Below are 57,671 nucleotides of genomic sequence, written 5' to 3' on the forward strand. Positions count from 1 at the left end.
ACCGGCCTGAGCGCGCACGCCGGCCGGGGCGCGCACACCGGCCGGGGCGCGCACACCGGCCTGAGCGCGCACACCGGCCTGAGGGGGAGTGCTACCTCTAGCTGCGTCTCCGCTCCTGTGGTCGAGCCTGTCATTGCGTGGGCTTTGTTCCCCCGGAGGGACTGAATCCCACGCGATGGGCGGCTCGGACCCTGGCTACGTCTCCGTTCCTGTGGTCAAGCCTGTCATTGCGTGGGCTTTGTCCCCCCAGAGGGACTGAATCCCACGCGATGGGCGACTGATGGGGCCGCTCCGGGCAGCTCGTCAGCTCGCGATATGTCTGGTCAGGGCGGCCCACCGTTGCGGAAGGTCACAGGATGGGCCGCATGCGCTGGGCGCGCCGGTCCAACCTCGATGGGTCATCGTGAGCGCAAGGTCCAGTGCCACCTCGCATGGTTGTTCGGCTGCATCCCAGGTCACCCTGACGGTGAGGTCACCTGCGGCGGCGGCCTTCCGATCCCGTCGCCGGTCCTCGTGGAAGGAGTCCCGGTGCCATTCGACCCCGTCACCCTCGACCCTGATGCCAAGGAGCACATTGCGCAGATCATTGCGCTCTGTTGGGCCGTTCGTGCTGTCTGCTCTCGAAGTGCCCGCTCCTGGAATGGGGGTTCCCATGGTTCCCGCTGGCCGGGCGGGGCTGTGGGTTCCCATGGTGCCTGCTCTCAAGGCTTCGGCTTCCGCGACGCTCGTTCTGGTGACATCCAGAGGCACCTGCAATGCGAAACCGGACAGGCCATGGGAGCGGATGACTGTGCGGAGGATCCGGGACTCGAGCGAGCTCTCCACACCCTCCACCGCATCGGCGCAGGCACGCCGCAGCCGGTCTGCCATCGGATGGTGCCAGTAGTCCTCGAGCGCTTTCAGTAGCGAGTCCGGCTTGAGCAACTGCCGCTGCGCCGCACGTCCCAGGAGCGCCGAGGTCTCGTCCAGCGTGAACCCTGGCTGAGCTGTCAGGTCGAGGACTGTCTGCCGCACACTGGTGACGCACATGCCCATGCGCTCGACGACTTCCAGCGAACGCCGCCGCACTATCCGGGCGCCTCGCGGGCGGACGACGGTGCGTCCTTCTGGAACGGCGATCCGCAGCATGCTGGGAGCTTTACTTTCCAGGCCCCACATGTAGGCCGCCGAACTGTGCGACAGCGCTGCTCCCGTGCCGGCACACAGGAGTGCGGCCCAAGCGCGTGCATGCCAGTCGGGCTTGCCTGAGTTCGTGAGGTAGACGCCTCGCTGTATCCGCCGCCAGCGGCCGCTGTGCACCGCGTGGAAGACCTGCTTGGGCGTCATGCCGCGGCCAAGGGCTTGTGCTCTGCTGATGACACCATGCTGTGAGTTGGCAAGCCGCATGACCGCCGACATGACCTCTGGCTCCATCGGGTCAGCGTGCCCGAACTCGCCGCAGCGCCCTTCGATTTGTCCACAGGCGGACTGTGTGCCCGGCCATTGCGTGGGGTTTAGTCCCCCAGGAGGACTAAACCCCACGCGATGCCGGAGCGAGCGGGCGATGGAGGTGGCACTGACGCGGAGTGCGGCCCGGTGGGAGAACTGTCAGTGGGAGAACTGTCAGTGGGGGAGGCCGGAGGCGCGCCAGGCGCCGTGGCCGGGCGTGGGTCGAGGCGGTGCGGTGCGGGCCGAGGCGCTCCACAGGCTCGGACGCCGGCGGGCTGCGGTGCCGCCCGTGTCCGCGCCCGACCCGGCTGCCGCGAGGACGGCCATCAGTGCCGCGACCTCCTCGGGCGTCGGGTTGCCCGAGACGACCCGCAGCACCGGCGAGGTCTCCTGGGTGGTGGCGTCGGTCGCGGCGGGAGGTGCGTCGGGAGGGGCGGCCTCGGTGGCGGCGGGAGGTGCAGCGTCGGCGCTCACAGTGGGATGTTCCCGTGCTTGCGCGGAGGCCGGGTGTCCCGCTTGGTGGCCAGGGTGCGCAGCGCCCGGATGATCTCGATGCGGGTCTGCGAGGGGGCGATGACCGCGTCGACATAGCCACGCTCGGCGGCGATGTAGGGGTTGGCCAGGGTGTCCTCATACTCCTGGATCCGGGCGGCGCGCTCGGCGTCGACGTCCCGGCCCTCCTCGGCCGCGGCGGCCAGCTGCTTGCGATAGAGGATGTTGGCCGCACCCTGGGCCCCCATGACCGCGATCTGTGCTGTCGGCCAGGCCAGGTTGATGTCCGCCCCGAGGTGCTTGGAGCCCATCACGTCATAGGCGCCGCCATAGGCCTTGCGCGTGATCACGGTGACGAGCGGGACGGTGGCCTCGGCATACGCATAGAGCAGCTTGGCGCCGCGGCGGATGATGCCGCCGAACTCCTGGTCCGTGCCGGGCAGGAACCCGGGCACGTCGACGAAGGTCAGGATCGGGACGTTGAACGCGTCGCAGGTGCGCACGAACCGGGCGGCCTTCTCGGAGGCGTTGATGTCCAGGGTCCCGGCGAACTGCATCGGCTGGTTGGCCACGACACCGACTGAGCGGCCCTCGACCCGGCCGAACCCGCAGACGATGTTGGGCGCAAACAGCTCCTGGACCTCGAGGAACTCACCGTCGTCCAGCACATGCTCGATCGCGGTCTTGATGTCATAGGGCATGTTCGCCGAGTCGGGCACAAGCGTGTCCAGCTCACGGTCCTCGTCGGTGACCTCCATGTCGGGATCCGCATCGAAGACCGGTGCCTCCTCCAGGTTGTTCTGCGGGAGGTGGGACAGCAGCTCCCTGACATAGGCGATCGCGTCATCCTCGTCGCTGCCCATGTAGTGCGCCACGCCCGAGACGGTGTTGTGGGTCCGCGCGCCGCCGAGGTCCTCAAAGGTCACGTCCTCACCGGTGACGGTCTTGATGACGTCGGGACCGGTGATGAACATGTGCGAGGTCTGGTCGACCATCACGATGAAGTCGGTGATCGCGGGGGAGTAGACCGCACCGCCGGCACTCGGGCCGAGCACCAGGGAGATCTGCGGGATGACGCCGGAGGCGTGCACGTTGCGCTTGAAGATCTCGGCATACAGACCCAGCGCCACGACGCCCTCCTGGATGCGTGCGCCGCCGGAGTCGTTGATGCCGACGACCGGGCAGCCGACCTTCATGGCCAGGTCCATCACCTTGACGATCTTCTCGCCGAACACCTCGCCCAGCGACCCGCCGAAGACGGTGAAGTCCTGGGAGAACACCGCGACCGGACGCCCGTCGACGGTGCCGTAGCCGGTCACCACGCCGTCGCCATACGGCCGCGACTTCTCCTGGCCGAAGGCGGTCGAGCGGTGCCGGGCCAGCGCGTCGAGCTCGCTGAACGAACCCTCGTCCAGCAGCTCGTCGATGCGCTCGCGTGCCGTCTTCTTGCCCTTGGCGTGCTGCTTCTCGACGGCGCGCGCCGAACCCGCGTGCACGGCCTCGTCCATGCGGGCGTGGTAGTCGGCCAGCTTGCTGGCCGTGGTGTGGATGTCGGGTCCAGCCTCGGGCGCGGCGTCGTGGTGGGGGTCCGCAGTCATGGAGGACAACTTAGCCTTGCCCCGTGGACCCTTTGTCGTGGGATGCCCCGGAATGGCACGCGAGCATCGACTCGACCAACCTCGAGGCCCTGCGTGAGCCGCGTCCTGGTCGGGTGGTCGTCGCCGACCACCAGAGCGCCGGACTCGGCCGCAGGGGCCGCTCGTGGACAGCGCCACCGGACTCCTCGGTCGCGGTCTCCGTCGTGCTGCCCGCCCCGGGACCGGCCCTGCTCGGGTGGGTCCCGCTGGTCACCGGGCTGGCGGTCAGCCAGGCGCTCTCCCGGAGCAGGTATGCCGTGCCGACCGTCCTGAAGTGGCCGAACGACGTCCTGGCCCGGGACGGGCAGGAGTGGCTGAAGATCTGTGGGGTGCTCGCGCACGCTGCCGTCGACGGCGGTGGTGCGCCTGTCGTGGTCGTCGGCGCAGGGCTCAATATCGACCAGACGCGCGAGGAGCTGCCGGTGCCGACCGCGACGTCGTGGCGCCTGGCGCGAGGTGGTCCCGACGGCAAGGTGGCCGCACCGCTGCCGGACGGTGCGCGCGAGCAGTTCGTCACCGACTACCTCGACCGGCTGGCAGACCTGATGGGCACCCTGGTGCGGGATCCGGGGACGGTGCGCACGGCATACCGTGACCACTGCTCGACGATCGGGGCCCCGGTCCAGGTCCACCTGCCGGAGGGAGGGTTGCGCACCGGTGCAGCCGTCGACGTGGACGAGACCGGGGCGCTGGTGGTGGAGGGCGACGGACGACGCACTGTCCACCTCGCCGGCGATGTCGTGCATGTCAGACCCGCGGTCTAACCTTGCCGCCATGACCTCGCAGACTCCTGCTGACAGCGCGCCGACCCTGCTCAGGGTCACCCGGCACGGCGACGGCGACCACGTGGTCGAGCTCGCCCTGGACCGGCCCGAGGCGATGAACGCGATCTCGACGGCCTTCGCGCAGGAGATCGCCGACGTCACCGACGCCCTGGCGGCCGACCCGCAGGTGCGCGCGGTGGTGCTGTCCTCGACCCACCCCAAGGCGTTCTGCGTCGGGGCCGACCTCAAGGAGCGCAACAGCTTCACCGACGCCGACCTGATGCGCCAGCGGCCGATCGCGCAGCGGGCCTATGGCGGGGTGCTCAACCTGCCGATGCCCGTCTTTGCCGCCGTGGACGGGTTCGCGCTCGGCGGCGGACTGGAGATCGCGCTGAGCTGTGACGTGATCATCGCCGGCGAGGGTGCCCTGGTCGGACTGCCGGAGGTGTCGGTCGGGGTGATCCCCGGTGGCGGTGGCACCCAGCTGCTCACCCGTCGGATCGGGTGGTCGAAGGCAGCCAAGGCGATCTTCACCGCGGCCAAGATGCCGGCGGCCGAGGCGTTCGAGCTGGGGATCGTTGACGAGCTCGTGGCCTCCGGGGGTGCGCGTGAGCGGGCCCTGGAGCTGGCTGGCGTCGTCGCGGGGCACAGCCCCGTCGGGGTGCGCAACGCCAAGCGCGCGATGCGACTGGGCGCCGACGTCGACCTGCAGACCGGGCTCGTCGCGGAGGACGCCGGGTGGCGCGCGACGGCCTTTTCCGCCGACCGGGCCGAGGGCGTGGCGGCGTTTGTGGAGAAGCGCAGGCCGGACTGGCCGGGGTTCTGACCGGGCACGGTTCGGCACGGGACTCACTGGGTGAGCCGGGGATCTCCGTTCTGGCCCAGGACTCCGTATCATCGACGCCATGACCCGTGTGTTGCTTGCCGAGGACGACGAGACCATCTCCGAGCCGCTGGCGCGTGCCCTGCGCCGCGAGGGCTATGAGGTCGACGTCTGCGGTGATGGCCGCAAGGCACTCCAGGTGGCCAGCAAGCAGACCCCTGACCTGGTGATCCTTGACCTGGGGCTGCCCTATGTCGACGGCCTGGACGTGTGCCGTCAGCTGCGTCGTGACGGGCTGACCAGCCCGGTCCTGATCCTCACCGCCCGCGGCGACGAGGTCGACACGGTGGTGGGTCTTGATGCCGGCGCCGACGACTACGTCACCAAGCCGTTCCGCCTGGCCGAGCTGCTCGCCCGCGTGCGGGCCCTGCTGCGTCGTGGCACTGAGGAGCCCGAGGACGAGCCGGAGCGCCCGATCACCATCGACACCAAGGCCCGTCGGGCGTTCTTCCGCAGCCAAGAGCTGCAGCTGACCGCCAAGGAGTTCGACCTGCTGCGCGTGCTGATGCGCGAGGGAGGTCGCGTGGTCTCCCGCGAGGATCTGATGCGCGAGGTCTGGGACTCGGCCTGGTACGGCTCCACCAAGACCCTCGACATGCACGTGTCGGTGCTGCGCCGCAAGATCGGTGACGACGCCGCAGACCCCAAGCACATCGTCACGGTGCGCGGCGTCGGCTTCCGCTTTGAGAACGAGCCCGAGAGCTAGATCCACCCGTGGGCGCTGAGTTCCGCTGGGTCGCGCTGGTCGCCGGCGTCGGGTCCGCGGTCCTGGCGCTGACCCTGTCGTGGACGGTCGCCGCCATCGTGGGCACTGTGCAGCGCGGCCGCGTGGACGCCGGGGACGAGATGCTGCCAATGTGGGTCGGGGTGTTTGCCGGCGCCGTCATATTCATCGTCGTGATCTCGGTGTCCTGGTATGCCGTGCTCCGGCTGGCCGAGCTGCGCGCGCAGCGGACGGCGCAGGCGATGCGCCAGCTGTCCCAGCGGGCGGAGGAGTATGGCTCGGGCGGCTTCGCGCTCGAGCCGCTGAGCCAGGAGCTGGTGCCGCTGACCTCCGGGCTGGAGGAGGTCGACAGCCTCTCGCGGGTCCTGGACCGCAACCACCGCGCGCTGATGCGGGCCCTGACCGCCGAGCGCTCCTTCGCCGCTGACGCGTCACACCAGCTGCGCACCCCGCTCGCGGCGCTGCTGCTGCGGCTGGAGGAGATCAGTAGCTCCACCGAGTCGGAGGCCTCGCGGCTGGAGGCCGAGCTCGCGATCAGCCAGACCGAGCGGTTGGCGGGGGTGGTCGACGACCTGCTGCACCGCACCCGCGCCGGCCACACCGACGGCGGACGCTCCGTGTCGCTCGACACGGTGCTGACCCAGCTGTCCAAGGAGTGGGAGGCCTCCTTCGCCGGGGCCGGCCGCTCGATCTCGACGTCCATCGAGCGCGGCATGATCGTGCGTTCCAGCGCGTCGGCCATCTCGCAGATCCTCAACACGCTGGTGGAGAACTCATTGGTCCACGGCGTGGGCGATGTCGCGATCCGGGCCCGACGCAGCGGACCCTCGGCGGTCATTGAGGTCGCCGACCAGGGTCCGGGCATCCCTCCAGCGCTGGCGCGGGTCATCTTTGAGCGGGGGACGACGACCGGCAGCGGCACCGGCCTGGGCCTGGCCGTCGCCCGCGAGACGGCGGAGTCGTTCGGCGGGCGCCTGGAGCTGGTGCGGGCCGAGCCGGCGGTCTTCGCGCTCTTTGTGTCGATGGCTCCCGCGCGCTAACCCATTTTCATAGCGGTTTCGCTGGTGAACCCCGCCTTTTCGTAGCGGTTTCGCCGGGCCGTCCAGCACCTCACCGCCCGACCCTGGCCAACCCTGGCCTAGCCTTGCGTCGTGCCCACCCCGGTTCCTCCCAGCTATGCCGACGTCGAGGCGGCGGCTGCTGTCCTTCAGGGGCGAGCCCACCGCACCCCCGTGCTCCGCTCGCGGCGCCTCGACGAGCTGGCCGGTTGCGAGGTCCACCTCAAGGCCGAGCACCTGCAGCGCGTCGGTGCCTTCAAGTTCCGTGGCGCGCTCACCGCGCTGTCGGCCTTCGACGAGCGCCAGCGCCGCGGCGGCGTGATCGCCTTCTCCTCCGGCAACCACGCCCAGGCGATCGCGCTCGCGGCCGCCGAGATCGGGATCCGCGCAGTGATCGTCATGCCGCACGACGCCCCGGCGCTGAAGGTGGCGGCGACGCAGGGCTACGGTGCGGAGGTGGTCCGCTATGACCGCTACACCCAGGACCGCGAACAGATCGCCGCCGAGCTGGCCGCCGATCAGGGGATGACCGTCGTCCCGCCCTATGACCACCCGCAGGTGATCGCCGGGCAGGGCACTGTCGTCAAGGAGCTGCTTGAGGACGCAGGCCCGCTCGACGTGGTCGTCACGCCGCTGGGCGGGGGCGGACTGCTGTCCGGCAGCATCCTGTCCGCCCGGGCGCTCGCCCCGCACGCACGGGTGTATGCCGTGGAGCCGGCTGCCGGCGACGACGGTCGCCAGTCCCTGCGGCAGGGGCGCATCGTCACCATCGACACCCCGCGCACGCTGGCCGACGGCGCGCAGACCACGCACCTGGGTCAGCTCACCTTCCCGATCATCGCCGAGGGGGTCACCGACATCGTGACGGCGACCGACGACCAGCTGGTCGAGACGATGCGGGTGATGGCCGGCGTCCTCAAGCAGGTCGTGGAGCCGACCGGTGTGCTGGCCCTCGCGGCCGTCCTCTCCGGCGCGGTCCCGGACACGGCCGGTCGGCGGGTGGGTGTGGTTCTCTCCGGCGGCAACATCGACCTGACCCGCTTCGCCGAGCTGGTAGGTGCCCCCTGAGCGACACCCTGCCCGCGGCACCTGAGCGACCGAGGATCTCCCGTGAGATCTGGATCCTGGTCGGCGCCGCCTTCGTCATCGCGATCGGGTTCGGCATCGTCTCACCGGTCCTTCCGGCCTACGCGCGCTCCTTCGACGTCGGCGTGGCGGCGGCGTCGGTCATCGTCTCGGCGTTCGCGTTCTTCCGTCTCGTGTTTGCCCCGGCGGGCGGTCTGCTGGTCTCCCGCCTCGGTGAGCGTCCCGTCTATCTGGCGGGCCTGCTCGTGGTCGCCGCGTCCTCCTTCGCCACGGCCTTCGCGCAGAGCTATGGGCAGCTGCTCCTCTTCCGGGGCCTGGGCGGCATCGGCTCCACGATGTTCACCGTGTCGGCGATGGCACTGCTGGTCCGCCTCGCACCGCCAGCCGCACGCGGACGGGTGTCGTCGGCATACGGCTCGGCCTTCCTGATCGGTGGCATGGTCGGTCCGTTGCTGGGTGGCGCCCTCGCGGGCTTCGGTCTGCGGGCGCCGTTCATCGTGTATGGCGTGGCGCTGGTCCTCGCCGCTCTCGTCGTCGGCATCGGGCTGGGTGGGGCGCGCCTGCGCCCTGCGCCGGGTGCCGCCACGCGGCCGCCCCTGACGCTGCGGGAGGCGTTGCAGTCGCCGGTCTATCGCGCAGTCCTGGTCTCCGGGATGGCCAACGGGTGGACCAACTTCGGGGTCCGGATGGCGCTGCTGCCCCTCCTGGCGGCCGCGGTCCTGGACGAGCCGTGGGTGGCCGGCGCGGTGCTGGCCGTCGGTGCGGTGGGGACCGCTGGGACCCTGCAGTTCTCGGGCAGGTGGGTGGATCGGGTGGGCCGCCGGCCCCTGGTGATCGCGGGGCTGCTGGTGATGGCGGCGTCGTTCGGGCTGATCGGGGTAGCGCAGAGTCCCGCCCTGTCCACCGGCACCGGCCTGGGCGTGCTGTTTGCCCTGTCGGTGACCGCGGGCGTCGGGGCGGGACTGGTCAACCCGGCCCAGCAGGCAGCCGTCGCCGACGTCGTCGGGCACGACCGCAGCGGCGGCACCGTGCTGTCCAGCTTCCAGATGTCGCAGGACGGGGGAGCGATCGTCGGGCCGATCCTGGTCGGGGTGGTGGCGGACACGGTCGGGTTCGGCGCGGCGTTCGCGCTCACGGGCGTGGTCTGCCTGGTCGGGGTCTTCCCGTGGCTGCGTGCGCCGGAGCCGTTGGGGGCCGATCACGGCAAGGCCGGCCACGGCTAGGCCGGCCACGGCTAGGCCAGCGCGTCGCCCTTGAAGACATAGGTGCGATAGGCCCAGAACCGGAACAGCGTGCCGAGCACCAGGCCGACGCCGTTAGCGCTGATGTTGTCGGCAAGCTGGCTGTCCAGGCCCAGGACATAGCGGGAGAAGCCCAGGCAGGCCACCGCGATCCCGAGCCCCAGGATGTTGAACCACACGAAGAGCACGAACTCGTGGGTCACTGCGGCGCGGCGGCGGTGCCGGAAGGTCCAGTAGCGGTTGCCCAGCCAGGAGAAGACCGTGGCGATCGCCGTGGCCAGGATCTTGGCCCGCAGCGGGATGTCGTGCAGCGGTCCGTCGAACCCTCCGCCGGGCAGGCCGAAGACGAAGTAGTTGTAGAGCGAGGTGTCCAGGATGAACGCCAGCAGACCGATGGTGCCGAACTTGGCGACCTCGCGGGCCAGCAGGTCATAGGCTCTCCGGATCCGCCCGAGGAGCCCTGTGTCGCTGCGCGGGCGCGTCCGGGTCACGCCGGGAGTCTACGTCCGGGCGCTGTGTGGAGTTCCCCGGCAACTCAGGCACCGCCAGGCGCTAGGGTCCGATGCATGTGGCCCTTCTCGCGTCAGTGGACGGCACCGTCCCCGCAGCACTGCCGCTGCGCCAGGCACCTTGACGACGCCCTGCTGGCCACGGTGCTGCCGCGCGCGGCAGCCTGGCTGCACGAGGCCGGCGAAGATGTGCCACCCACCGCCATCGGCTCCCTCATCGACCACGAGGAGCTGGGTGTCGAGCCCCCGGAGCCGGGGGGCGAGCCGGACGAGGAGCTGCTGGAGGAGGGCTTCCACTACTCCCTGTGGCTGGGTGATGCTGCTCGGCTGCACTATGACGACGAGGCGACACCGGTCGCGACGGTCCTGGGCCAGCACCGGGGCATCAGGAAGGCCCAGCAGGAGGACCGCGAGATCATCCTCATCAAGGCGCCCCGGCTCTGTCCCGACGGGGCTCTCACGGCGCTGGCGCTGAGCCTGGCAGACCCCCGCGTCCGCCTGGCGCGCGCCCCCGACTGAGTCTGGGGGTGCCTTAGGGTGGCCGACGTGACGAAGTCTCCTGGACCACTGCGCGCGGAGGGCGGCTTCCCGGTCGTCGGGATCATCGGCGGCGGTCAGCTCGCCCGGATGAGCCAGCAGCCGGCGATCGCGCTCTCCCTCACCCTGTCCGTGCTGGCCGAGTCACCGACGGCCGCTGCGGCGCTCGTGGTGCCGCACGCACCGGTCGGGGACCACACCGATGTCGAGACGGTGCGCGCCTTCGCCCAGGACGTCGACGTGGTCACCTTCGACCATGAGCACGTGCCACCGCAGGTCATCTCGGCGCTCCTGGCCGACGGTCGTCAGGTCCATCCCGGTCCCGAGGCGTTGCTGCACGCGCAGGACAAGATCGTCATGCGCCGGCGCCTGACCGAGCTGGGCATCCCGTGCCCGCGGTGGACGGCGGCGACCTCGGCGCAGGACGTCACGGCGTTCGGCGAGGAGATCGGCTGGCCGGTGATCGCCAAGACCCCCAGGGGTGGGTATGACGGCAAGGGGGTGCGTCGGATCTCCTCGGCGGCGGAGGTGGCTGACTGGCTGGAGGTGGTCGGCCAGGAGGGTCCGATGCGCGAGGGTGTGCTGCTCGAGGAGTCGGTGGACTTCACCCGCGAGCTGGCCGCCATGGTCGCCCGCAGCCCCAGCGGTCAGGCCGCGACCTGGCCCGTCGTCGAGACCGTCCAGACCAACAGCATCTGCACCGAGGTGATCGCCCCGGCCCCCGGTCTCGACCCGGACCTGGCCTCGCGGATCGGCGAGGCGGCGCTGCGGATCGCCGGGGCGCTCGGGGTCACCGGCGTGATGGCCGTCGAGCTGTTCGAGGTGAGGGACGCGCAGACCGGTGCTCCGGCATACCTCGTCAACGAGCTCGCGATGCGGCCGCACAACTCGGGCCACTGGAGCATCGACGGAGCGGTGACCAGCCAGTTCGAGCAGCACCTGCGGGCCGTCCTGGACCTGCCCCTGGGCGACCCGTCGGCGCGGCAGCGCTGGGCGGTGATGGCCAACGTGCTGGGGGGCGAGCACCCTGACTTGTATCCCACCTATCGGCACCTGATGGCGCGCGACCCCGGGCTCAAGGTCCACCTCTATGGCAAGGGAGTGCGGCCCGGTCGCAAGCTCGGGCACGTGACGGTCACCGGCGATGGTGATCTTGAGGAGCTGCGCGCACGGGCCCGGCACGCCGCCGACTATCTGCAGGGAGTCATCGATGAGTGAGATTGGCAGCGCGGGCCCCGTCGTCGGGCTGGTGATGGGCAGCGACAGCGACTGGCCGGTCATGGAGGCGGCGGCTGCCGTCCTCGAGGAGTTCGGCGTGGCCTTCAAGGCGGACGTCGTCTCGGCGCACCGGATGCCGACGGAGATGATCGACTATGGCCGGTCGGCCGCCGACCGTGGGCTGCGGGTGATCATCGCCGGCGCCGGGGGAGCGGCCCACCTGCCGGGGATGCTGGCGTCGGTGACGGTGCTGCCGGTGATCGGGGTGCCCGTGCCGCTGAAGCACCTGGACGGCATGGACTCGCTGCTGTCGATCGTGCAGATGCCTGGGGGGATCCCGGTTGCCACGGTGTCGATCGCTGGGGCCAAGAACGCCGGGCTGCTCGCCGTGCGGATGCTCGGTGCCGGGGACGGGGCGGAGGCGACGCGGCTGCGGGAGGCCCTGTCGGCATACGCCTCGGAGCTGCGCGACCAGGCCCACGCCAAGGGTGAGAAGCTGCGCCACCAATTTTGATAGTGGTTTCGTCGGCGTTTCCCACATTTTCGTAGTGGTTTCGTCGGTCCGAACGCGTGCCCAGATTTCGAGCGACAGAACCTTCCCGGCACCGCAGAGGTCTAGTAGGTGTGAGCAGCTCCCAGAAGCGTGAAGCCGACTTCGCCGCGTTCGTCGCGGCCCAGTCAGCCCAGCTCGTGCACTTCGCCCGGGTGCTGTGCGGAGACCTGCACCAGGCTCAGGACCTCGTGCAGGGAGCGCTGGAGAAGGTCTACCGAGTATGGCGCAAGCGCGAGATCGAGCATCCGTTCGCCTATTCGCGGCGGGCCGTGCTCAACCAGTACCTGTCGGGTGGGCGCAACCGCTGGCGTGAGACGCCGGTCGCCGACCCGTCGGACCACCACCAGCAGCCCGGGCCGGACCATGCGACCGAGGTGGTCACCCGGGACGCGCTGCTGGCGGCGCTGGCCGGCCTCACCCCGCGTGAGCGGGCAGTCATCGTCCTGCGCTACCAGCAGGACCTCACCGAGGCCGCGACCGCCGAGCAGCTCGGCATCCGGGTCGGCACCGTCAAGAGCACCGCCTCCCGGGCGATGGCCAAACTGCGCACCTCGCCCGACCTCATCGAGACCACCCGTGGGAGAACATCATGAGCAGTCACACCGAGCAGGCCCTGCGCGAGGCGCTGGGGTTTGACCCCCAGACACCGTCGCTGCAGGTCGAGTCGATCATCGAGGCCGTCGACCGCAGTCGTCGACGCAGCATGTGGGCCGGGGCCGCCGCTGCCAGCGTGGCCCTTGCCGCGGCCGGTGGGATCGCCGTCGCCACCCTGTCCGACGACGTCATCGAGCCCGTGCCGGCCGGCGTGACCGAGGTGAGCGGGACCTTCGAGATCGGGACGGGGTGGGAGATGGTGGTCGACGGACAAGGCCTGTGCCTGGCGAACGAGGCCCGCACCGTCTATGACTGCGGAGTGGATGTCGCCTTCCGGGAGGGCTCCACGTTCAGCTGGTCCGACGGGACGTCAGGCCCGCAGATCTACGCCTGGGTGGTGCGTGACAGCACGGCCACCGCGGCCCTGGAGAAGTCCCAGGGCGGGACAATCTCGGCACAGGTGTATCGCGTGCCGGACCTCGACGTCTCGATCGCGGTCGCCCAGCTCCTTCCCCAGGACCCGGCCGGGTGGCAGCGGGTGTCGCGCGACGAGGCGGACACGGTGACCGACGTGGTGCCATTCCAGGCCGGCGACGACAGCGTGCCCACGCGCGGCTGATCCGACCCGAGCGCGGGACGCGAGGGCACAGACCGACGAAACCCCTACGAAGTTGCGGGGCTGACCTACGAAACCCCTGCAAAAATGCGGGGGAGGCCCACGAAACCCCTGCAAAAATTGGGCACTACGATCGGGGCATGTCGACACCGAGCGCCGACCAACTGCCCCTGGCCCCGGACGGGGCGCCGCCCCAGGAGGACTGGGAGGGCGCCGTCGCGGCGGTGCTGCGCAGGAGCGGGCGCCTCACCAGTGACGACCCCGACTCCGCAGCCTGGGGCGCGCTGACCACCACCACGCTGGACGGCATCCCGGTCCTGCCGCTCGGCACCCCCGACACGGCCGCCGAGCTGCCCGACGCGGGTCTGCCGGGCCAGGTGCCGTTCACCCGCGGGACTACCGCGACGCGGCCGTTCGGCTCGTGGGACATCCGCGCCCGCTTCGAGGACCCGGACGCCGAGCTGACCGCCCAGCACGTCACCGAGGACCTCGAGAACGGCGTCAACTCTCTGTGGCTCGTCCTCGGCGACGCCGGCATCGCCATCGAGGATCTCGACACGGTCCTCGAGCCCGTGCTGCTGGACCTCGCGCCCGTCGTGCTCGACGCCCCGCAGCGTCCCGTCCTGGCCGCATCGGAGTTCGTCCGACACATGGTCCGCCGGGGCGTGCAGCCCGCCGCCGGCACCAACCTCGGGGCCAACCCGATCGGCCACCGCGACAAGCGGCCGATGGCCAAGGAGGTCGTCCGCGACGTCGCCGACCTGGCCGTCCGCGAAGGCCTGAAGGCGGTCATGGTCGACGGCACCGCCGTGCACGACCGCGGCGGCTCCGACGTCCAGGAGCTGGCCTACACGATCGCCGCCGGGGCCGAGTACCTCCGCCTCCTCGCCCAGGCCGGCCACGACCCGGCCACCGCCGCGCGCCTCATCGAGTTCCGTTATGCCGCAACGGCCGAGCAGTTCCCCACCATCGCCAAGTTCCGCGCCGCGCGCCGCCTCTGGGCACGCGTCCTGGAGCTCAGCCACGTCGACCCGGCTCGCCAGGGTCAGTCCCAGCACGCGGTCACCTCACGACCGATGATGACCCGCTACGACCCCTACACCAACATGCTGCGCACCACCGTCGCCGCGTTCTCCGCCGGCGTCGGCGGTGCCGGCGCCGTCACGGTCCTGCCATTCGACGAGCCGCTCGGCCTGCCGGAGTCGTTCAGCCGCCGGATCGCGCGCAACACCTCCAGCCTGCTCGCCGCCGAGGCGCACATCGCCGAGGTCACCGACCCGGCAGGCGGGTCGCACGCCGTCGAGCGCCTCACCGAGGACCTTGCCGTCGCCGCCTGGGAGCTCTTCGGCCGGGTCGAGGAGGACGGCGGTCTGATCCACGACCTCAGGGACGGCTCCTGGGACCGGGCCATCGCCGAGGTGGTGCAGCGCCGCCGCGACCAGGTCGCCCGCCGCACCCGACCGATCACCGGCCTCACCGAGTTCCCCCAGGTCGCCGAGACGCTGCCGCACCGCCGGGCGTATGCCGTGCCTCGCCAGGTCGTCCGCCACGGCGCTGACTTCGAGAACCTGCGCGACCAGCCGGCGCCCCACCCGCTGTTCGTAGCCACCATGGGCACGGTCGCGCAGCACACCGCCCGCGCCACCTTCCTCACCAACCTGCTGGCAGCCGGCGGCATCACCGCCCACGCCGTGGGCTCCAGCACCGGCGTCGAGGACGTCCTGGCCGCCTACCACGGCGAGAAGGTCGTCGCCCTGGCCGGGACCGACCAGGCGTATGCCGAGTGGGGACCTGATCTCGTCACCGCCCTTCGCGGGGCGGGAGCCCAGCACGTCCTGCTGGCCGGCAAGCCAGTCGAGGGCCTGGAGGTCGACGACAACGCCGCGATGGGCCTGGACGCCCTGGCCTTCCTGCACCGCACCCGCGAGCGACTCGGCGTCACTGCCGATCCCGATGCCAGTGCCCGTCCCACCACGGAGTCAGCCCGATGAAGAGCATCCCCAAGTCCTTCGCCGGGTTCTCCCTCAACGGCGAGCAGACCCCGCGACCCGACCCCGCGGCATACGAGCGGGCCGTGGCCGACACCCAGCCCTGGGCCGCCCCCGAGGGCATCGACATCTTGCCCCTCTACACCGCCGACGACCTGGCCGGACTCGACGCCCTCGACACCTACCCCGGTCTCGCGCCCTACCTGCGCGGGCCCTACCCGGCGATGTATGCCACCCAGCCCTGGACCATCCGGCAGTACGCCGGTTTCTCCACCGCCGAGGAGTCCAACGCCTTCTACCGTCGCAACCTGGCCGCGGGCCAGAAGGGCCTCTCGGTCGCGTTCGACCTGGCCACCCACCGCGGCTACGACTCCGACCACCCGCGGGTGCGCGGCGACGTCGGCATGGCCGGTGTGGCGATCGACTCGATCTATGACACCCGCACCCTCTTCGACGGCATCCCGCTGGACAAGATGAGCGTGTCGATGACGATGAACGGCGCGGTGCTGCCGGTGCTCGCGCTCTACATCGTCGCGGGCGAGGAGCAGGGGGTCAGCCCCGAGCAGCTGTCCGGGACCATCCAGAACGACATCCTCAAGGAGTTCATGGTCCGCAACACCTACATCTATCCGCCGGCTCCCTCGATGCGGATCATCAGCGACATCTTCTCGTTCACCGCCGCCACGATGCCGCGCTTCAACTCGATCTCGATCTCCGGCTACCACATCCAGGAGGCCGGGGCCACGAACGACCTGGAGCTGGCCTACACCCTGGCCGACGGGGTCGAATACATCCGCGCCGGCCTCGACGCCGGACTCGACATCGACGCCTTTGCCCCGCGGTTGAGCTTCTTCTGGGCGATCGGCATGAACTTCTTCATGGAGGTCGCCAAGATGCGTGCGGCCCGGGCGCTCTGGTCGCGCCTGGTCGCCGACTTCAACCCGAGCAACCCGAAGTCGCGCTCGCTGCGCACCCACTCCCAGACCTCCGGCTGGTCCCTGACGGCGCAGGACGTCTACAACAACGTGCAGCGCACCGCGATCGAGGCGATGGCCGCCACCCAGGGGCACACGCAGAGCCTGCACACCAACGCCCTGGACGAGGCGATCGCGCTGCCGACCGACTTCTCCGCGCGGATCGCCCGCAACACCCAGCTGCTCATCCAGCAGGAGACCGGCACCACCAAGATCATCGACCCGTGGGGTGGTTCCTACTACGTCGAGCGGCTCACCCACGACCTGGCCGCGCGGGCCTGGAGCCACATCCAGGAGGTCGAGGCGGCCGGCGGCATGACCAAGGCCATCGAGGAGGGGCTGCCCAAGATGCGCATCGAGGAGGCGGCCGCGCGCACCCAGGCCAGGATCGACTCCGGCCAGCAGGCGGTCATCGGCGTCAACACCTACCAGGTGACCGACGAGGAGCCCTTCGAGGTGCTCAGGGTGGACAACAACGCGGTGTATGCCGCGCAGCTGGCCAAGCTGGAGAGGTTGCGTGCCGAGCGGGACCAGTCGGAGGTCGACTCGGCGCTGCACGCGCTGCGTGCGAGCGCCGAGCAGGGCGGTGGCAAGGACGGCTCGCTGGAGGGCAACCTGCTCGCGCTCTCGGTGGACGCGGCCCGGGCCAAGGCCACGGTGGGGGAGATCTCGCACGCGCTGGAGCAGGCCTATGGGCGGCACCGGGCCGTGATCCGTACGATCTCAGGGGTGTATCGCCAGGAGGCCGGCGGAGCCGGCAACGTCGAGCAGGTCGTGGCCGCGACCGAGCGGTTCGAGGCCGCCGAGGGCCGCCGTCCGCGCATCCTGGTCGCCAAGATGGGCCAGGACGGGCACGACCGCGGGCAGAAGGTCATCGTCACCGCGTTCGCCGACATGGGCTTCGACGTCGACGTGGGCCCGCTGTTCTCCACGCCCGAGGAGGTTGCCCAGCAGGCCGTCGACGCCGACGTGCACGTGGTCGGGGTCTCGTCGCTGGCGGCCGGTCACCTGACACTGCTGCCGGCACTGCGCCAGGCGCTGGCCGAGCAGGGGCGGGAGGACATCATGGTCGTCATCGGCGGGGTCATCCCGCCCGACGACGTGGCCACGCTGCGGGAGATGGGTGCCGCGGACGTCTTCCTGCCGGGCACGGTCATCGCTGACAGCGCGCTGTCTCTGCTCGAGCGGCTGAACGCCAACCTCGGGCACTGATGGCCATCGACCCGGCGGCGTTGGCCGAGGGAGTGCTGGCGGGCAACCGCACGGCGCTGGCCCGCGCCATCACGCTCGTGGAGTCCAGCCGCCCGGACCACCGCACCGCCGCCCGGGAGCTGCTCGCCGAGCTGGCCCCGCACGCCGGTGGAGCGGTGCGGGTCGGCATCTCAGGGGTGCCCGGGGTCGGCAAGTCGACCTTCATCGAGGCTCTCGGCATGTGGCTGATCGGGCAGGGCAAGCGGGTGGGTGTGCTGGCGGTCGACCCCTCCAGTGTGCGCACCGGAGGCTCGGTGCTGGGGGACAAGACCAGGATGGCGGACCTGTCGGCCAGCCCCTCGGCATACATCCGTCCCTCGCCAAGTGCGGGGACCCTGGGCGGTGTCGCCCGGGCCACCGCGCAGTCGATCACCGTGCTGGAGGCGGCCGGGTTCGACGTCGTGCTGGTCGAGACCGTCGGGGTGGGGCAGTCCGAGGTGACGGTCGCGGGGATGGTCGACACCTTCCTGTTCCTGACCATCGCGCGCACCGGTGACCAGCTGCAGGGCATCAAGAAGGGCATCCTGGAGCTGGCCGACGTGGTCGCGGTCAACAAGGCCGACGGGGACCGGGTGCGCGAGGCCGAGGTGACCGCCAAGGACCTAGCGAGCACGTTCCGGCTGGTCTATGCGGGCACGCAGTCGTGGGTGCCGCCGGTGCTGACGTGCTCGGCGGTCGAGGGGACCGGCATCGAGAAGGTCTGGCAGCGGGTGCTGCGGCACCGCGCCTTCCTCGGCGACCGGGGCCTGGCTGACAAGCGGGCCGACCAGCAGCTGGAGTTCACCTGGGCGCTGGTGCGGGCCGAGCTGGACGCCCGGCTGGCTGCGGATGCCGACGTGGCCAGGGTGCGCGGCGAGGTCCGGGAGCGGGTCATCGCCGGGGAGCTCACCGCGGTCGCTGCCGCCGACCTGATCCTGGCGGTCTTCGACCGGGCTGAACCCTCTCAACCGTCCGAACCGCCGCCGTGAAGGATCCGTTCACGTGCCACGGTCTTTCGCGGGGCAGTACGGGGACGCACACACGATCCTGGAGGGGAACTCGGTCGGCGGCGCACGATCGGGCTGCTCCGCCTCACCTTGAGCCCGGTGTGCCGAGCCCGGCCTCGCGCGCGGCGACGATGGCCTCGGCGCGGGTGGTGACACCGAGTTTGGTGAAGATCGTCGACACGTAGTTGCGCACGGTCTTGTCCGACAGGTACAGCCGTCGGGCGATGTCCGGGTTGCCCATTCCCTCGGCGATCAGCGCGAGAACGTCCCGCTCCCGACCAGTCAGCGAGGGGAACGGGGTCGTCACGGAGGAGTCGGCGGTGAACAACGACCGGAGACGACGTGCCACACCTGCGGAGTAGACACCCTGTCCGGCGGAGACGGCCTCGAGCGTGCGGCCGATCTCGTCCAGGCCGGCACCCTTGAGCAGATATCCCAGTGCACCCGCCTGGACCGCGGCCAGGACGGCGTGGTCGTCGTCGACCATGGTGAGCACAAGCACCTTGGTGTCAGGCGCCTTGTCGATGATCCGACGAGTCGCCTCCACACCGCCGAGGCCGGGCATCTGCAGATCCATCAACACCAGGTCCGGGCGCAGTGCCAACACCAACTCCACCGCGGCCGCACCGTCCGCAGCCTCAGCGACCACGTCGACATTCAGTTCGCCCAGCAGCGCGCGCAACCCCTGCCGGAACACCGGGTGGTCGTCGACGATCACCACCGTCAACCCTGTGACGCTCATCCATGGATCCTGGGCAGGTGGGCGATGATCGTCGTGCCCGTGCCGTGAGCTGCCCCCGACACCGTGCACCATCCACCGAGTTCCTCGGCTCGCTCACACATCGAGGCGAGACCGACCCCGCGGGTTGCTTCCGCCGGAATGCCGCGGCCGTTGTCGCTGACTCGCACCGTGACTGCGTCGGGCTCGGCGCGCAGAAGCACCTCGACGGCCGATGCGCAAGCGTGCCGGACGGCGTTCGTGAGCGCCTCCTGGGTGATCCGGTAGGCCGCCACCTCAACCGCCGCGGACAGGTCCGTGAGACAGCCTTCAGAGCGGATGCTCACTTGTGGCCCGCCGTGGAATGTTGCGGGGCCGGAGGATCTGAGCGCCCCGAGCAACCCCAGGTCGTCGAGGACCGGCGGTCGCAACCCGGACACCAGTCGGCGCACGTCGTCCACTGCGGTCCGTGCCTGATCGGCGATGTTCTTGGCCAGATCCGCGGCCAGTTCATGGTCGCCGCGCTGCAAGGTCAAGCGCACGGCGTCTGCACCCATGACGACTCCGGCGAGCTGCGGTCCGAGCCCGTCGTGCAGGTCACGACGAAGCCGGCGACGTTCCTCCTCCCGCGAGTCGACGAGGCCGCGGCGAGACGCCTCGAGGTCACCGGAGAGCCGCAGGGCGTAGGCGGCGGAGGCCAGCGGGCCCGCGAGGGCAGTCAGGACATGAAGATCGGCCTGGTCGAGCCCGACGTCCCGGCGGGCCGGACGCGAGGCCACCGTCAGGGTGCCGACCTGTTCGCCGTGCAGCTGCAGCGGGATATCCCCGAGCTGGGTGTCGAGCGCGCCGGACTCTGTGCGGTATTCGGTGCCGTCTGGCATCGGCACGACAACCGCGGCACCGGGCAGTCGCAGCCCCTCCTGGACGGTCCGGATGGCCTCGGCCATGGCTTGCCGGGGCGAGTCTGCTTCGCGGAGGGTCCGATCCACGTCGCGGAGCAGCCCAAAGGGGTCGCCACGGCGTCCATGGAAGAGTCGATCGACGGCGCGCTGCACCCTCACCCTGGCCGGGTGGAAGGCCAGCGCGATCGCGAACACCGCCACGAGCGGCACCATGCCCTGGGAGGTCCCGACCAGCGCGCCGACCCAGGCGACCAATGCGACGTACACCAGTGCCGCGCCGCCCAGCAGTACCCCGGTCACGACGGTCCGGTTCACCACGAAGTCAAGGTCGTACAGCCGGTAGCGCAGCGTCGCCATGGCGAGGCCGGCCGGGATGAAGAGCACCGCGAGGTTGACCGCCCAGGAAGGCCCGAAGTTCGCCACCAGGACGGTGAGCACCACGGCGTAGCCGCACCAGCCGATCTGACGGCGCTCCGTGCCGTCGGCTCGGACGAATCGGACCACGACGGAGAGTGCCGAGAGCACGAGCAGCACCACGAGCACAGGGTCCAGGGCGCCAACGAGCCCGCCCCGGAGGGTGGAGAAGGTTGAGGCTCCCAGAGGATTCTCCACGCCGCTGAAGATGCCCAGCGGTCCGGGCGTTGTCGCGAACTCAACGACCACGAGCGCACCGAACAGCACTGTGGCACCGAGCAGCGGCCACCACGCTCGCGAGAGTGGCCGCCCTTCGGGGACGAGCTGGGGCAACACGGTGGACACGACGAGCCAGACGGGCAGCCAGGCCCAGTTTGTGAGCCAGGCGGTGAACAGGGCCAGTGAACCCGCGTCCGGGGGCAGAGGCGCACTCTCGACTCCGTCCAACACCCACGCGGTGTAGGAGACCGAGGCGACGTAGGCCGCCGAGACGATGCCGGTGCCCAGTAGCAGCCAACCCATCGTGCGTCCCCGAGGCTGATGCACAAGCAACGCACCCGTGGCGGAGAACGTGACCGCGACCACGACCTCGGGTGACTCGAACAGGTAGCGAAGGTATGGCAGATCACTGAGCAGCGGCAGCGCGATCGCCATCGAGGCGAGACCGATCGCCACCACAGCCAGGGTCCGAGCCGCCCACTGGGCGACCCGGTCCAGTGCCCGCACCGGTTGCACCTTCACACCGTAGGGGCAGGCGGCAGTCTGTGTCAGTCCTTCCACCACGCCACGCCGCGACCCCGGAGAATGTGAACCGCGAGTCCCACCGCGCCGGCCAGGTAGAGCCAGTGCGGGTCGACCGGCCCGACTGAGCCGATGCTGAAGTCGAGCAGGATGAACCCGAGCCAGCAGGCCGGGATCCAGCGTGGCACAGCGCCTGTCATCAGCATGCCGATGGTGAGCACCAGCATCCCGAGCGCCGCGCCGACGAAGAAGGGTTGGCCGAACACGACGTTGAGGAGCGTGTCGTCATACACCTCGTTGCTGAGGAACCCAGCTGCTGGTGCCTCCTTCTGGGCGAGCGCTGCACGCCCGATGAGGTCCAGCGTGTGCGTGCCGAGGAAGCCCCACATCCCGATGACCAGCAGGCTCCCGGCAGCCCATGCCGTTCGACGCGCCTTGCGGTGCAGCAGGCGGGCGGCCGCGACGAAGCCGAGCGCCATGAATGGCACGGCAAGCGTGCCCACCAGCAGGAGCGCGGTGATCAGGACGGGGTGGTCTGCGTAGAGCTGGATCTGGTCGGCAGCCGCGTCGGGCCGGTTGCCGACGAACTGTCCGAGCACCGGCTCGAGAGTGTTGCCGGCCGCGCCGATGACCAGCGCCACCGCAGCGAAGCGGTGGCCGAACGGCATTGTGGCACGGCGCGAGGAGTCGGTGGCCGCCACCGGGGCGGCTACAGCGGTCGTGGTCATGGTGCCTCCTGAATCCAGTCGACGGACCTGCCCGTCGGAGTTCCTCCACACTCTTCGCACCGATGTCCCGGGCGCAGGTGAGCGGTGTCCCGACCTTCTTGGGACACCTCCTGGTGCGGGACAGCGGACCCACCTGCGCTAATGTGGATCCATGCGCTGCACGCTCCTTCTTATGCAGCCGCGCTGAGCACGACATGAGCCGGCGCGGCTGACCCCTCCTGGGCGAGGGGCTTTTTTGTGTCACGACGCAGCAGCAACGACTTCGAGGACGAGATGACTGACAGCACGGGCGACACGCAGGCCGGCAACAGCACGAGCGAGACGCCGCACCGCTACACCGCGGAGCTGGCCAACCAGATCGAGGACGCCTGGCAGGACCGCTGGGAGGCGGAGGGCACCTTCCACTCCGCCAACCCCGCCGGCCCCTGGGCGGAGCCGGACGACCCTCGTCTCCAGCGTGGCCACGTGATGGTGATGGACATGTTCCCCTACCCCTCGGGCGCCGGGCTGCACGTCGGCCACCCGCTGGGCTTCATCGCCACCGACGTCTTCAGCCGCTACCAGCGCACCACCGGCCGCAACGTGCTGCACACCATGGGTTTCGACGCCTTCGGCCTGCCCGCCGAGCAGTATGCCGTGCAGACCGGTCAGCACCCCCGCACCACCACCGAGGCCAACATGGTCACCTATCGCCGCCAGCTGCGGGCGCTGGGTATGGGGCATGAGCAGCGGCGGTCGATCGAGACCATCGACCCCGACTTCTATCGCTGGACCCAGTGGATCTTCCTGCAGATCTTCAACAGCTGGTATGACGAGTCGGCCGTCCGCGCGGACGGCCAGCTGGGCGCCGCGCGCCCGATCACCTCCTTGGTCGAGCAGTATGCCGGGGGTCACCGACAGACCCCGTCCGGTCAGCCGTGGGAGCAGCTGACCCCGACCGAGCGCGAGCAGGTCCTGGCGCAGCACCGGTTGGCCTATGTCTCCTCCGCGCCGGTCAACTGGTGCCCGGGGCTGGGCACGGTGCTGTCCAATGAGGAGGTCACCAACGAGGGCCGGTCCGAGCGTGGTGACTTTCCCGTCTTCAAGCGCAACCTGAGCCAGTGGAAGATGCGGATCACCGCCTATGCCGACCGGCTGATCGACGACCTGGACCGGCTGGACTGGCCGGAGAAGATCAAGATCCAGCAGCGCAACTGGATCGGCCGCAGCCAGGGTGCCAACGTCTCGTTCCCGGTAGTCGGCCACGACGAGCAGATCACCGTCTTCACCACCCGCCCGGACACGATCTTCGGCGCCACGTTCATGGTGCTCGCGCCCGAGCACCCGCTGCTGGAGCACATCGTCCCGCAGTCCCACAAGGGTGACGTTGCGACCTACCGCCGCCAGGCCTCGACCAAGTCCGACCTGGAGCGGCAGGCCGACACCAAGGCCAAGACCGGCGTCTTCACCGGCGCGCACGCGATCAACCCGGCCACCGGTGAGTCCATCCAGGTCTGGGTCGCCGACTACGTGCTGATGGGCTACGGCACCGGCGCGATCATGGCCGTCCCCGGACAGGACGAGCGGGACTGGGCGTTCGCCACGGCATACGACCTGCCGATCATCCGTACCGTGGCGCCGACGCAGGGGCACCCCGAGGACGAGGCCTTCACCGGCGAGGGTCCGGCGATCAACTCCGCCAACGAGGAGATCGACCTGAACGGCCTGCCGGTGGACGAGGCCAAGGCCGCGATCATCGAGTGGCTGGCGGACCGGGGCCTGGGCGAGGGGACCATCACCTACCGCCTGCGCGACTGGCTGTTTAGCCGGCAGCGATACTGGGGTGAGCCGTTCCCGATCGTCTGGGACGAGCACGGCGTCGCGCACGCGCTGCCTGACGACCAGCTGCCGCTGACGCTGCCGGACGTGCCGGACTACAGCCCGCGCACCTTCGACCCGCAGGACGCCGAGTCCATGCCGGAGGCGCCGCTGGCGCGCGCCACCGAGTGGGTCGAGGTCGAGCTGGACCTGGGTGACGGGCCGAAGCCCTATCGCCGCGACACCAACACGATGCCCAACTGGGCCGGGTCGTGCTGGTATCACCTGCGCTACCAGGACCCGGAGAACAAGGAGGCCCCGGTCGACCCGGCCGTCGAGGCCTACTGGATCGGCCCGCGCGAGCAGCCGGTGGCCGGTGCCCCTGCGGGGTCCCGCGACCCCGGTGGCGTCGACCTCTACATCGGCGGTGCCGAGCACGCCGTGCTGCACCTGCTCTACTCCCGCTTCTGGCACAAGGCACTGCACGACCTGGGTTATGTCAGCAGTGAGGAGCCGTTCCGTCGGCTGATCAACCAGGGCATGGTCGAGGCCTACGTCTATCGCGACAGTCGGGGCCAGCCGGTCCCGGCCGCGGAGGTCGAGGAGACCCTCGGGGAGAGCGGCGACCCGGCATACACCTGGCAGGGCCAGCCGGTGACCAAGGAGCACGGCAAGATGGGCAAGTCCCTGAAGAACGTCGTGACCCCCGACGAGATGCGCGCGCAGTATGGCTCGGACACCTTCCGCGTCTATGAGATGTCGATGGGGCCGCTGGAGCAGTACAGGCCCTGGGAGACCCGTGCCGTCGTCGGGAGCCAGCGGTTCCTGCAACGCCTGTGGCGCAACGTCATTGACGAGGAGACCGGTGCGGTCACGGTCTCCGATGACGCGTTGGACGAGGCGACCGCCCGCTTCCTGGCGCGCACCGCAGACGGGGTCAGGACCGACTTCGAGCACCTGCGCGTCAACACCGCAGTGGCCAAGATGATCGAGTTCAACAACCACCTGACCAAGCTGGACCGGGTGCCGCGCGTGGCGGTCCAACCGCTGGTCCAGATGGTGGCCCCGGTCGCGCCGCACATCGCCGAGGAGCTGTGGTCGCGCCTGGGTCACCGCGAGTCGCTGGCCTACGAGCCGTTCCCCGAGGCGGACCCGGCACTGCTGGTCGAGGAGACCGTGACCTGCGTCGTGCAGGTCAAGGGCAAGGTCCGTGATCGCCTCGAGGTCGCTCCCGACATCTCCGAGGACGCGCTGCGCGAGCTGGCGCTGGGCTCCGCGCGGATCCGCGAGCTGATCGGCGACGGAGAGCTGCGCACGGTGATCGTGCGGGCGCCCAAGCTGGTCAACATCGTGCCCGCCTGAGCCGATCGCCCGGCCGTCCCGGCCCCCCGCCCTAGACCTGAGAGACTGCTGTCGTGCCCACCGCTGTGCTCACCGACTCGACCGCCTGCCTGCCGCCCGAGCTGGCGGAGCAGGCCGGTGTCCACGTGATCCCGCTGCACGTGACGGTGGGCCGGCAGACGCTCTCGGAGGGGGTCGACATCAGCACCTCCGAGGTCGCCGAGCTGTTGCGTGCCGGCAAGGAGAAGGTCGGCACGTCGCGGCCTGCGCCGGGGGAGTTCGTGGAGGTTTATCGTGCGCTGGTGCAGGAGACCGGCTGCGACTCGATCGTCTCCCTGCACCTGTCTGCCGCGATCTCGGGCACCGTCGAGGCGGCCCAGCTGGCGGCCGCGGCGGTGCGAGATGAGGTGCAGGTGGAGGTGGTCGACTCGCGGGTGCTCGGAATGGCGATGGGGTATGCCGCGTGGTCGGCTGCCGATGCCGCCGCCTCGGGGGCAGACCTGGCGGGGGCGGCAGAGGTGGCACGGGCGCGGTGCGCTGCCTCAGCGACCTACTTCTATGTGGACTCGCTCGAGCACCTGCGTCGAGGGGGTCGGGTCGGGGCGGTCCAGGCGCTGCTCGGGTCGGCGCTGGCGATCAAGCCGCTGCTGACCCTGGCCGAGGGGGAGGTGCAGCTCGAGGAGCGCGTCCGCACCCGGGCCAAGGCGCTGGCGCGGCTGGAGACGAAGTGTCTGGAGGCGGCGACGGCGGTCTCCTCCGAGCGCGGTGTCGACGTGGCTGTGCACCACCTGGGGTGGCGTGAGCAGGCCGAGGGGGTCACGGACTCGTTGCGCGAGGCCCTGCCCGCCGACTGCCGCGTCGACCTGGTGGAGCTGGGGGCGGTCGCGGGTGTCCACACCGGCCCCGGCACGCTCGCAGTGGCGGTGGCCCCACGCGTCTGACCCATGTGCACACCCATTCTCATACAGGTTTTGTTGGTGGCAGACGCAATTTTGTAGTGGTTTTGCAGGTGGCACCGTCAACAGGTGCGCCGCACGCCATCGCGCCGTCCACAGCCTCGCCCCGCGCTGGCTTGTGGGATGGCCGCTCTTCCTAACGTGCTCGTATGGCGGAGCAGGATCGGTTGGCCGCGCTGCTCGAGCGAGCGACCCGGGAGCGACGTGGTGGTGAAGATGACAGGTCGCAGCAGGATGAGACGGGCGACGGGTCGTGGGAGGACGGCTCGCTGGACCTCGACCGCGAGAGCGAGCGTGGTGGGGAGCCCTTGGTGCGCGGCGGCGAGTGGCTGCCGTCCGAGCCCGCGACGGGCCGCCATCGTGACGGGGACGATGGCCCACGGGTGCTCACCGTGCCCGCGTCGCTCCGGTCGGTGGACGTCCGCGTCCGGCCTGGGGCGGTCGTGGCGGTCATCGTCGTGGTGCTCTTGGTCGGGGCCATCTTCGGCGTGCGGTGGTGGTGGGCGGAGCGGACGAGTCAGCCTGTGCCGATCGCACCTGCGGCCACTACCTCGGGCCCCGCTGGACCGCTCGCGGAGGGTGCTGCGCAGCCACTGACTCACGAGGCGCTGGAGGCACCCGCGCTGGGGGCGACCGGCACACCGGGTGCAGGTGGAGCGCAGGCGACCACCGCCGAGCCGCAGTCCCTCCTCGTCCACGTCGACGGCGCGGTGCGGGCGCCAGGGGTCGTGCAGGTCGAGGTCGGTGCGCGCGTGCAGGACGCCGTCGACGCTGCGGGAGGGTTCACGGCCGAGGCCGACACCACCCGGTTGAACCTCGCCCGGCCGGTGGGCGACGGCGAGCGGCTGTGGGTGCCGCGTCCGGGGGAGGACGTGCCCGATCTGGTCGAGTCGGATCCCGGTGGGCCACCCGGCCAGCCACCAGCAGGCGGAGCGGGAGGAGGCTCAGGAGCGGGCGGTGGCGTGCAGGTCAACCTCAACAGCGCGGACCAGGCGGCGCTGGAGGAGCTGCCCGGTGTCGGGCCTGTGACTGCCGCAGCCATCATCCAGTGGCGCACGGAGCACGGCCGGTTCAGCACCACCGATGAGCTGCTCGAGGTCAGTGGGATCGGTGAGGCCACGCTCGACAAGCTCCTGCCGCACATCAGCCTCTGATGGGCGACACGACGGCCGTCCGGGGCCAGCCGACCACGCCTCCCGGGGGACAGCCGAGCCCACCGGATGAGGACCAGGCGAGTCCGCCCACGTTCGACCTGCGGCTGCTGTGCCCGGCGCTCATCGCGTGGGCGACGATGGTCGTGCTCGTCGTCCATGACGCCCGCACTCAGTTAACGGCTGGGCTGGTCGCCCTGGCGGCTGCCGGGCTGGTGGTCCGGTTCCGGTCCAGAGGCCGCCTCCTGCGCTGGCACCACCTCGGCGGCCTCACCGCGCTCAGCTGCGCCGCCACAGCCCTCGTCCTGATCGCGGGTGCAGCCCACCGGGCCTCCGACGAGGTCGGACCCGTGGCCGACCTGGCGCAGGAACGGGCCGTCGTCACCGTGACCGGCACGGTGCTGACCGAGCCGCGACTGGTGACCCGCGGGGACGAGCGACCGGACCTGGTCATCTTCGAGCTGCGCATCCGGCAGATCGAGGCCCGGGGCGAGGTGAGCCGGGTCAGCACGCCGGTCGTGGTCTTCGCCGATGACACCTGGCAGGACGTCTCGTGGCGCAGCACCGTGACGACCCGCGCCCGCCTCGGCCCACCCGACGAGGGGGACTCGGTCGTGGGTGTCCTCACCCCTCTCGACCCGCCCGGTGCGAGTTCACGACAAGGGCTCGTCCTGTCCGGCACCGAGCACGTCCGTGAGCGTCTGCGGCAGTCCGTGCACCCCCTGCCCGTCGACGCCCGTGCCCTGATCCCCGGGTTGGTGATCGGCGACACCTCGCTCACCCCGATGGACCTGAAGGACGCGATGCTCGCCACCGGCATGTCACACCTGAGCGCCGTCAGTGGTTCCAACGTCGCGATCGTGCTGGGGGCCGCCGTGCTGCTCTGCGGTTGGTGCGGCGTGCCCCGTCGTTGGCGACCCCTGATCGCTCTGCTGTCCCTCGTGGGGTTCGTGCTGCTGTGCCGCCCCGAGCCGAGCGTGCTGCGGGCCGGCGCGATGGGAGTCGTCGGGCTGATCGCACTGAGCTCCTCCCGTCGTGCGGCCAGCCTGCCGGCCCTGACGGTCGCGGTCCTCGCGACAGGTCCCTGGCTGCGCTGGCAGGCCGGTCGTCACCCGCGAGTCGCGTGGTCCCTGCTGCTGGTCGGCCTCGCGTTGCTGTGGCCGACGCCCGGGCGGCACGGTTGGCCCCCGCAGCACTGGGTGGTCGCTGGTTGTGATGTGGGGCAGGGGGACTCGTTCCTCGTGCCGACCGGCCCGGGGCGGGTGGTGGTGATCGACACCGGCCCGGATCCGGGTCTGCTCGGGGCGTGCCTCGACCTGCTCGGGGTCCGTCAGGTCGATGCCCTGGTGCTGACCCACTTCCACGCCGACCACGTGGGTGGCCTCGACGCGGTCCTGGGGCAGGTCCCGGTCGCGGCCGCCTATGTCACTCCGGTGCGCGACCCGCCAGCTGATGCCGAGCGGGTGCTGGCCAGTCTGCAGGCCGAGAACATCCCGACGTATGCCGTCACCTCCGGCGACCAGCTCGTCTGGGGCGACGCCGGTCGGGTCAGGGCGCAGGTGGTCTGGCCGCCCAGCCGTCCGTCCATCAGCCCCGGGGGAGGTGCACCGACCCCTGGCGGCCGTGAGCCTGATCTCGGGCGGGGGGCCAACAACGGCAGCGTGGTCCTGGACCTGACGGTCGACGGGGTCCGCATGCTGTTCACCGGCGACATCGAGCCGGAGGCGGCTCGCGGCGTCCGGAGGGCCGTCGCGGGTGAGCGCTTCGACGTCCTGAAGGTGGCCCACCACGGCAGCGCAGCCCAGGACGACGGCCTGGTCACCGGTGTCGGTGCCACCGTCGCCCTGATCGGGGTGGGCGAGGACAACACCTTTGGCCACCCGAGCCGCACGGCCCTGTCCCTGCTGGCCGAGACCGGCACAGTGGTGCTGCGCACCGACCTGGACGGGACCTATGCCGTGGTGCTGGACGAGGGCCAGCTGGCGGTGAGCGCACGCCGATAGCGCGGCCAGGCTGAGTCCGCCCGGCTAGGACGGCAGACAGTCCTCGACCAACCTGGGCAGCACGTCCTGCAACAGGCCGTCGATGCGCAGCGTGACCCACTCATCGCCTCGGGTGGGCCACCGGGTGACGACCGCGACCGGGATGCCCAGGGCGTGGGCGCGCTTGACGAACCGGAGCCCGCTCATCACCTGCAGCGACGAGCCGAGCACCAACAACGCGTCCGCGGCCTCGACGGCGCGGTAGGCCTGCTCGACCAGCGGCTTGGCCACGGACCCGCCGAAGAAGACGACGTCGGGTTTGAGCAGGTCCGAGCCGCAGGTGACGCAGCGCGCGAGCCGGAAGTCGGCGAAGTCCTGGGCAGCCAGCACGATGTCACCGTCGGGGCGGATCTCGTCGCTGTCCGCGCTGAAGCCAGGGTTGGCCTCCGCGATCCACCGATGCACCTCACCGCGCTCGAACCGCTCCTCGCAGTTCAGGCAGACGATGTCAGTGAGGTTGCCGTGCAGCTCGATGACGTCGGTCGACCCGGCGGCCTGGTGCAGACCGTCCACGTTCTGGGTGATCAGCTCCTCGAGGCAACCCGCCTGCTGCAGAGCGGCAACCGCCCGGTGCGCGTCGTTGGGCCCGGCGGACCGAAACCTGGCCCACCCCACATAGCTGCGTGCCCAGTAGCGGCGACGGTTCTCCGCCGACGCCAGGAACTCGGCATACTGCATCGGTTGCACCCGGCGGGAGCCGTCCGGTCCCCGATAGTCCGGGATGCCGGAGGCGGTCGACATGCCGGCGCCGGTCAGGGCGGTGACACCGCCGGCGGCCACCAGGTCGCGCAACGACCGATAGGCGCTCTCGTCCACCGGGTTCGGTGGAGGCAGCAGGATCGGTGAGGTCACGAGCGGGGTCTCAGGAGCCAAGGCTGGCCACGGGCTCGGCCAGGTCGAGTTCTCGGGCACTGACGCACAAGGCGTCGAGCGTGGCCCGCACTGCCGGGACACGCAACAGGTCTGAGGTGGTCACCACCTGCACCGAGCGGCTCGAGCGTGGCTCGAGCGGCAGTGCGCGCACTCCCGGGTGGGACACGGAGGCCAGGATCATGCGCGGGACCAGCGCGACTCCGAGGCCAGCGGCAACCAGGCCGAGGACGGCGACGTAGTCCTCGGTCTCGAAGGCGACCTCGGGCTGGAAGCCAGCCTTGTCGCTGAGGCTGAGCAGGTGGCCGCGACAGCGTGGGCAGCCCGCGATCCACTGCTCGTGCTCCAGTTCGGTGAGGGCGACGACGTCCTGCCCGGCGAGCGGGTGGTCGGCCGGCAGCACGACCGTGACCGGGTCGGTCAGCAGGTCGATGACCTCCAGGCCCTCGAGGTCGTCCTCGCCCCGGCCGGCGTCGGTGCCGTCATAGGTGAAGGCGACGGCGAGGTCGCACAGGCCGGCTCGCAGCGCAGCCAGGGACTCGGGCGGCTCGGCCTCGGAGAACTTCACGGTGACCCCCGGGTGGGCCGCCTTGACGCTGGCCAGGGCCTTGGGGACCAGGGTCGCCGACGAGGACGGGAAGGCCATGAGTCGCACGCGGCCGCTCTGCAGCCCGGCGATGGCCGCGACCTCGGCCTCGGCGTTGTCCAGCGCGGCAAGCACCTGCACCGCGTGGCGGGCGAGCACCTCGCCGGCCTCGGTGAGGCGGACCGTGCGGCCGTGGCGCTCGACGAGCACGGTTCCGGTGCGCTGCTCCAGGCGACGCACCATCTGGGAGACCGCGGGCTGGGTGTAGCCCAGCGACCGCGCGGCGGAGGTGAAACTCCCCTCGGCCGCGATGGCCCGCATGACACGCAAGCCAGCTACATCAAACATGTGGCTAACGATAACCGAGACTTATGCCGCGCCGTGTCTGGCGTATGCCGCGGGGCAGGTGTGCCAGTGGCGCGGCTGGGTCAGAACCCGGGCGGAGGGGGAGGAGGCGGCGGCGGGGTCGGGCTGCCTCCCGACGGCGGAGGCGACGAGAGGTCACCTGACGAGGGCGGGGCATCATGCTGGCCACCCGGAGGCGGCGGGCTCGCCGCGCCACCTGGAGGTGGTGGCGTCTGATAGCTCGGCGGGGGAGGCGGTGGGCTCGTCTGCAGCGGCAGGTCGCGCAGACGCCCCTCGCCGTCCAGTGCTTGCAGCGCCTCGCGCACGCGGGCGAACTCGGCCGCGTCCACGGGCTGACCGTGCTGCTCGCGCCAGGTCAGCAGGCCGTAGTCGCGAAGCAGATGCTCGGCATTTCCACCGCCGGCACCGCTCCAATTGCTTGAGGCCTGCGTGATCGCGGTGTCCGCCTTGGCCGCGAGATCAGTTGCCGCGGCCTTGGCCTTGTCCAGGAATCCCATGACTGCGAGCATAGCCAGGCATGGACACCTCCGACAGTCCGTCGGGGGACTGAGCGCCGACCTGTGGGGGGTCGGCCACGACGAGGGAGCACTGCATGGCGATTCATGGGAAGTTGTTCAACGAGCACGCGGAGAACCAGTCGACGGACCCGTTCGTCCAGCAGAACAAGAAGCTGTTGAAGGTCTCCATGGCCTACGGCCCGGTGTGGGCCAAGACCGGATCGATGGTCGCCTACCAGGGCAGCATCAGCTTCAAGAACCGCGGCTCGGGCGGCCTGAACAAGATGTTGAAGTCGGCCGTGACCGGCGAGGGCGTCGACATGATGGAGTGCACCGGGGAGGGGGAGCTCTTTCTCGGGCAGGACGCCGCCGACATCCAGGTGTTCTATCTCGAGAACGACACGATCTCGGTCAACGGCAACAGCGTGCTCGCCTTCTCCGCGTCGATCGAGTGGGACATCCACCGCGTCCAGGCCCGCGGCGGCATGATGGCAGGCGGCCTCTACAACGTCTCACTGCGGGGCACCGGCTATGTGGCAGTCACCACGCACGGGGAGCCGGTCGCGCTCGACGTCGCCAGCGCGCCCACGTTCGGTGACGCGCAGGCCGTGGTGCTGTGGACCTCCGGGGTCCAGATGGACATCAAGATCGACGCCGGTGGCCTGAAGTCCCTGGTGCGGGGCGGGACGGGCGAGATGGTCCAGATGGCCTTCCGGGGTCAGGGCTATGTGCTGATCCAGCCGTCGGAGGGGGTCGTCACCGGCGGCCATCAGGAGAGCAGCGGTTCCAAGGGAGGCGGCCTCCTCGGCAACCTGATGGAGTGAGACATCACTAGAAGTTATTCAAACAGCGTCAAGTATGGCGTTGTGTAACTCGGTATGGTCCGTCACAGTGGGAGGATGACGACTGTGACGGACCGCCTCGACATCGTGGAGTCGGCGGCCGAGCTCTGGGCGCCGGTGCCTGGCTATCTCAATGCGGCCACCCTCGGGCTGCCACCGCGGGCCGTGATCGAGGCCATGCAACAGGCACTGGTGAGCTGGCAGGCGGGGGAGGGCTGTCCGGTCGCCTATGGCGAGGCGGCAGAGCGCGCGCGTGCCCAGTATGCCGACCTGGTCTGCGTGCCAGCCAGTGCCGTGGCGATCGGGTCGCAGACCTCCGTCCATGTCGGCACGGTTGCCACGTCCCTGCCCGACGGGGCTGAGGTCCTATGTGTGACAGGCGAGTTCACCTCCATGCTCTTCCCCTTCCTGGCGCAGCAGCCGCGGATCACCGTGCGCCAGGTCCCGCTCGCGGAGTTGGCGGGAGCGGTCCGCCCATCGACCGACCTGGTGGCCTTCAGCCTGGCGCAGTCCAGCACCGGCGAGCTGGCCGACGTCACCTCCATCACGGAGTCGGCCGCGCGGCACGGTGCGCTGACGTTGTGCGACGTCACCCAGGCGGCGGGGTGGTTGCCCGTCAGTGCCGCCGACTTCGACCTGACGGTGTGCTCGGCCTACAAGTGGCTCTGCGAGCCGCGGGGCACGTCCTATCTCACGGTCCGGCCGGAGGTGGCCGCGCGGTTCACGCCCAACAATGCGGGTTGGTATGCCGGGCAGTCGGTCTGGGACTCCTGCTACGGCCCCGAGATGGCCCTGGCGCCTGATGCTCGACGCTTTGATGTCTCCCCGGCCTGGCTGTGCTGGGTCGGCGCCGCGGCGGCAGGTGAGGTCTTTGCCGGGCTGGACATTGCCACCGTCCGTGACCATGACATCCGACTCGCTAATGCACTTCGGGACAGGCTCGGTGAGGAGCCCTGCGCGAGGCCCGTCGTCACCCTCGATGATGCGGACGGCTCACGCGCGGCACGCCTCGAGGCCGCCGGCGTTCGCTGCGCCAGCCGTGCGGGCCGGGTGCGTCTCGCCTTCCACGTCTGGAACACCGACGCTGACGTCGATCTCGTCGCGTCCGCACTGACCTGATCCGGCCTGCTCGCAGCGCTGGCACGGTGATTTTCGAGTGTCCTAAGCGTTTTGTTGGGGTATAGGGCATTTACAGTCCGGGTAAAGTGCGCCACAATAGCGTGGTGCTGGGGACTCGTGATCCATACACGCTTGCCGTTGACTTGGTGACGGCCGCCTCGCACGCGCCCGAGGGCATCGAGGAGCGCGTCGGCGCGATCGTGAACCTGCTCCTTCCCGCGCTGGACTGCAGCGTCGGCCTGCTCGTCCGCGCGGATGCCCCACGCCTCGTGATCCAGGTCATCGGCGGGACCACGGCGGTGAACGCTGGCATGTCCAAGCAGATCCGCAGCCAGCTGTCCCGGCCGTTGCTCCGGCCGGTGGTGACCGGCAATCTGGCTCCCACCAGTGCCGCTCGCGCCTACGGCGAGGCCGACTGGCAGCAGTCGGCGATCAGAGCGGAGGCCCTGCAGACCTTGGGCGTCGACCAGTTCGCACACCTGCCGATCTATGGCGGCCCCGGACTGGTGACCTTTGTCTTCGGGCGCAGCGGTGAGGACTTCACCGACCAGAACCTGGCACTGCTGGCCAGCGTGCAACCTGTGGTTGCCGGCCTCGGCAAGCTCCTCCAGCTGTCTCGGCCCACACCCTCTGCTGTCCTTGGCATCATCGCGATCGAGGTGGACAGTTGCGACGGGGGAGGGGATCTCCTGAAGCTCACCGACCGGGAGATCGAGGTCCTGCAGCTCCTGGCCCACGGCCACACTGCCGCGGTGATCGCGCGTGTCGCCGACTGCTCACTGCGGACGGTGCACCGTCACCTGGGCAACATCTACGACAAGCTAGCCGTGGGCGATCGTCTCAGCGCGGTCAACCGGGCGCAGGCGCTCGGCCTCCTCGCCCCCGAGACTGTCGATGCCTAGGGGCAGTTCCCCCGGTCAACTCGGGTGGCGCGTGCTCAGGCGGCGGGATACGTTCGACTCGATCCCTGGCACTGGGTCCGGGGACTCTTCGAGCAAGGAGTAGTGCACGTGCCCATCAACAGCGAACACCTTGCCAGTCTCACCGACGCCGATGTGATCGACCAGAATGGTGACAAGGTCGGCAGCGTGGGGCAGATCTACCTTGACGACGCCACTGGGCAGCCGGCGTGGGCCAGTGTCAAGAGCGGGCTCTTCGGGCTGCGGGAGTCTTTTGTGCCCCTGAACGACGCCAACGTGGCGGACGGCAACATCCAGGTCCCCTACACCAAGGACCAGGTCAAGGACTCCCCGCGTGTGGACGCCGAGGATCACCTGGACGACAGCCAGCAGTCCACCCTCTTCTCCTACTACGGGGTCGATCGAGGCGCAGCGACCGGTGACCAGGCCAGCGCTGGCGCGCCCGACAGCACTGCGATGTTCGGCAGTGATGAGACTGCCCAGGACATGACCAGCTCGCGGACCGAGGGCATCCCGACCGAGGAGAGTCAGACCGAGGAGGCTCGCGACGGCGCAGTGACCTCCGAATACACCACGCCCGGGGTTGACGACGTGACGACCGGTGCGGGAGTCGGCGACAGCGGCAACGACCTGGGGAGCGGTTCGCTCACCGAGTCGGGCACTACCACCGGCGCCGAGGACCGGGACGGAGACGCGGATCGTGGCGACGCGCAGTCGGGCGTCTTCCAGGAGGCCACCCCCGCCGGTGACGCCGACTGGTCTGCCGAGCAGGAGCCTGCAGCACCCACGTCGCAGCCGTGGGCGATGCCCAGCTCCGACCCGGCGGATGAGGAGCCGACAGATGCCAACCGCTCGGGTTACACACCCGACCAGCCAGCAGCCCACGCGGCCGCCTACGAGGGACGTGGTGAGCCCGCGGACTCGGCCGCTGGCAGTTCGATGGACGGTGAGCAGTTCGGCACGGTCGAGCCGGTGACGGCTGACTCCGGCCCGGACATCGGGTCGACGACCGGTGACTACGGCGAGTTCGAGCGGATCGAGGACCAGCAGGGCGGGGACGCAGCTGCTGCGGACGACGGCGTCGTGAGCGGGTCGCAGTCCCAGACCGGCACGGGCTACCCCCAGGACGACCGTGGCGGTCTCGGTGCTGCCGGGGCGGCGGTTGGCGGTGCTGCCTCAGCGGGCTATGCCGCAGACGTCTCGACCACGGCCTACGAGACCCCCGGCGCGGAGACGGGCGACCCGATCACCGGCACCACCCCGCCGGCTGCCTTTGCCTCCGACGTGGAGCAGCCGGCTGACGGGCTGACGCGTCCGGACGACACGCAGACGGACGACACGCAGGCGGCGGAGGCGCAGGAACTTGAGGCACACGCGGGCGAGGTCACCGATGAGGAGAGCACGCTCGCGGCCGGGACCGATGCCGGTGTCGACGAGACCGGTGAGCCGGAGGTGTTCGGACCCGAGGGCTACCGCCCTGACCGGGACGGCACCGAGATGTCGGACGAGGAGCGCGAGCGCCTCAATCAGGCACGAAGCGCCCTCTGAACCCTGACGCCCCACGCACGACAGCACCTACACACGACAGCGCCGTCCGACCATCGGGTCGGACGGCGCTGTCGTCGTGCTAGGTGCCACCTGGCGGGGAGGGGGGAGGACTGCCAGGTGGCACCGGTCTGGGACAGCACGTCACCAGGGAAAGGTGTTCCTGCGCGTGCTCAGACCCGGCGCAGGACTGCGGTGACCTTGCCGAGGACCACAGCGTCGTCACCATCGATCGGGTCGTAGGCCTCGTTGTGCGGCATGAGCCACAGCTTGCCGTCCGTGCGCTTGAACGTCTTGACCGTCGCCTCGTTGTCCAGCATGGCCGCGACGATGTCGCCGTTGATCGCGTCGTCCTGACGACGCACCACGACCCAGTCGCCGTCGCAGATGGCCGCCTCCACCATCGAGTCACCGACCACCTTGAGCAGGAACAGCTCACCGTCACCGACGATCTGACGGGGCAGGGGGAAGACATCCTCGACGGCCTCCTCGGCCAGGATCGGTCCACCGGCCGCGATCCGGCCCAGGACGGGCACGTAGGACGCGGCAGGGCGTGCGTCACCGATGCCGGTCTCGTCGTAGATCTCCGCACCTGAGGCAGTGGCCTCCTCGGCTGCCGGCGTCCGGCGATAGCCCGGTGCCTGACCTTCACCGGAGCCCGGCAGGACGACCTCGATGGCGCGCGGACGGTTGGGATCGCGGCGCAGATAGCCCTTCCGCTCCAGCATGCGCAGCTGGTAGGCCACCGACGAGGGGGAGGCCAGCTGCACCGCCGTGCCGATCTCGCGCAGGCTCGGCGGGTAGCCGCGTTGGTCCACGGAGTCGCGGATCACGTGCAGCACCTTCTCCTGGCGGGGAGTCAGGTCCGCTCGCCCGTCCCGGTCCGGCATCTCGTGAATGTCAGCCATCGTGTTGCCCCTCTCGCTCCCTGGCGACTCCCTGGAACTGCAGGTCAGGGGGTCTGTCAGTGGTCCCTGGTTAGGTATTTGACGTGAGCACATCGTACGAGCATTCGAACGCCGAGGCAAACACCAGTTCGACGTGGCGTGTCGACAACAGTCGTACGGCTGTGCTAGAAATGACACAAGCGTCCGACGGACAAGCGTTCGGGACACGGAAAGATGGAGGAACCATGAGCGCCATCGCACTGCATGACCTGACGGCACCTGACCTGATGGACCGGGACTTCCCGCCCGCGCCGGGCGTCCGGAGCTCAGGGCGCGGCCACCTACGGCTCGTGACGGCAGACGACCTGCCTCAGACGGGGGCGATGCGGGCCCCTGCCGGGACCCCGTTGACGCTGACCCGCCGTGCCCGGTTGCTCATGACTCTCACCGTGGCCGGTGCCCTGGTGGTGGTGATTGCGGCCGCGATGGGCGTCTTCCCGGCGATGGCCGCAGGCAGCCACACTGTCGTGGTGCAGCCGGGTCAGACGCTGTCACACGTCGCGGTGGCCGAGCTGCCGGAGCTGCCCATGGACCGCGCGATCGTGCAGATCCAACTGGCCAACGAGATGAACTCCTTGGACGTCCAGGCCGGCACGGTCCTGCAGATCCCCCAGCCCTGAGCGGTTCCGCGCAGTCGCTGTGCTGGTCGGGCGGGGTCGGTGTGCTGATCGGGCGGGGTCGCTGTGCTGATCGGGCTCGTCGGTGCGCTGATCAGGCCTGGTCGGCGGGGCTGGTCACAGCCTCCCAGACGACCGGCAGCTGCTCGCTGGGGATGAAGTAGCCACTGATGTGCGGGTCGAACATCAGGCCGTGGATGTCAGCGGCCGTGTAGGTCTCATTGGACTCGACAACCTCAGTCGGCGGCAGCGCGATGGCGTGCAGGTCCTCGTCCGGGCCGATCATCTGCTGGCGCACCGCGAAGTCACGAGCTCGCTCCGAGGATGTGAACGCCAACAGCATCAGCTGCCCATCGATCTCAGCCGCGGCAGGTGACTCGGCGCCGGTGTCGCCGACGGCGATGAACCACCAGTGGTCCAGGCCCATGGTCACGCGCCACAGAGCGGCCATCCCGACCTGGTCCTCGGGTCCGGTGACCTGGGCAGCGAGACGGTCCGTCTCGTTCTCGGCAGGCAGGTCGCGCTGCGCCGAAGCGGCCGGGTCGGACGGCTCGGAGGAGGGGACGGTGGCTTCGTTCATAGGTCCAGTCGATCACACTGAGAGCCAAAACGTCCTCTCACGGGGCACAGTGATGCCATCTTCTGCACCAGGTCGAGCCGGCGCCGACAGGCGTCTCGTCGCCCCGGATCAGCCCCGCGGGGTGGCTGGAATGATCCGCTGCCCCTCCTGGGTGTAGCCGCCCACAACTGGGGTCGGGGGCAGCACACCGTGGATGCTGGGGCCCATGCCGTCCAGCGGGACCACGACCTCCTCGGAGCCGACGGTGAACTCCTCGCCTCGCACCTCGACCTCGATCGGGGCGCCGTCCTCGACGCGCAGGCGGATCTCGGTGGAGCGCACGACCACGTGCAGCCGCGACCCGAGCCAACTCATCCGCCAGCCCAGCTCGGGCCACGACTGCGGCAGGCGCGGGTCGAACTGGAGCCCGCCCCAGTGGTCCCGCATGCCACCGAACCCGGAGACCAGGCCCGCCCAGACCCCACCGGTCGAGGCCACGTGCACCCCGTCTGCGGTGTTGCCCTGGCGGTCGGCCAGGTCGACGAAGAGTCCGTCGTAGAAGTAGCGCAGGGCCATCTCGTGATATCCGACCTCTGCGGCCACGATCGACTGCACCACGGCGGACAGCGTGGAGTCGCCGGTCGTGATCGGGTCGTAGTACTCAAAGTTGGCGCGCTTCTCCTCCAGCGTGAAGAACTTCCCGCCCAGGAACATGGCCAGCACCACGTCGGCCTGCTTCAGCACCTGGAAGCGGTAGATCACCAGCGGGTGGTAGTGCAGGAGCAGCGGTCGCTTCTCCTGCGGGGTCCTGGCCAGGTCCCACACCTCCCGCTCCAGGAAGTGCAGGTCCTGCGGATGGACCCCCAGAGACTCGTCATACGGGATGAACATCCCATCTGCCGCACGCTGCCACTCGATCACCTCCTCGTCCCGCAACCCGAGCCGCTGCACTGCTCGCGCGTAGTCCCGCGGGTCAGAGGCCCGCAGCTCGGTGACCGTCCGGACGGCGTGGAAGAGGTTCTCCCGCGCCATCACGTTGGTGAACAGGTTGTCGTTGACGACGGTGGTGTATTCGTCGGGTCCGGTGACCCCGTGGATGTGGAAGGTGTTGTCCCCGTTGGTGGCCCAGAAGCCCAGGTCGGCCCACAGCCGGGCCGTCTCGACCAGGATGTCCACTCCTTCGGCGAGCTCGAACACCCGGTCGCCGGTGGCCCGGACGTACTGCACCAGGGCATGGGCCACGTCGCCGTTGATGTGATACTGCGCGGTGCCCGCCGCGAAGTAGGCCGACGCCTCCTCACCGTTGATCGTGCGCCACGGGAAGAGTGCGCCCGCCTGCGACATGTCCCGGGCCCGGGTCCGGGCCGCGTCCAGCATCTGGTGGCGGAAGCGCAGCGCGTTGCGTGCGATCTGCGGGCAGGTGTAGGTCAGGAACGGCATCACATAGATCTCGGTGTCCCAGAAGTAGTGCCCGCTGTAGCCCGAACCGCTCACCCCCTTGGCCGAGATGCCGTTCGTCTCGGCCCGCGCGGACGCCTGGGCCAGCTGGAAGAGGTTCCACCGGATCGCCTGCTGCACGGCCGGCTGCTCGGGCGTGGTGACGTCGGCGCGTCCCCAGAAGTCGTCCAGCCAGGCGCGCTGGTCCTCGCGCAGGTGGACCACCCCCTCGGCCCGGACCCGGTCCAGGGTGCGCTGGCACCGGTCGGTGAGCTCACGCACCGGGACGCCGCGGGACGTGTGGTAGGTGACGTACTTGGTCAGGTGGATCGGCTGCCCCGCCCTGGCCTTGATCCGGAAGACGCTCTTGGCGCTGTCCTCCTCGGCGATGACCTCCTCGTCGAACTCGTTGTCCGTCTCGATCGCGTGGTCGATGGCCAGGGCCAGCGTCATCCGGGACTCGTGGCAGACATAGCCGAGGACGGCGCGTCCCTGTCCCTCGCTCACCCAGTGGGCCTGCGGGTCCAGGACGCGGCGGTCAAAGCCCTGCGCCTTGCGCGGGTCGTCGCCCTCGCCCATGGCGGCGGCGCGCACGTGGTATTCGTCGAACCCGTCCTGCCGGTTGAGCACCTGGCTGGAGATCACGATCGGGGCGTCGCCGTCCAGCATCTCCACGTCCATCGTCATCACGGCCAGGTGACGCTCGGTGAACGAGACCATCCTGGTGGTGGTGACCTTCACGCGCTTGCCGGACGAGGTGCGCCAGATCAGCTCGCGCCGCAGGTGCCCGTCGCGGAAGTCCAGGGTCCGCTCGTAGTGCTCGAGATCGGCCTGGGCGAGCAGCAGCGGCTCGTCGTCGACATAGAGCTTGATGACCTTGGGGTCCGGCACGTTGACGATCGTCTGCCCCACCCGCGCCAGGCCGTAGGCGTCCTCGGCGTGCTGGATGCTCCACGTCTCGTGGAAGCCGTTGACGAAGGTGCCGTGGGTGTGCGTGTCGCGGCCCTCCTCGACGTTGCCGCGCAGCCCGAGATAGCCGTTGCCGACAGCAAACAGGGTCTCGGTCACGCCGAGGTCGGTGCCGTCATAGGTCGACTCGACCAGGGCCCATTCGTCGACCGGGAACCTCGTGCGGTCCATCGGGTCGGTGGCCGGTGAGACCAGCGCTCGCTCATGGAGCCCGTGGTCGGTCTCGCGCAAGCTCATCGCGGCTCTCCGATCAGCTCGGCCAGGTCCTGCACAACCACCTCGGCACCCGCGCGCAGCAGCGCCGGCTCACCGGCCCCCCGGTCGACCCCCACGACGAGACCGAAGTCTCCGGCAGCCCCGGCCTGCACCCCGCTCAGCGCGTCCTCCAGGACCACGGACCGGGACGAGGGAACGCCGAGCTGTTTGGCGGCATACTCATAGGTGTCGGGTCGCGGCTTGCCCGGCAGCTCCTGCTCCACGGCGACCACGCCGTCCACGACGACCGGGAAGCGGTCCGCGATCCCGGCCGCGCGCAGCACCTCCGGGGCGTTCTTGGACGAGGAGACGACCGCCATCGCGACCCCCACCTGCTCGAGGTGGTCCATCAGGGCCAGCGACCCGGCATACGCCGTGATGCCGTCGGTGCGCAGTACCTGGGTAAACAGCTCGTTCTTGCGGTTGCCCAGACCGCTGACGGTCTGAGCGTCGGGCGGGTCCTCAGGAGTGCCCTGCGGCAGGGTGATGCCGCGGGCGGTCAGCAGGGCGGCGACGCCCTCGTAGCGCGGCCGCCCGTCGATGTAGGCGAAGTAGTCGTCCTCCGTGTAGGGCTCGCCGACCCCCTGCGCGTCGAAGAAGTCGGTGAACATCCGGGCCCAGGCGCTCATATGCACCTCGGCAGTCGGGGTCAGGACCCCGTCGAGGTCGAACAGGGCTGCGTCGTAGTCGTCCCAGTACACACGCCCCACCCTAGGACTCCCTGGGGTGGGGCGCATGACACGGGACCGGTTGGTCTGGCGGGGACGACGGGCGTATGCCGATGTGCCGGGTGCGGCGGTTGCGTCGGGTCTTCGCTCAGTCGGTGTAGTAGTTGAAGGTGGCGAAGGCGTGGTCGAGGGCGAGGACGTCGCGCTCGTGCATCATCTGCAGGAGCAGCAGGGCGGTGAACGAGCCGTCGTTGGGGGTGGCGGCCAGGACGACCACCTGGTTGCCCGAGCCACCGCAGTCGCTGTAGCGGTGGTAGTAGCCGGTGTAGAGGCCGTCGGTGTAGTCCGACTGCCCGTCGTCGGCGCAGTCCGCGGCGAAGTCCATGCGCTCGATCAGCCCCTCGAGGTCCTCGGTGGTGTCCGTGACCGTGTAGATCAGACCCGGCTCCGTCCACGTGGTGTTGAGCCGCTCGATGCTGGGCGCGGCCTGGATGAACGGCTCGCCGGTGTCGACGGAGACGGCGGTGACCCGGTCGGACCACTCGGTGGGCACCTCGACCAGGATCGAGTCGGTGTCGTCCACGACGGTCTCGTAGGTGTAGGCCTCGGCCGACTCGCCGCTGCCCGCGGCGACCTCGTCACCGATCTCTTCGACGAAGGACATGACCGGCACCATCGCGGCGTCCTCCTGGATCGGGTTGTTGAGCTCACCGCGCAGCACCTCACCGGTGTCCCAGCGCAGCACCTCGATGGAGACCGGGGTGCCCTCCCCGGAGGTGCGCAGCACGTCGCAGTACTCGGCCATGGTGCCGGTCGGGGCCATCGGCAGCCCGTTCAGGTGGGTGATGATGTCGCCCGGCACGACCTTGGCCCGGGCCGCCGGTGAGCCGGCCTTGACCCCGCTGACCCACAGGCCGGTGACGTCGAGCGAGGCGTCATACACCGGCATGGCGTTGACGCCGAGCGACTCGTAGTCCCCGTCCTGCAGGTGGGAGACCACCTCCTGGGCGAGGGTGTGGTCGATCGCGTACTGCTGACGGACCATGTCCTCGGGCAGGTAGCCGGAGAAGTGGATGCCGGTCACCTGACCACTGGTGTTGAGCAACGGGCCGCCCGAGTTGCCGGGGTGGGCGGCGGCGTCGTGCTCCAGCGAGTGGTCGACCGAGGCCCAGGTGAGCTCCTCACTGGCGGCACGTGCCTTGGAGACGATGCCGCGGGTCAGGGTGTATTCCGGGTCGCCGAGCGGGAAGCCGGCGACATAGATCTCCTGGCCGACCGAGATCGGCTCCTGCGACCAGCCCAGATAGGGAAGTGGCTCCGGCTCGCTGATGTCGATCAGGGCCAGGTCGTTGCACTCGGAGGCGCCGACGACGCGGGCGTTGTAGCTGCGGGTGGTGTCGCCGCCGATGAAGACCTCCAGGGTGGCGGCCCCGGTCACCACATGGTTGTTGGTCACCGCCAGACCGTCGGAGCCGATCAGGAACCCGCTGCCGCTGCCGCCGCCGACGTAGTTGCCGAACTCGGGGTGGCGCATGCCACCGGCGGCCTGGATCTGGATGACTGCGGGCTGGGCCTCCAGGTGCGTGGTGATCAGGGAGCCGGCGTCGGCCGGGCTGGCGGTGCTGACGCCGGAGTCGGCCGGGGCGGCGGGGGCGGCGGTGGCCGGAGCCTGGTCCGCGCTGACGGTGACGGTCTCGACGGTGGGTGTCTCACCGGTGCCGCATGCGGTCACGGTGAGGGCGAGCAGCGGGATGGCGGCGGACAGGACTACGCGGGTGCGGGTCACGATCTTCACTCCTGGTGGGACGTGGGCGGACCGGACACGATCTGTGGTGGTCCGACCCCGGCCCCGGTGTGGTGTGGGGCTCACAGTGAACCTAGGGAGGACCGAGGGTGGTCCGCGTCGGCCCAGAGGATGGTCCGGGAGGCAGGAAGGAGGTTGTGGTGTCGATCTGGAGGATGACGCCGGACTCGAGCCTGTGGACGGGGCGCCGGTCCTGTCGGTGACGGCCCGTAGCGTGTGGTTCATGAGCGAGCAGGCACACGAGGCACTCCGGCGACTGGTCGGCCGGGACGACGCGGAGTTCCGGGAGGGACAGCTCGACGCGATCCAGGCGCTGGTGGACCGGCGCGAGCGGGTCCTCGTCGTGCAGCGCACCGGCTGGGGCAAGTCGGCCGTCTATTTCGTGGCCACCGCACTGCGCCGGGCCGCGGGCGCGGGACCGACCGTGATCGTCTCGCCGCTGCTGGCGCTGATGCGCGACCAGATCGAGGCGGCCCGGCGGGCGGGGATCACTGCCGTGTCGATGAACTCCGCCAACGCCGAGGAGTGGGGCTCGGTGCGCCAGCAGCTGACCGACGACAGCGTCGACGTCCTGCTGGTGAGCCCCGAACGCCTCAACAACCCGCGCTTCCGAGAGGAGCAGCTGCCCGACCTCGCGGCCCGTTGCGGGCTGCTCGTGGTCGACGAGGCGCACTGCATCAGCGACTGGGGACACGACTTCCGGCCGGACTACCGGCGGATCCGCACCCTGTTGGCGGGGCTGCCGGCGGACACCCCGGTGCTGGCGACGACGGCCACCGCCAACGAGCGGGTGGTGCACGACGTCGTGGAGCAGCTCTCCGTCGGCGGCGACGGGAGCGTCCGTGCGGTCAGCACGATCCGCGGGCCGCTGGCCCGGGCCTCGCTGCGTCTCGGCGTCCTGGAGATGGAGACCCCGGAGCGTCGCATCGCCTGGCTGCTGGCCCACCTGGGTGACCTGCCCGGCAGCGGCATCGTCTATGCCCTGACCGTGTCCGCCGCCGAGGACCTGGCCGCGACCCTGAGCTCGGCGGGACACCAGGTCGCTGCCTACACCGGGCGCACCGACCCCGCAGACCGGTTGGAGCTCGAGCGACGACTGCGGGACAACGAGGTCAAGGCGCTGGTGGCCACCAGCGCCCTCGGCATGGGGTTCGACAAGCCCGACCTCGGCTTTGTCGTGCACCTGGGGGCGCCGAGCTCACCGGTGGCCTACTACCAGCAGGTCGGCCGGGCCGGTCGCGCCACGGACAACGCGGATGTGCTGCTGCTGCCGGGGGTCGAGGACCGCAACATCTGGGCCTACTTCGCCTCGGCAGCGATGCCGCGCCAGGAGCAGGCCGACGCGGTGCTGACCGCGCTCGCGGGGTCGGGCAAGCCACTGTCGACCGCCGCGCTGGAGACTCTCGTCGACGTGCGTCGCACGAGGCTGGAGCTGCTGCTGAAGGTGCTCGATGTCGAGGGCGCGGTCGAGAAGGTCCAGGGCGGCTGGACCGGCACCGGGCAGCCGTGGACCTACGACGCCGAGCGCTACACCCGAGTGGCGGAGGCACGCGAGCGGGAGCAGCAGCTGATGCTCGACTACCAGCGGACCGACGGGTGCCGCATGGCCTTCCTGCAGCGGTGCCTGGACGACCCGACCGCTGCGGACTGCGGCCGCTGCGACCGGTGTGCGGAAGCGTGGTACCCCACCGATATCCCGGCCGAGGCCGTCGACCGGGCCATGGGCCAGCTGTCCCGGGTGGGCGTGCCGGTCGAGCCACGGGCCCAGTGGCCCACCGGCATGGACCGGCTCGGGGTGCCGGTGCGTGGCAAGATCCCGTCGGGCGAGGCGATGGAGCGGGGCCGGGTCCTGGCGCGGGTCTCCGACCTCGGCTGGGGTCAGCGGGTCCGCGAGCTCGTGCAGGGACCGGACGCGCCGGTGCCCGACCAGATCGTCAACGCGGTGACCAAGGCGCTGGCCGACTGGGACTGGGCCCAGCGACCGGTGGCGATCGTCTCGGTGCCCTCGCGCAGCCACCCCGAGCTGGTGGGCTCCCTGGTGCGGCGCATCAGCGAGCTGGGGCGACTGCCCTATCTGGGGGAGCTGAGCGCCCCCAACGGCGGGCCGACTGGGGAGTCCGGGGGCAACAGCGCCTTCCGGCTGGCCGCGGTCTGGGAGCAGCTCACTGTGGGACCCGAGCTGGCCCAGCAGCTCGCCCGTCTGCAGGGACCGGTGCTGCTGGTCGATGACCTGATCGACTCGCGGTGGACGATGACGGTCGCCGCGCGGGCGCTCCGGCTCGCGGGTGCCGAGGCGGTCCTCCCGCTGGCCCTGGCCCAGGCCGGCTGAGTCTGACTCGCCCTGGCCGGTCAGACCAGCTGCAGGCGGTCGGCCACGACGCGCCCGGCGCGCAGCACCGTGCGGTCGTCCGGGCGGTCCATCACCGCCGAGGTCACGGTCTCACCCGGGAGCAGGAGCAGATCCGCAGCGTCGCCGACCGCCAGACCAGGACGATCGTCGACGGCGCGCAGCCGGGTGACCTGGGGGTCGACGATGGACCGGCCGCCGCGGGTCGCCACGGCCACGGCGTGCTCGATCAGGGCGTCGGCCCGATAGCCGAGGGTGAAGGCGAGCTGCCAGGTGCGGTCGAGCATGTCGCCGTTGCCGTAGGGCGACCAGTAGTCGCGCTGGCCGTCCTGTCCGAGCCCGACGCGCACGCCGGCAGCGGTCAGCTGGTCGACCGGCAGCCGGGACCGGCCACCGGGAGCGACCGAGGCCAACGCGATGTCCGCTTCCGCCAGCCGCTCGAGCAGACCGTCGACCCTGGTGGGGTCGTCGAACAGGGCGTAGCCGTGCGAGATCAGCACCTGCCCCTGCAGGCCCAGCGCCAGGGTGCGCTCGATGATCAGGTCGGCGCTGAACAGGCCCAGGTCGCCCGGCTCGTGCAGGTGTATGTCGACCGGTCGGCCGAACTTCTCGGCCAGCCCGAAGACGATGTCGAGGTGGCGCACCGGGTCGCGGTCCAGCGTGCACGGGTCGATGCCGCCGACCACGTCGGCCCCCGCGCGCAGGGCGTCCTCGAGCACCTGAGCGGACCCCTCCTCACGCAGCAGCCCGGCCTGGGGGAACGCCACGACCTGCACCTCGGCCCGGTCCCGGTGCGTCTCGCGCGCGGCGAGCACAGCCTCGAGCCGCTCGAGGCCGGCATCAGTGTCGACCTGTGCGAACGAGCGTACGGTCGTGGTGCCGTGCGCGATCTGCCGCCCGAGCAGGTTGGTCACGCGCTCGGTGATGCCCACCTCCGCCTCGCGCCAGTGGGCCCGGTCGTTGAGCATCATCGTCCAGACTCCGGGACCGCCGGTGTGCGGACGGAGGGGCAGACCGACCCGGTTGGAGTCCAGGTGGCAGTGGGCGTCGGTGAACGTCGGCAGGGCCAGCCGTCCGCGGCCCTCGAGGACGTCGTCGCGGCCAGCCGCGTCGCCGGCATCAACGGCAGTGATCGCGCTGATCACGCCATCAGCCACGGCGAGGTCGACCGCAGGGCCACCCCACGGGCGGACGTTGCGGATGGTCAGCGGGCGGGACGGGCTCGCGGAGGTCATGACGCCGACGCTACTCGGCTCACCGGGGCGGTCTGCCCAAGCCAGTGCGGGGCTACTGCCCGGCGGCGGCGAGGATCTGGGCCCAGGTGACCTGCCGCGGCGAGCCCGCACGGTCGGCGGTGGCCAGCGTGGCGATCGCGCGGGCCCGCTCGGTGCGGCCGAGCTCGTCGCCGAAGCGGTCGACGACCAGCAGCGCGCGCGGCCTCGCCAGCCCGCCCATCACCTCGCGGACCGCGTCCATCAGCTCAACCGCGACGGCGTCGAGGTCCGGCTCCGCCCCCACCTGGGTGGAGAGCGACACGGCAGCGATCAGCGCACGCCCGAGCTCGGGGTCCTTGCGCCACGTCACCTCGGCACCGGACACGTAGGGGTGCTCGACCAGCACCTCCCGGACCTCGCGCAGCGAGACCAGCTGGCCAGAGATCGACACGACGTCGTCGGTGCGGCCCAGGAACGCCACATGTCCGGACGGCTCGCGCAGCGCCAGGTCCCCGGTGGCGTAGGTGCCGGGGTGACGGGTCCAGTGGGCCTCGGCGACAGCAGCCTGCGAGCCGCCGACACCGACCATCGTGCCCGCCCAGGGCAGGTGGAGGACGGCCTCACCGACCTCACCGTCGGGCACCGAGCGTCCGTCGTGGTCCACGATGTCGAGGCCGCAGTCGGGCAGCTCCTGGTCCTCTGGGACGGTGCCCGATGAGTGGGCCGTGGTGCTGGTGACCCGCACGATGCCGCCCAGCTCCAGCTGGCCCCAGGCGTCGGCCACCTCAAGGTCGCCGGAGCCGAACGCCTCGGCGAGCCACCGTGCGAGCTCCTCCTCGACCGGCTCGCCGGCCGTGGCCACCCGCCGGAGCGAGGGGATCGCCGAGACCTCGGGCAGCTCGCGCGCCCAGCCGCGCACGGTGCGGGCCACCGACGGGCTGGTGACCATCGTCTCGACGCCATAGCGGGCGATGATGTCCCACGCCCGGGTGCGGTTCGGGACGTCGAGCGTCCCCTCATACATCACCGTCGTGTCCCCGAACGCCAGCGGGCCATAGATCCCGTGGAACTGGGTGACGGCCCAGGAGATGTCGCCGGCGCACCAGAAGACGCCACCGGTGCGCAGCCGCCGGTGCACCGCGAGCGCGCCGGCGAGCATGGTGGCCGTGCCGTGCACGACCGAGACCGGTTGACCGCCCCTGTTGGCGAGCGGCACGGTGGCGATCGGGTGGTCCGGGTCGAGCGGCACCGCGGCGGTGGCGTCACCGGAGTCGGGGGCGGACTGGCCGGGGCGGGTGGTGGCGACCAGGTCGTGATACCACCGGTCGCCCTCGAACCAGGCGACGTCCATGCCGGTCCGGCGCACCACGATGGTGTGCTCGACGGAGCCGCCCGCCAGCAGCGCCTCGTCGGCGCGGGCCTTCAGTGGCAGCACCGTCCCGTGCCGCCACGCACCGTCCTGGGTGAAGAGCACCTTCAGGTCCAGCAGGTCGAGCCGGTCGGCGAGGGGCTCGACCGGCAGCGGTGCGGGCACGATGGTGTGGACCGCCCCGATCCGGGCGCAGGCCAGCATCGCCACGACGGTCTCGGGCAGCCACCCCAGGTGCAGGCCCACGCGGTCCCCGATGCCGACGCCCATCCCACGCAGCGCGCGCGAGAGGGCGCAGACCTGCTCGTGCAGCTCGGCATACGTCATGGATCGTTGGTCGCCCGGCTCGCCCTCCCAGTGCAGGGCGACCTGGGTGGCCCGCTCTGCCAGGTGCCGGTCGAGGCAGTTGACGGACAGGTTGAGGCTGGCGCCGGCAAACCACCGGCCGGAGCGCTCGCCGGGTTGCCAGAGGTCGGAGTATGGCGTGTCGAACGTGATCAGGTCGGCGACGGCGACCCAGCTCTGGGGTGGGGGAGTGCGCAGCGCGCCGTGCGTGGTGGCCGGGACGCGCTGGGAACGGGTGGTCTCGGTGGAGGCGGTGGGGAGCGGCTGCTCAGGCATGACCCAGTGTCCTCCCTGCGGCCCGGGACGCGCGGGCCAGATGGCTGGCGATCTTGGCGACCCGCTCCGTGTCCGAGGTGTTGTCGACATTGGCGGCCAGGGCGGCGACGGTCGTGCCCTGTCCGTCGACCAGGGGCACGGCGACCTCCGCCGAGACCGTCGGGTCGTCAGGCTCCAGCGCCAGGAAGTCTGCTCCCGCCCACTGCCCGCGGGCCTTCGTCGCCTCCGCAGCGACCAGGTCCAGGGCGCTGGCCCGGTCCAGCGCCCGTTGCCAGGACTCATCGCTCCCGCGCGCGGCGAGCAGACGGCCACCCGCCGTGGACAGGGCGGGTGCGACCCGGTGGGTGTCGCGGTAGGGCCCGCGGTCCGCGCCGTCGACGCGGTCGATGTAGACCACCTCGCCGTGCACCAGCGTCGCGACGTGGACTGTGCTGTCGAGCTGGTCGCGCAGCTGGGAGAGATAGGGCCCGAGCGCGCCGAGCAGCGGCAGTCGGGACAGGTAGTGGTTGGACAGCCGGGTCAGCTCCGGCCCCAGGCCGTAGCGGGAGGTCTGCGAGTCCTGAACCGCCAGGTCGGCGAGCACGAGCGAGCGCAGCAGGCGGTGGACCGTCGGGATCGACATCTGGGAGCGCTCGGCCAGATCTGTGAGCTGCTGGTAGGCCGGGCCCTCGCCCAGCAGCTCGAGGAGACGCACCGCGTTGCGGACCGTCCCCAGCCCCCCGCGCCCGTTCGTCGACTCGACCGCCCCTCCGGTGCCCATCGGTGCCTCACATCGTCTCGGGGACTGGCGCGGCGGCCGGTCCGTCTGCCGGGTATGTCGCCATGGCGGACCCCGATTTCAACTGTCGCACCCAGTGAACCATACTCCGTTGCGACTTTCCGGTGAAGGTACTTGTCTTTCAGATAGTGAAAACGTAGAGTCACTTCCCGTCAGGGTTCCATCGTTGAAACCAAGGAGTGGCCAGTGCTCACCAGGGCCTACCAGCACTCACTGCGCGGCAGTCATCTGCCGGCCGGCCAGCCAGTGCTCGAGGTGGACAACATCTCCCTGCGCTTCGGCGGTGTGAAGGCACTTCGCGACATCTCGCTCACCGTCACCGAGGGCAGCGTTCACGCCATCATCGGTCCGAACGGCGCCGGCAAGTCCTCACTGCTCAACTGCATCAGCGGGCTCTATCACCCCCAGGAGGGGCAGATCCGGCTGCACTCGGCCCCGCTGGCCGCCGACGGGACCACGGGAGAGGTGCGCACGCACCTGCTCACCAGCCTCCCGCCATACAAGATCGCGCGGTTGGGGGTGGCCCGGTCGTTCCAGAACATCGAGCTGTTCCACGGCCTGACCGTCCTTGAGAACCTGATGCTCGGCCGGCACATCCACATGAAGAAGAGCGTGCTGGCCTCGATGCTCTGGCTCGGCCCCGCGCGCAAGCAGGAGATCGAGCACCGGCACCTGGTCGAGGAGGTCATCGACCTGCTGCAGCTGCAGGCCGTGCGCAACAAGCCGGTCGGCTCCCTGGCCTACGGCGTCCAGAAGCGGGTCGAGCTCGGGAGGGCCCTGTGCCTGCAGCCGGCGCTCCTGCTGCTCGACGAGCCGATGGCGGGCATGAACGCGGAGGAGAAGGAGGACATGGCCCGCTATGTCCTCGACGTGCACGAGCTGGCCAACGTCACGGTCGTCCTCATCGAGCACGACATGAACGTCGTGATGGACATCTCCGACCGGGTCACCGTCCTGGACTTCGGCGCGAAGATCGCCGACGGCACCCCCGACGAGGTCAAGGCCGACCCGGCCGTGGTCGAGGCCTATCTCGGCGCCGAGGACGAGGAGGAGGACCGTGGCTGAGCACCAGCAAAACCTCCCCAAAAATGCGGGGGAGACCGACAAAACCTCCCCAAAAATTGGGGGCGACACGTTCCCGCGCCTGCTGCTCGGGCTGGCGGCGGCGCACCCGGACGATGTGGCGATGCAGGAGAAGCAGTACGGCATCTGGCAGCCGATCACCTGGGCCAACTATGCGCAGCGGGTCAAGGAGACCGCCCACGGGCTGGCCGCCCTGGGGATCGAGCGCGGCGAGATCGTCGCCGTGCTCGGCGACAACCGGCCGGAGTGGCTGATCGCCGAGCTCGCGGCCCAGAGCATGGGCTGCGCGGTCGTCGGCATCTATCCCACCTCGATCGGCGAGGAGCTGCGCCACATCCTGACCACCTCGCGCGCCCGGGTCGTCATCGCCGAGGACCAGGAGCAGGTCGACAAGCTGCTCCGGCTGCTGGCGGAGGAGGCACCGGCCGGCGGAGAGCCCCTGCTCGTCGAGCGGATCGTCTACTACGACCCGCACGGACTGGAGGAGTATGACGACGCCGTCCTGCTCGAGTTCACCGACCTGGAGGCGAGGGGACGGGAGCGCGCAAGCACCGAGCCGACCTGGTTCGAGGACCAGGTCGAGGCCGGGTCGACCTAGGACATCGCGGTCATCTGCACCACGTCGGGCACCACGTCCAAGCCCAAGCTCGGTGAGCTGTCGCACCGCAACCTGCTCACGATGGGTCGTCACCTCACCGAGATCGACCCGATCGGCCCCAAGGACCGCTACGTCTCGTTCCTGCCGTTCGCCTGGATCGGGGAGCAGATGCTCGCCGTTGCCTGCGGGCTGTCCAACGGCGTGACCATCTCCTTCCCCGAGGACAGCGCCACCCAGCGCAGCGACCTGCGTGAGATCGGGCCGGACGTGATGTTCTCGCCACCGCGGATCTGGGAGTCGATGCTCTCCGAGGTCCAGGTGCGCATCGACGAGGCCGGCTGGCTCAAGCGCAAGGTCTTCGGCTGGGGCTACGACACCGGTGACAAGGTCGCCGCCATGCGGGTCAGCGGCAAGAAGCCGGGCCCGGGCCTGGCGCTGACGCACAAGCTGGCTGACGCCGTCGCCACCCGCCCGGTGCGTGACCAGCTGGGGCTGGCCCGGATCAAGCGCGGCTACACCGGCGGTGCGCCGCTGGGGCCGGACGTGTTCCGCTTCTTCCACGCCATCGGCGTCAACCTCAAACAGCTCTACGGGCAGACCGAGATCTGCGGCATCGCCGTGGTGCACCGTGACGACGACATCGCCTTCAACACGGTCGGCTCGCCGATCCCGGGCACCGACATGCGGATCACCGACGACGGGGAGATCCTGCTGCGCTCGGCCTCGGTCTTCCGCGGCTACCACCGCAACCCCGAGGCTACGGCCGAGGCGGTCGACGCCGACGGCTGGCTGCACACCGGTGACGCCGGCTACATCGACGAGTCCACCGGACAGCTGGTCGTCATCGACCGGCAGAAGGACGTGCTCACCGCCGCCGACGGCACCCGCTACTCCAGCGCCTTCATCGAGAACAAACTGAAGTTCAGCCCGTATGTCGAGGAGGCCGTGGTCTTCGCCCCCAGCGACGAGCCCGGCGACGCCGGAGGTATGACGGCACTGATCACCCTCGACCCCGGCACCGTGGGTTCGTGGGCCGAGCACGAGCGGCTCAGCTACACGACCTACACCGACCTCGCGGCCAAGGACGAGGTCTATGACCTCGTCGCCGAGGAGATCACCCGCGCGAACGAGGACCTGCCCGAGACGATCCGGGTCCAGCGGTTCGTCCTGCTGCACAAGCAGCTCGACCCCGACGACGACGAGATCACCCGCACCCGCAAGGTGCGGCGCAACGTCATCGCCGACCGCTACGGCGAGATCATCTCGGCGCTGCACCGCGGTGACGACAAGGTGCACATCCGCAGCCGGGTGACCTATCAGGACGGCTCCTCCGTGGAGCGCGACCTGGGCCTGGCGATCTTTGACCTGACCGCTTACACGATCCCGCAGGGCCGGGGCCGTCGACCCGTCTGGAGTGGGCGCCGATGAGTGAGGACCTGAGCATGAGGGAGGAGGAGCGTTGAGCAACTTCATCAACCAGTTGGCCTACGGCCTGGCTGACGGCTCGATCCTGGCGCTGGCCGCGCTCGGCTTCGTGCTGATCTACAAGGCGACCGGTGTGATCAACTTCGCCCAGGGCGAGTTCCTGCTGGTCGGGGCCTACATGTTCTACACGGCGTTCGTCGTGCTGGGCCTGCCGCTCGTCGCGGCCGTCGCCTTCGGTGTGGTGGTCGCCACCATCCTCGGTGTCCTGGTGGAGCGGCTGATCCTGCGCCCGATGGTCGGGGAGAACCCGATCAGCATCATCATGGTGACCATCGGGTTGTCGATGCTGCTCAAGGCGCTGGTGCAGGCGTTCTACGGCACCTCGCCCAAGAGCCAGCCAGCGATCCTGCCGCGCAGCTCGGTCGAGTTCCTGGGGGCGACCGTCCCGCTCAACCGGCTGCTGGCCATCGTCATCGCTGCAGTGGTGCTGACCGCCTTCACCATCTTCTTCCGCAAGTCCCGGCACGGCATCGCCATGCGCGCCGTGGCCGATGACCAGCAGGCGGCGATGACGATGGGCATCTCGGTGCGCCGCATCTTTGCGATGGCGTGGGCGCTCGCCGCGATCAGCGCGCTGATCGCCGGCGTGCTGCTCGGTGACATCTCCGCGGTCGACCAGAACATCGCCTCGTTCGGACTCCTCGTCTTCCCCGTGGTCATCCTCGGCGGCCTGGACTCGGTGCCCGGCACGATCGTCGGCGGGCTGACGATGGGCCTGCTGACCCAGTTCACCGCTGGCTACTGGGACCCAGGCCTGGCCACCGTCATCCCCTACATCGCTCTCGTCCTGATCCTGCTGGTGCGTCCTTACGGCATCTTCGGCGAGACCCGGATCGAGAGGGTGTGAGCTGACGATGGCTGCTACCGCTACCGGAATCCATCACCGGAGCTACCACTCCGAGCTGCGCCTGCGGGCCACCAAGGCTGAGTACTTCCGGCTCGGACTGATGACCGTGCTCCTGCTAGTCGTGCCGTTCGTGCTGGACAACTTCTGGCTCTCGATCGCCAACACCATCCTGATCGCCGTCATCGGTGCCGTCGGGCTGAACATCCTGGTCGGCTACACCGGGCAGATCTCCCTGGGCCAGGGCGGCTTCATGGCAGTCGGCGCCTACAGCTCGGCCATCCTCTCCGACCGGATCGGCCTGCCGACCCCGCTGGCGATCATCTTTGCCGTGCTGCTCACCGCAGCCGTCGGCGTGTTCTTCGGACTGCCCGGTCTGCGCCTCAAGGGGCTCTACCTGGCGATCGCCACCCTGGCCAGCCAGATGATCATCGAGTTCATCATCCGACGCTGGTCCTGGTTGACCGAGGACAAGGGCTACATCAACGTCGAGCGCTTCGAGGTCCTCGGCTTCAAGGTCGGCGGCCGTGAGGTCTTCGAGCAGCAGTGGTACTGGATCCTGCTGATCCTGGCGGTGCTCACCGTCATCACCGCACGCAACATCTTCCGCACCGGCCTGGGCAGGTCCTTCATGGCAGTGCGCGACCAGGACATCGCCGCCGAGGCCATCGGCGTCAACCTCACCCGCGCCAAGCTGACCGCGTTTGCCGTGTCGTCCGGCTTCGTCGGCCTGGCCGGTTCGCTCACGGCGCACTACAGCGAGGTCGTGTCGTGGGAGAAGTTCACCCTCGACGTCTCGATCCTCTATCTGGCGATGATCATCGTCGGCGGACTCGGCAGCATCGCCGGTGCCGTCTACGGAGCCATCTTTATGACCCTGCTGCCGGAGCTGATCCGCAGGCTGGCGAACGCACTGGAGTCCTCCATGCCGTTCCTGGCCGACCAGCTCCCGGCCGTCCGTAATGCCGCCTTCGGCGTCATCATCATCGCGTTCCTGATCTTCGAACCACGAGGGCTGGACCGCATCTGGCAACGGATGAAGGACTACTTCAGGTTCTGGCCGTTCCGCTACTAACCCGCGACCACCCCGGCGCCAGCCGGCCTCGGGACCTCAGACACAGCAAGTGACCATCCATGAAGGAGATCAACATGTTCGGAAAGACCCGCGCAGCCGCGGTGGCCCTGGCCGCCGCCTCCGCTCTCGTGCTGTCAGCCTGCGGTGGAGACGGTGGTGACAGTGGAGACGGCGACGCCGCCGACTCCGACGAGCCGATCAAGCTCGGCATCATCGCCGACCTGACCGGCGCGACCGGCGACGTCGGCACGCCCTACAACCAGGGCATGCTCGCCTACGTCAAGTGGCGCAACGCCGAGGACGGCATCGAGGGCCGCCAGATCGAGGCGCTCTCCAACGACTACGCCTACGAGGTGCCGCAGGCCGAGTCGCTCTACAAGCAATACGTCAACGACGGCGTCGTCGCCGTGCAGGGCTGGGGCACCGGTGACACCGAGGCTCTCTCCGGTGCCGTGGGCAACGACGAGCTGCCGTTCATGTCCGGCTCCTTCGCCGAGCCCCTGACCGACCCCGAAGAGGCGCCCTACAACTTCGTGGTCGCCCCGACATACTCCGACCAGATGCGCATTGCGCTCAACTGGATCAACGAGGACTCCGGTGGCAGCGGCGAGGTCGCGGTCTTCCACCACGACAGCCCGTTCGGTGAGGCCCCGGTCGGCGACGGCGGGGACTGGGTCTCTGAGAAGGGCTACGACCTGGGCTACCAGGCCTACCCGATGCCCGGTGGTCAGGCCAACTACGTCGGCCTGCTCTCGCAGGCGCAGTCGCAGGGTGCGAAATACATCGTGATCCAGAACGTGGCCTCGCCGGCCGCGCTGGTCGCCAAGGACATCGCGGCCCAGGGCCTGGACATGAAGATCATCTGCCTCAACTGGTGCGGCAACGAGCTGTTCATCGACTCCGCCGGGGCCGAGGCCGCCGAAGGACACATCCTGATCCAGCCGTTCGCCCCGATGAGTGCGGAGAAGGAGGGTCACGACGTCATCAACGACTACATCGAGGCCGAGGGCATCGACCCGGCGACCGTCGGCGCCTCGTGGGTGCAGGGTTGGTATGTCATGCACGTCATGGCCGAGGGCATGGCTGCCACGATCGCCGACGGCAACGAGATGACCGGCCCCAACCTGCGCGAGGCGCTGGAGACCATGGGTGGGGTTGACACCGGCGGCGTCGTCGGTGACGGCACCGTCGAGTTCTCCGCGGACAGCCACCGCGGCTCCACCTCGACGGGCATCTATCAGGCCCAGGACGGCATGATGGTCGAGCTCGAGGCTGGCGCCACGCCGTGACCAGCCACACCGACACCACCACTCCGGGGGCGGGCGCGCCCGCCCCCGGGGCGGGGTCCATGCTGGCCCTGAACAACGTCGAGGTCATCTATGACGATGTGATCCTGGTGCTGCGCGGCCTCTCCCTGGAGGTGCCGGAGGGCAAGATCGTGGCCCTGCTCGGCTCGAACGGCGCCGGCAAGTCCACCACGCTCAAGGCGGTCTCCGGGCTGCTGCCGAGTGAGCACGGTGAGGTGACCGACGGCAGCGTCACGTTCCAGGGTCAGGACATCACCAAGATGGACGCCCCAGACCGCGTGCAGCTCGGGATGAGCCTGTGCATGGAGGGGCGCCACGTCTTCGAGCACCTCACCATCGCCGAGAACCTCACCGCGGGCGCCTACACGCAGAAGGACTCGGCCGAGCAGCTCGATCTGGTCTACACCTACTTCCCCAAGCTGGCCGACATGCGCAGCCGGGTCGCGGGCTATCTCTCCGGCGGTGAGCAGCAGATGCTGGCCATCGGTCGGGCGCTGATGGCCCGGCCCAAGCTGCTGATGCTCGACGAGCCCTCGCTCGGTCTGGCGCCGCTGCTGGTCCAGGAGATCTTCGGCTACATCAAGCGGCTCAACGAGGAGCACGGGCTCACCGTGCTGGTCATCGAGCAGAACGCCCGGCGCGCCCTGGAGGTGGCCGACCACGGCTACATCATGGAGCAGGGGCGGATCGTCCTGGAGGGACCTGCGGCCGAGCTGCGGGAGAACCCGGACGTCAAGGAGTTCTATCTCGGCCTCGGCGAAGAGGGTGGCCGCAAGAGCTATCGCGACGTCAAGCACTACAAGCGGCGCAAGCGCTGGTTGTAAGAGGAGAGGCCATGTCAATCGACGCTGCGCTGCAGAGCTATCTGCAGGACCGGAGACTGGATCAGGCCGTTGCGGACCTGATAGGTCAGGCCGCGACCGTCCCGGGACTGGCCCGACGCTGCGAGCAGGCGGGGATCGACCCGGCCGCGGTCACCTCGGTCGCTGCCCTGTCCGAGCTGCCCGTGCTGGCCAAGGACGCGGTCATCGCGCTGCAGCGTGCGGACCCGCCGTTTGGCGGGCTGTTGGCGCAGGACGCGGACGTGGTGCGCGTCTTCCAGTCGCCGGGCCCGCTCTATGAGCCGCAGCTGGACGGTGCCGACAGCTGGCGCTGGGGGCAGGTCTTCGCCGATCTCGGTGTGGGAGAAGGGGACACGGTCCTCAACTGCTTCGGCTATCACCTGTCACCGGCCGGCGCGATGATGGAGGAGGGCGCGCGGGCCGCCGGTGCCCGGGTGCTGCCTGGTGGCATCGGCAACCAGGACCTCCAGGTGGGCGCGATCGCCGACCTGGGCATCACGGCATACGCCGGCCTGCCCAGCTATCTCAAGGCCCTGGTCGAGCGGTATGACGAGGCCGGGCTCCCGCGCGAGAGGTGGCGGTTGGACCGGGCGATGGTGACTGCCGAGCCGCTGCCCGACTCGCTGCGTGCACTGCTGGTCGAGCGGGTGCCGACGGTGCGGATGGCCTATGGCACGGGGGAGACCGGGCTGTTGGCCTATGAGAACGGTGACGGCGCCGGCCTGGTGCTCGCTGATGGTGTGCTCGTGCAGGTCTGTGACATCGCGACCGGGGCACC

50 protein-coding genes (1 of these 50 only partly in view) are annotated in these 57,671 nt (G+C 70.0%); 32 read left to right on the top strand and 18 right to left on the bottom strand.

Annotated elements, in window-relative coordinates; all coding sequences use genetic code 11:
* Positions 1-303: 303 nt before the first annotated feature.
* From NF557_RS04875 to NF557_RS04885, 3 genes are all read right to left on the bottom strand, one after another.
* Positions 304-1,413, bottom strand: coding sequence for a type IV toxin-antitoxin system AbiEi family antitoxin domain-containing protein (locus tag NF557_RS04875; protein WP_252622191.1), 1,110 nt, complete (start codon positions 1,411-1,413; stop codon positions 304-306).
* Positions 1,414-1,602: 189 nt separating this feature from the next.
* A complete protein-coding gene (locus NF557_RS04880) occupies positions 1,603-1,902 on the bottom strand; it encodes an acyl-CoA carboxylase subunit epsilon (protein ID WP_252622193.1) in 300 nt (99 codons plus the stop codon).
* Positions 1,899-3,518: an acyl-CoA carboxylase subunit beta gene (locus tag NF557_RS04885; protein ID WP_252622195.1), complete on the bottom strand. Its 1,620-nt coding sequence runs from the start codon at positions 3,516-3,518 to the stop codon at positions 1,899-1,901. The genes NF557_RS04880 and NF557_RS04885 overlap by 4 nt, the downstream gene beginning before the upstream one ends.
* A gap of 23 nt (positions 3,519-3,541) precedes the next feature.
* On the opposite strand from NF557_RS04885, the gene NF557_RS04890 reads away from it, so the two are divergent.
* The 6 genes from NF557_RS04890 (at position 3,542) to NF557_RS04915 (ending at position 9,295) form a co-directional block, all read left to right on the top strand.
* The gene (locus NF557_RS04890) at positions 3,542-4,321 is read left to right on the top strand and encodes a biotin--[acetyl-CoA-carboxylase] ligase (protein ID WP_252622197.1); all 780 of its coding nucleotides are present in this window, start codon (positions 3,542-3,544) and stop codon (positions 4,319-4,321) included.
* 10 nt (positions 4,322-4,331) lie between these two features.
* Positions 4,332-5,147, top strand: coding sequence for an enoyl-CoA hydratase/isomerase family protein (locus tag NF557_RS04895; protein ID WP_252622199.1), 816 nt, complete (start codon positions 4,332-4,334; stop codon positions 5,145-5,147).
* 79 nt (positions 5,148-5,226) lie between these two features.
* Complete coding sequence (locus NF557_RS04900; RefSeq protein WP_252622201.1) at positions 5,227-5,910, top strand: response regulator transcription factor; 684 nt, start codon at positions 5,227-5,229, stop codon at positions 5,908-5,910.
* A gap of 8 nt (positions 5,911-5,918) precedes the next feature.
* A complete protein-coding gene (locus NF557_RS04905; RefSeq protein ID WP_252622203.1) occupies positions 5,919-6,968 on the top strand; it encodes a sensor histidine kinase in 1,050 nt (349 codons plus the stop codon).
* Positions 6,969-7,079: 111 nt separating this feature from the next.
* On the top strand, positions 7,080-8,054 hold the full coding sequence (locus tag NF557_RS04910) for a threo-3-hydroxy-L-aspartate ammonia-lyase (protein ID WP_252622205.1): 975 nt from the start codon (positions 7,080-7,082) through the stop codon (positions 8,052-8,054).
* Positions 8,051-9,295: an MFS transporter gene (locus NF557_RS04915; protein ID WP_252623929.1), complete on the top strand. Its 1,245-nt coding sequence runs from the start codon at positions 8,051-8,053 to the stop codon at positions 9,293-9,295. The genes NF557_RS04910 and NF557_RS04915 overlap by 4 nt, the downstream gene beginning before the upstream one ends.
* Before the next feature lie 11 nt (positions 9,296-9,306).
* On the opposite strand, the gene NF557_RS04920 is transcribed toward NF557_RS04915, so the two are convergent.
* Positions 9,307-9,804: a GtrA family protein gene (locus NF557_RS04920; protein ID WP_252622207.1), complete on the bottom strand. Its 498-nt coding sequence runs from the start codon at positions 9,802-9,804 to the stop codon at positions 9,307-9,309.
* Between the two features lie 75 nt (positions 9,805-9,879).
* Here NF557_RS04920 and NF557_RS04925 point away from each other — a divergent pair, with 75 nt between their 5' ends.
* From NF557_RS04925 to meaB, 8 genes are all read left to right on the top strand, one after another.
* Complete coding sequence (locus tag NF557_RS04925) at positions 9,880-10,341, top strand: hypothetical protein (RefSeq protein ID WP_252622209.1); 462 nt, start codon at positions 9,880-9,882, stop codon at positions 10,339-10,341.
* Between the two features lie 27 nt (positions 10,342-10,368).
* The gene (locus tag NF557_RS04930; RefSeq protein ID WP_252622212.1) at positions 10,369-11,577 is read left to right on the top strand and encodes a 5-(carboxyamino)imidazole ribonucleotide synthase; all 1,209 of its coding nucleotides are present in this window, start codon (positions 10,369-10,371) and stop codon (positions 11,575-11,577) included.
* A complete protein-coding gene (gene purE, locus NF557_RS04935) occupies positions 11,570-12,091 on the top strand; it encodes a 5-(carboxyamino)imidazole ribonucleotide mutase (RefSeq protein WP_252622214.1) in 522 nt (173 codons plus the stop codon). Before NF557_RS04930 ends, purE begins: the two co-directional genes overlap by 8 nt.
* A 110-nt stretch (positions 12,092-12,201) precedes the next feature.
* On the top strand, positions 12,202-12,723 hold the full coding sequence (locus NF557_RS04940; RefSeq protein WP_252622216.1) for a SigE family RNA polymerase sigma factor: 522 nt from the start codon (positions 12,202-12,204) through the stop codon (positions 12,721-12,723).
* Positions 12,720-13,343 carry a hypothetical protein gene (locus NF557_RS04945; protein WP_252622218.1) on the top strand — a complete coding sequence of 208 codons (624 nt, stop codon included), beginning with the start codon at positions 12,720-12,722 and terminating at the stop codon, positions 13,341-13,343. Before NF557_RS04940 ends, NF557_RS04945 begins: the two co-directional genes overlap by 4 nt.
* A gap of 137 nt (positions 13,344-13,480) precedes the next feature.
* A complete protein-coding gene (locus tag NF557_RS04950) occupies positions 13,481-15,331 on the top strand; it encodes a methylmalonyl-CoA mutase subunit beta (RefSeq protein WP_252622220.1) in 1,851 nt (616 codons plus the stop codon).
* Entirely contained in the window at positions 15,328-17,514 is a 2,187-nt protein-coding gene (scpA, locus tag NF557_RS04955) for a methylmalonyl-CoA mutase (RefSeq protein ID WP_252622222.1), read from the top strand. Before NF557_RS04950 ends, scpA begins: the two co-directional genes overlap by 4 nt.
* A complete protein-coding gene (gene meaB / locus NF557_RS04960) occupies positions 17,514-18,521 on the top strand; it encodes a methylmalonyl Co-A mutase-associated GTPase MeaB (protein ID WP_252622224.1) in 1,008 nt (335 codons plus the stop codon). Before scpA ends, meaB begins: the two co-directional genes overlap by 1 nt.
* Before the next feature lie 103 nt (positions 18,522-18,624).
* On the opposite strand, the gene NF557_RS04965 is transcribed toward meaB, so the two are convergent.
* From NF557_RS04965 to NF557_RS04975, 3 genes are read right to left on the bottom strand one after another with little or no spacing between them, the layout of a single operon-like run.
* Complete coding sequence (locus NF557_RS04965; protein ID WP_252622226.1) at positions 18,625-19,281, bottom strand: response regulator; 657 nt, start codon at positions 19,279-19,281, stop codon at positions 18,625-18,627.
* Positions 19,278-21,308 carry a sensor histidine kinase gene (locus tag NF557_RS04970; protein WP_252622228.1) on the bottom strand — a complete coding sequence of 677 codons (2,031 nt, stop codon included), beginning with the start codon at positions 21,306-21,308 and terminating at the stop codon, positions 19,278-19,280. Before NF557_RS04970 ends, NF557_RS04965 begins: the two co-directional genes overlap by 4 nt.
* A gap of 32 nt (positions 21,309-21,340) precedes the next feature.
* Positions 21,341-22,042: a hypothetical protein gene (locus NF557_RS04975; protein ID WP_252622229.1), complete on the bottom strand. Its 702-nt coding sequence runs from the start codon at positions 22,040-22,042 to the stop codon at positions 21,341-21,343.
* Between the two features lie 273 nt (positions 22,043-22,315).
* On the opposite strand from NF557_RS04975, the gene leuS reads away from it, so the two are divergent.
* The 4 genes from leuS to NF557_RS04995 all read left to right on the top strand — a co-directional run bounded on the left by leuS (position 22,316) and on the right by NF557_RS04995 (position 29,290).
* Positions 22,316-25,201, top strand: a complete 2,886-nt coding sequence (gene leuS / locus NF557_RS04980; protein ID WP_252623931.1) for a leucine--tRNA ligase — start codon at positions 22,316-22,318, stop codon at positions 25,199-25,201.
* A gap of 53 nt (positions 25,202-25,254) precedes the next feature.
* Positions 25,255-26,121: a DegV family protein gene (locus NF557_RS04985; protein ID WP_252622231.1), complete on the top strand. Its 867-nt coding sequence runs from the start codon at positions 25,255-25,257 to the stop codon at positions 26,119-26,121.
* A gap of 164 nt (positions 26,122-26,285) precedes the next feature.
* A complete protein-coding gene (locus tag NF557_RS04990; RefSeq protein ID WP_252622233.1) occupies positions 26,286-27,290 on the top strand; it encodes a helix-hairpin-helix domain-containing protein in 1,005 nt (334 codons plus the stop codon).
* On the top strand, positions 27,290-29,290 hold the full coding sequence (locus NF557_RS04995) for a ComEC/Rec2 family competence protein (RefSeq protein ID WP_252622235.1): 2,001 nt from the start codon (positions 27,290-27,292) through the stop codon (positions 29,288-29,290). The genes NF557_RS04990 and NF557_RS04995 overlap by 1 nt, the downstream gene beginning before the upstream one ends.
* 24 nt (positions 29,291-29,314) lie before the next feature.
* Here NF557_RS04995 and NF557_RS05000 read toward each other — a convergent pair whose 3' ends face one another.
* From NF557_RS05000 to NF557_RS17525, 3 genes are all read right to left on the bottom strand, one after another.
* Positions 29,315-30,181: an NAD-dependent protein deacetylase gene (locus NF557_RS05000; protein ID WP_252622237.1), complete on the bottom strand. Its 867-nt coding sequence runs from the start codon at positions 30,179-30,181 to the stop codon at positions 29,315-29,317.
* Between the two features lie 10 nt (positions 30,182-30,191).
* Positions 30,192-31,133, bottom strand: a complete 942-nt coding sequence (locus NF557_RS05005) for a LysR family transcriptional regulator (protein WP_252622239.1) — start codon at positions 31,131-31,133, stop codon at positions 30,192-30,194.
* Between the two features lie 80 nt (positions 31,134-31,213).
* Complete coding sequence (locus NF557_RS17525; RefSeq protein WP_256840878.1) at positions 31,214-31,648, bottom strand: hypothetical protein; 435 nt, start codon at positions 31,646-31,648, stop codon at positions 31,214-31,216.
* Positions 31,649-31,743: 95 nt separating this feature from the next.
* Here NF557_RS17525 and NF557_RS05015 point away from each other — a divergent pair, with 95 nt between their 5' ends.
* From NF557_RS05015 to NF557_RS05030, 4 genes are all read left to right on the top strand, one after another.
* Positions 31,744-32,472 (top strand): AIM24 family protein, encoded by a 729-nt coding sequence (locus NF557_RS05015; RefSeq protein ID WP_252622241.1) that lies wholly within the window; start codon positions 31,744-31,746, stop codon positions 32,470-32,472.
* A 75-nt stretch (positions 32,473-32,547) separates the two neighbouring features.
* Positions 32,548-33,609 (top strand): aminotransferase class V-fold PLP-dependent enzyme, encoded by a 1,062-nt coding sequence (locus NF557_RS05020; RefSeq protein WP_252622243.1) that lies wholly within the window; start codon positions 32,548-32,550, stop codon positions 33,607-33,609.
* Between the two features lie 146 nt (positions 33,610-33,755).
* Positions 33,756-34,511 (top strand): helix-turn-helix transcriptional regulator, encoded by a 756-nt coding sequence (locus NF557_RS05025; protein ID WP_252622245.1) that lies wholly within the window; start codon positions 33,756-33,758, stop codon positions 34,509-34,511.
* Between the two features lie 108 nt (positions 34,512-34,619).
* Positions 34,620-36,077 (top strand): PRC-barrel domain-containing protein, encoded by a 1,458-nt coding sequence (locus NF557_RS05030; RefSeq protein ID WP_252622247.1) that lies wholly within the window; start codon positions 34,620-34,622, stop codon positions 36,075-36,077.
* A 170-nt stretch (positions 36,078-36,247) separates the two neighbouring features.
* On the opposite strand, the gene lexA is transcribed toward NF557_RS05030, so the two are convergent.
* Complete coding sequence (gene lexA, locus NF557_RS05035; protein ID WP_252622249.1) at positions 36,248-36,982, bottom strand: transcriptional repressor LexA; 735 nt, start codon at positions 36,980-36,982, stop codon at positions 36,248-36,250.
* Positions 36,983-37,206: 224 nt separating this feature from the next.
* Between lexA and NF557_RS05040 the strand changes: the two genes are divergently transcribed.
* Positions 37,207-37,641 carry a LysM peptidoglycan-binding domain-containing protein gene (locus NF557_RS05040; protein ID WP_252622251.1) on the top strand — a complete coding sequence of 145 codons (435 nt, stop codon included), beginning with the start codon at positions 37,207-37,209 and terminating at the stop codon, positions 37,639-37,641.
* A gap of 91 nt (positions 37,642-37,732) precedes the next feature.
* Here the strand turns inward: NF557_RS05040 and NF557_RS05045 are convergent, their stop codons facing one another.
* The 4 genes from NF557_RS05045 to NF557_RS05060 form a co-directional block, all read right to left on the bottom strand.
* Entirely contained in the window at positions 37,733-38,218 is a 486-nt protein-coding gene (locus tag NF557_RS05045; protein WP_252622253.1) for a hypothetical protein, read from the bottom strand.
* 108 nt (positions 38,219-38,326) lie between these two features.
* Complete coding sequence (locus NF557_RS05050) at positions 38,327-40,840, bottom strand: glycoside hydrolase family 65 protein (protein WP_252622255.1); 2,514 nt, start codon at positions 40,838-40,840, stop codon at positions 38,327-38,329.
* The gene (locus NF557_RS05055; protein ID WP_306254873.1) at positions 40,837-41,595 is read right to left on the bottom strand and encodes an HAD family hydrolase; all 759 of its coding nucleotides are present in this window, start codon (positions 41,593-41,595) and stop codon (positions 40,837-40,839) included. Before NF557_RS05055 ends, NF557_RS05050 begins: the two co-directional genes overlap by 4 nt.
* A 79-nt stretch (positions 41,596-41,674) precedes the next feature.
* On the bottom strand, positions 41,675-43,312 hold the full coding sequence (locus NF557_RS05060; RefSeq protein WP_252622258.1) for a S1C family serine protease: 1,638 nt from the start codon (positions 43,310-43,312) through the stop codon (positions 41,675-41,677).
* Between the two features lie 241 nt (positions 43,313-43,553).
* On the opposite strand from NF557_RS05060, the gene NF557_RS05065 reads away from it, so the two are divergent.
* Positions 43,554-45,659 carry a RecQ family ATP-dependent DNA helicase gene (locus tag NF557_RS05065; RefSeq protein ID WP_252622260.1) on the top strand — a complete coding sequence of 702 codons (2,106 nt, stop codon included), beginning with the start codon at positions 43,554-43,556 and terminating at the stop codon, positions 45,657-45,659.
* Between the two features lie 20 nt (positions 45,660-45,679).
* Here NF557_RS05065 and NF557_RS05070 read toward each other — a convergent pair whose 3' ends face one another.
* From NF557_RS05070 to NF557_RS05080, 3 genes are read right to left on the bottom strand one after another with little or no spacing between them, the layout of a single operon-like run.
* Complete coding sequence (locus NF557_RS05070) at positions 45,680-46,912, bottom strand: amidohydrolase family protein (RefSeq protein WP_252622261.1); 1,233 nt, start codon at positions 46,910-46,912, stop codon at positions 45,680-45,682.
* Positions 46,913-46,964: 52 nt separating this feature from the next.
* Positions 46,965-48,881, bottom strand: a complete 1,917-nt coding sequence (locus tag NF557_RS05075; protein ID WP_252622263.1) for an AMP-binding protein — start codon at positions 48,879-48,881, stop codon at positions 46,965-46,967.
* The gene (locus NF557_RS05080; RefSeq protein WP_252622265.1) at positions 48,874-49,641 is read right to left on the bottom strand and encodes an IclR family transcriptional regulator; all 768 of its coding nucleotides are present in this window, start codon (positions 49,639-49,641) and stop codon (positions 48,874-48,876) included. Before NF557_RS05080 ends, NF557_RS05075 begins: the two co-directional genes overlap by 8 nt.
* A gap of 204 nt (positions 49,642-49,845) precedes the next feature.
* On the opposite strand from NF557_RS05080, the gene NF557_RS05085 reads away from it, so the two are divergent.
* The 8 genes from NF557_RS05085 to NF557_RS05120 all read left to right on the top strand — a co-directional run.
* On the top strand, positions 49,846-50,724 hold the full coding sequence (locus NF557_RS05085; RefSeq protein WP_252622267.1) for an ABC transporter ATP-binding protein: 879 nt from the start codon (positions 49,846-49,848) through the stop codon (positions 50,722-50,724).
* The gene (locus tag NF557_RS05090) at positions 50,717-51,340 is read left to right on the top strand and encodes an AMP-binding protein (RefSeq protein ID WP_252622269.1); all 624 of its coding nucleotides are present in this window, start codon (positions 50,717-50,719) and stop codon (positions 51,338-51,340) included. Before NF557_RS05085 ends, NF557_RS05090 begins: the two co-directional genes overlap by 8 nt.
* A 12-nt stretch (positions 51,341-51,352) precedes the next feature.
* Positions 51,353-52,768, top strand: a complete 1,416-nt coding sequence (locus tag NF557_RS05095) for an AMP-binding protein (protein WP_256855735.1) — start codon at positions 51,353-51,355, stop codon at positions 52,766-52,768.
* A gap of 31 nt (positions 52,769-52,799) precedes the next feature.
* Complete coding sequence (locus tag NF557_RS05100; RefSeq protein WP_252622271.1) at positions 52,800-53,672, top strand: branched-chain amino acid ABC transporter permease; 873 nt, start codon at positions 52,800-52,802, stop codon at positions 53,670-53,672.
* Between the two features lie 7 nt (positions 53,673-53,679).
* The gene (locus NF557_RS05105; protein ID WP_252622273.1) at positions 53,680-54,744 is read left to right on the top strand and encodes a branched-chain amino acid ABC transporter permease; all 1,065 of its coding nucleotides are present in this window, start codon (positions 53,680-53,682) and stop codon (positions 54,742-54,744) included.
* Positions 54,745-54,818: 74 nt separating this feature from the next.
* Positions 54,819-56,033 (top strand): ABC transporter substrate-binding protein, encoded by a 1,215-nt coding sequence (locus NF557_RS05110; protein ID WP_252622274.1) that lies wholly within the window; start codon positions 54,819-54,821, stop codon positions 56,031-56,033.
* Positions 56,030-56,875 (top strand): ABC transporter ATP-binding protein, encoded by an 846-nt coding sequence (locus NF557_RS05115; protein WP_252622276.1) that lies wholly within the window; start codon positions 56,030-56,032, stop codon positions 56,873-56,875. The genes NF557_RS05110 and NF557_RS05115 overlap by 4 nt, the downstream gene beginning before the upstream one ends.
* A gap of 11 nt (positions 56,876-56,886) precedes the next feature.
* Positions 56,887-57,671 carry the 5' portion of a phenylacetate--CoA ligase family protein gene (locus NF557_RS05120; protein ID WP_252622278.1) on the top strand. Its footprint extends 433 nt past the window's final position, so only the first 785 of its 1,218 coding nucleotides appear in the window; its start codon is at positions 56,887-56,889; its stop codon lies beyond the right edge, outside the window.

It is taken from the genome of Ornithinimicrobium cryptoxanthini, from assembly GCF_023923205.1.
Lineage (GTDB): Bacteria > Actinomycetota > Actinomycetes > Actinomycetales > Dermatophilaceae > Ornithinicoccus > Ornithinicoccus cryptoxanthini.

Excerpts from the sequence above, each read along its gene's own strand:
- NF557_RS04875 (WP_252622191.1), bottom strand. The coding sequence starts at position 1,413 with ATGGAGCCAGAGGTCATGTCGGCGGTCATGCGGCTTGCCAACTCACAG.
- NF557_RS04885 (WP_252622195.1), bottom strand. The coding sequence starts at position 3,518 with ATGACTGCGGACCCCCACCACGACGCCGCGCCCGAGGCTGGACCCGAC.
- NF557_RS04895 (WP_252622199.1), top strand. The coding sequence starts at position 4,332 with ATGACCTCGCAGACTCCTGCTGACAGCGCGCCGACCCTGCTCAGGGTC.
- NF557_RS04900 (WP_252622201.1), top strand. The coding sequence starts at position 5,227 with ATGACCCGTGTGTTGCTTGCCGAGGACGACGAGACCATCTCCGAGCCG.
- NF557_RS04925 (WP_252622209.1), top strand. The coding sequence starts at position 9,880 with ATGTGGCCCTTCTCGCGTCAGTGGACGGCACCGTCCCCGCAGCACTGC.
- purE (WP_252622214.1), top strand. The coding sequence starts at position 11,570 with ATGAGTGAGATTGGCAGCGCGGGCCCCGTCGTCGGGCTGGTGATGGGC.
- NF557_RS04945 (WP_252622218.1), top strand. The coding sequence starts at position 12,720 with ATGAGCAGTCACACCGAGCAGGCCCTGCGCGAGGCGCTGGGGTTTGAC.
- NF557_RS04950 (WP_252622220.1), top strand. The coding sequence starts at position 13,481 with ATGTCGACACCGAGCGCCGACCAACTGCCCCTGGCCCCGGACGGGGCG.
- scpA (WP_252622222.1), top strand. The coding sequence starts at position 15,328 with ATGAAGAGCATCCCCAAGTCCTTCGCCGGGTTCTCCCTCAACGGCGAG.
- meaB (WP_252622224.1), top strand. The coding sequence starts at position 17,514 with ATGGCCATCGACCCGGCGGCGTTGGCCGAGGGAGTGCTGGCGGGCAAC.
- NF557_RS04965 (WP_252622226.1), bottom strand. The coding sequence starts at position 19,281 with ATGAGCGTCACAGGGTTGACGGTGGTGATCGTCGACGACCACCCGGTG.
- NF557_RS04975 (WP_252622229.1), bottom strand. The coding sequence starts at position 22,042 with ATGACCACGACCGCTGTAGCCGCCCCGGTGGCGGCCACCGACTCCTCG.
- leuS (WP_252623931.1), top strand. The coding sequence starts at position 22,316 with ATGACTGACAGCACGGGCGACACGCAGGCCGGCAACAGCACGAGCGAG.
- NF557_RS04990 (WP_252622233.1), top strand. The coding sequence starts at position 26,286 with ATGGCGGAGCAGGATCGGTTGGCCGCGCTGCTCGAGCGAGCGACCCGG.
- NF557_RS04995 (WP_252622235.1), top strand. The coding sequence starts at position 27,290 with ATGGGCGACACGACGGCCGTCCGGGGCCAGCCGACCACGCCTCCCGGG.
- NF557_RS05005 (WP_252622239.1), bottom strand. The coding sequence starts at position 31,133 with ATGTTTGATGTAGCTGGCTTGCGTGTCATGCGGGCCATCGCGGCCGAG.
- NF557_RS17525 (WP_256840878.1), bottom strand. The coding sequence starts at position 31,648 with ATGGGATTCCTGGACAAGGCCAAGGCCGCGGCAACTGATCTCGCGGCC.
- NF557_RS05015 (WP_252622241.1), top strand. The coding sequence starts at position 31,744 with ATGGCGATTCATGGGAAGTTGTTCAACGAGCACGCGGAGAACCAGTCG.
- NF557_RS05020 (WP_252622243.1), top strand. The coding sequence starts at position 32,548 with ATGACGACTGTGACGGACCGCCTCGACATCGTGGAGTCGGCGGCCGAG.
- lexA (WP_252622249.1), bottom strand. The coding sequence starts at position 36,982 with ATGGCTGACATTCACGAGATGCCGGACCGGGACGGGCGAGCGGACCTG.
- NF557_RS05040 (WP_252622251.1), top strand. The coding sequence starts at position 37,207 with ATGAGCGCCATCGCACTGCATGACCTGACGGCACCTGACCTGATGGAC.
- NF557_RS05045 (WP_252622253.1), bottom strand. The coding sequence starts at position 38,218 with ATGAACGAAGCCACCGTCCCCTCCTCCGAGCCGTCCGACCCGGCCGCT.
- NF557_RS05050 (WP_252622255.1), bottom strand. The coding sequence starts at position 40,840 with ATGAGCTTGCGCGAGACCGACCACGGGCTCCATGAGCGAGCGCTGGTC.
- NF557_RS05055 (WP_306254873.1), bottom strand. The coding sequence starts at position 41,595 with ATGCGCCCCACCCCAGGGAGTCCTAGGGTGGGGCGTGTGTACTGGGAC.
- NF557_RS05065 (WP_252622260.1), top strand. The coding sequence starts at position 43,554 with ATGAGCGAGCAGGCACACGAGGCACTCCGGCGACTGGTCGGCCGGGAC.
- NF557_RS05070 (WP_252622261.1), bottom strand. The coding sequence starts at position 46,912 with ATGACCTCCGCGAGCCCGTCCCGCCCGCTGACCATCCGCAACGTCCGC.
- NF557_RS05075 (WP_252622263.1), bottom strand. The coding sequence starts at position 48,881 with ATGCCTGAGCAGCCGCTCCCCACCGCCTCCACCGAGACCACCCGTTCC.
- NF557_RS05080 (WP_252622265.1), bottom strand. The coding sequence starts at position 49,641 with ATGGGCACCGGAGGGGCGGTCGAGTCGACGAACGGGCGCGGGGGGCTG.
- NF557_RS05105 (WP_252622273.1), top strand. The coding sequence starts at position 53,680 with ATGGCTGCTACCGCTACCGGAATCCATCACCGGAGCTACCACTCCGAG.
- NF557_RS05110 (WP_252622274.1), top strand. The coding sequence starts at position 54,819 with ATGTTCGGAAAGACCCGCGCAGCCGCGGTGGCCCTGGCCGCCGCCTCC.